This is a genomic window from Paraburkholderia podalyriae, assembly GCF_014397785.1.
Taxonomy (GTDB): domain Bacteria; phylum Pseudomonadota; class Gammaproteobacteria; order Burkholderiales; family Burkholderiaceae; genus Paraburkholderia; species Paraburkholderia podalyriae.
This window is the reverse complement of record NZ_VZQQ01000014.1, coordinates 1-57,322: the sequence shown is the minus strand read 5'-3', so window position 1 is coordinate 57,322 and position 57,322 is coordinate 1. Positions and strand designations below refer to the sequence as shown.

Genomic DNA, 57,322 nt, shown 5'->3' with positions numbered 1-57,322 from the left:
CCCATTCGACCTCGTCGGTGTTCTCCGCGACGTGGCTCTGGATGAACACGTCCGGATGCAGCCGCGCGAGCGCGCCGCACGCTTCGAGCTGCGCCTCGGTCGAGGTCGGCGCGAAGCGCGGCGTCAGCGCGTACATCTGGCGGCCGCGATCGTGCCAGCGGCCGATCAGCTCGGCGCTGTCGTCGTAGCCCGATTGCGCGGTGTCGCGCAGAAACTCGGGGCAGTGGCGGTCCATCAGCACCTTGCCCGCGACCATGCGCAGATTGCGCGCCTCGCTCTCGGCGAACAGCGCATCGGCGGATTCCTTGTGCACCGTGCAGTACACGAGCGCGGTCGTCGTGCCGCACGCGAGCAGTTCGTCGAGGAAAAAGCTCGCGGTGTCGCGCGCGTGCGCGATGTCGGCGAAGCGGCGCTCGGTCGGGAACGTGTAGGTGTCGAGCCACGGCAGCAGGCCCGGCGCCGGCGACGCGATCATGTCGGTCTGCGGATAGTGGATGTGCGTATCGATGAAGCCCGGCACGATCAGCTTGTCGCGCCGCTCCACGACCTGCGTGCCGGGTGCCAGCCGCGAGGCGAGCGCCGCATACGCGTCCGCCGCGATGACGCGGCCGTCTTCGACGATCAGCAGACCGTCCTCGTGGAACACCACCGCGTTCGGCGCGTGCGCCGGATCGCCGTTGAAGGTCAGCAGAGGCGCGCGGAATGCCGATTGCGCCGGTGGTGCCGCTTGCGCGGTATGAGCCGATTCAGTCATGGAAAAGCTGTCTCCAAAGCGAAGCCGCCGTCCGCCGACGTCAGTCGAGGCCCGGCTGTTGAAATCCGTCAGTGCGCGGCGGGCTGCCGCCAGTGCGCGTCGAGCTTACCGATCAGCATCGCGCGTTCCTCGGGCGTCACGAACGACGCCTCGAAGCCGTTGCGGATGATCGTGTAGACCTCGGCGTCGTCGAGCTTCAGCGCGTCGATCGTCGCCTGATAGTTGGCGTTCACGTAGCCGCCGAAATACGCTGGATCGTCGGAGTTGACGGTCACCGCGACGCCGCGATCGAGCAGCGCTTTCAGCGTGTGTTTGGTCAGATCGTCGAATACGCAAAGCTTCAGGTTCGACAGCGGGCACACGGTCAGCGCGACGCGCGTGTCGGCCAGACGCGCGACGAGCGCCGGGTCCTCGATGCTGCGCACGCCATGATCGACGCGGTCGACCTTCAGCACGTCGAGCGCTTCATAGATGTAGGACGGCGGGCCTTCCTCGCCCGCATGCGCGACGAGCTTCAGACCGAGCGCGCGCGCCCTCGCGAACACCCGCTCGAACTTCGACGGCGGATGGCCGCGCTCCGACGAATCGAGCCCCACGCCGATCAGCCGATGCTTGTATTGCTCGAACAGCGGCAGCGCTTCGTCGAAGGTAGCGAGCGCATCGTCTTCGGACAAATGTCGCAGGAAGCACAGGATCAGCTTGCTCGACATGCCGCGCTGTTGCGCGTCGGCGAGCGCCCGTTCGATGCCGGCCACCACCGTCGCGATCCGCACGCCGCGCTCGGTGTGCGTCTGCGGATCGAAGAAGATTTCGCTATGCACGACGTTGTCGGCGAGACAGCGCTCGACATAGGCCATCGTCATATCGTAGAAGTCCTGCTCGTGCAGCAGCACGCTCGCGCCCGCGTAATAGATGTCGAGGAACGATTGCAGATCGGTGAACGCATAGGCCGCGCGCAGTGCTTCCACCGAGTCGTAGGCGAGCTTCACACCGTTGCGCTGCGCGAGCGCGAAAATCAGCTCGGGTTCGAGCGAGCCTTCGATGTGGATATGCAGCTCGGCCTTCGGTGCGCGCGCGGTTTTGTCGGCGAGCGTAACGAGGGAAAGCGGGGAAAGGGCGGAAGCGTGGGTAGCGGTTGTCGGGTTCATTGTGTTTGGAATTTTGTGTGGGGTAACGAGCGGCGCGGGCCGCGGATCAAACCGCCTGCGTCGAGTGGCGCGCACCCGCGTTCGCCTCGACCGCCTGCAGCACCTGCGCGGCCGCCGAGATCGCGATGACCTCGGGCGACTTGTCGACGATGCCGTCGACGCCGAGCGGACACTTCATCCGCGCGATCCGCGCCGGATCGATGCCGCGCGCGGCGAGCCGGTGCTCGAACTGCTTGCGCTTGGTATGCGAGCCGATCATGCCGAAGAACGCGAAGTCGCCCCGCCGCAGGATGCGCTCGGCCAGTTCGAGATCGCGCGCGTGGTTGTGCGTCATCACGACGAAGTACGTGCTTGGCGCGGCCTGATCGATCGCTTCGTCGGGCGCGTCGTTCGCGTCGATCGTCACGTTCGACGCGTGCAGCGTATCGGGCGACGGGAACTGCGCGTCTCGCTCGTCGACCCAGCGCACCGTGCAGGGCAGCGTAGCGAGCACGCGCACGAGCGCCGCGCCGACGTGACCGGCGCCGAACAGCACGACGGCGAATTCTCCCGGCGCGATGGTCTCGGTCAGCAGCGCGCTGCTGTCGTCGAAACCGGCGCCGTCCCACAACAGGCAGTCGGCGCCGTCGATGCCGGGCTCGGGCTCGGACAGCATCACCGCATCCGGCGCGGCGCCGAATGATACGCTACGCACGGTCGATTGACCCGCCGCGAGCCGCTTGGCCAGCGACGCGATCCAGCCGAGATCGCCGACGTCGAGCCGCTCGAACGCGAGGACCACGGCGCCGCCGCAGCACTGCCCGAGACTCGGCCCCAGCGCGAAGCGTTCGAGCCGCCGCATCCGCGGCGCGCGCATGCCGTCGCGCAGCACCTGGCGCGCGGTCTCGATCGCCTTCCATTCGAGGTGGCCGCCGCCAATCGTATGTTTGGCCGCCTCTCGCGTGACGATCATCTTCGTGCCGGCTTCGCGCGGCGCCGAACCTTCGACGCGCGCGACCGTCACCAGCACGGCCGCGTCGCCGTGCGCGAGCAGATGTTGCAGGTCAGTGAGCCAGGCTTGCATCCGGCGATTCTCCGTGGGGGGCCGCGTCAGGTGTTGGCGCGGCGGGTTCGGTCGGGTCTGCGTTGCGCGACGCGTTCAAAGCGTCCAACGCGTCGAGTATCGCCTCGGGCGTCGCGGGCGCGCGCAACGGCGCAGCATGTTGCGCGCCCGGCACCGCGACCGCGATCGCGTCGCGAATCGCGAGAAACACCGAGAACGCCAGCAATAACGGTGGCTCGCCGACCGCCTTCGAGCGGAACACGGTCGGCTCCGCGTTGCTATTGTCGTAGAGCCGCACGTGGAACGCGGCGGGTGTGTCGCTGACCGCGGGAATCTTGTACGTCGACGGCGCGTGCGTCATCAGGCGGCCGTCGCGGTTCCACCACAGCTCTTCGCTGGTGAGCCAGCCCATGCCCTGAATGAAGCCGCCTTCGATCTGGCCGAGATCGATCGCCGGATTGATCGAGTCGCCCGCGTCGTGCAACAGGTCCGCGCGCACGAGCTTCCATTCGCCGGTCAGCGTATCGACAACGACCTCCGACACCGCCGCGCCATACGCGAAGTAGTAGAACGGATGACCGGTCAGCGTCTGCGCATCCCAATGCACTTTCGGCGTCGCATAGAAGCCATCCGACCACAACTGCACGCGCGCGAGATAGGCGGCGTTGACGAGCTGTTCGAACGGCAGTGCGCCGCCGTTCACCGACACGCTGCCGTGCGCGAACTGCACGTCGTTCGCGTCGCCGCCGAGCTGGCGCGCCGCGACTTCGGCGAGCCGCGCGCGGATCGTCTGCGCCGCGGCTTCGGCAGCCATGCCGTTCAGATCGCTGCCGGTCGAGGCCGCGGTCGCCGACGTATTGGCGATCTTCGACGTATCGGTCGCGCTCACCCGTACGCGCGATAACGGCAAGCCGAACTGATTCGCGACCACCTGCGCGACTTTCGTGTTGAGCCCCTGGCCCATCTCGGTGCCGCCGTGATTGACGAGCACGGAGCCGTCCTTGTACACGTGCACGAGCGCGCCGGCCTGATTCAGGAATGGCACGTTGAACGAGATGCCGAACTTGACCGGTGAAAACGCGAGGCCGCGTTTGAGCACCGGGCTGGTTGCGTTGAATTCGGCGAGCGCCGCGCGCCGCGTGCGGTAGTCGCTCGAATCGAGCAGCGCGTCGGACAAGGGCGCGATGATGTTGTCTTCGACGCGCTGTCCGTACGGCGTCGTATTGCGTTCGCCGATGCCGTAGTAATTCGCGAGCCGCACGTCGAGCGGATCGAGCCGCAACTCGCGCGCGACGCTGTCGAGCAGCACCTCCATCACGAGCGCGCCCTGCGGTCCGCCGAAGCCGCGAAACGCGGTGTTCGACTGCGTATTGGTCTTGCAGCACAGCGCGACGATATCGACGTCGGGTAGGTAGTACGCGTTGTCGAAGTGGCACACCGCACGCGTTGCGACCGCGCCGGACAGATCAGCCGAATAGCCGGCGCGCAACGCGATCTCGACGCGCACGCCAAGCAGGCGGCCGTGATCGTCGAAGCCCGCTGCGTATTCGTAGACCGCGTCGTGGCGCTTGCCGGTGATCAGGAAGTCGTCGTCGCGATCGGCGCGCAGCTTGACTGGCCGACGCAAAGACTGCGCGGCGAGCGCGGCCACGCACGCGAACAGCGCCGATTGCGATTCCTTGCCGCCGAAGCCGCCGCCCATGCGCCGGCATTCGCACACGACGTTATGCGCGGGCCAGTCGAGCATATGCGCGACGACCTGCTGCATCTCGCTCGGATGCTGCGTCGAGCTGTAGACGAGCATGCCGTCCATCTCCTTCGGCACCGCGTATGCGATCTGGCCTTCGAGATAAAACTGCTCCTGGCCACCGACCTCGAATGTGCGGGCGAGCCGATGCGGCGCGGCCGCGATCTTCGCGTCGGGATCGCCGCGCCGCAGATGCAGCGGCGGCAGAACGAATTGCCTGGCGGCTTTCGCATCGGTGGCGGTGAGGATCGCGTCGAGCGGCTCATAGCGGATCACGTCGTCGCTTTTCGCGAGCGCGGCTGCGCGGAGCGCGAGTTCGTGGCTCTCGGCGATCACCGCGAAGACCGGCTGGCCCAGATAGAGCACTTCGCCGTCGGCGAGGATCGGATCGTCGTGCAGTACCGGCCCGCAATTGTTTTCGCCGAGGATATCGTCGGCGCACAACACCGCGACCACGCCGGGCGCGTTTCTCACCGCGTCGAGATCCATCGACACGATGCGCGCATGCGCGTGGCGCGACAGACCGAGCGCCGCGTGCAGCGTGCCGTGCAACTCGGCGATGTCGTCGGTGTAGGTCGCTTCGCCGCTCACGTGCAGCGCGGCGGATTCGTGCGGCAGCGGCACACCGATCGACGCGCCGCTGATGGCGTCCTCCGGCGCCGCTTCGCGCTGTGTGGCGGGCTCGCCCGCGCGTTCGATAAAGGCATCGGTCCGGTTCATTACGACGACTCCTTCGCGACGATTGCGTTGGCTTCGAACGCGAACGCATTCACGTCGCACAGCGCGAGCGGCGCGTCGTCGCGCGTTTCGAGGTAGAAGCGCCACAGCAGATTGCGCGCGACCTTCAGCCGATACGCGCTCGACGCGCGCATGTCGGTGAGCGGCTGGTAGTCGGCGGCGAGCGAGTCCATCGCGCGACGCGCGGTGGGTTCGTTCCACGCCGCGTCAGTGAGCGCGGCTTCGGCGTGCGCGGCGCGCTTCGGTGTCGCTGCCATGCCGCCGAACGCGACGCGCGCCGCGCGGATCGTGCCATCTTCCGCGACGTGCAGCGCAAACGCCGCGCACACCGCGGAGATGTCCTGGTCGTAACGCTTCGCCACCTTGTACGTGCGAAACCGCAGCGCGCCGGCCGGGCGCGGCACGCGCAGCGCGCACACGAATTCGCCGGCCGCGAGCGCGGTCTTCTGATAGCCGACATAGAACGCGTCGAGCGGCAGTGTGCGGGTCGTGCTATCGCGGCGCAGCACGACCTCGGCGCCGAGCGCAAGCAGTGCCGGCATCGAGTCGCCGATCGGCGAGCCGTTCGCGACATTGCCGCCGAGCGTGCCCGCATTGCGGATCGGCAGCGATGCGAAGCGCGTCCACAGTTCGGCGAGTTCGGGGTAGTCGGCGGTGAGCGCCGCGTACGCGTCTTCGAGCGTGAGCGCCGCGCCGATGGTCAGCGTTTGCGCGTCGCGCGCGACCGTCTTCAACTCCGCGACGTTGCCGGTGTACAGCAGGTCGCCGAGATCGTGAAACTGTTTGGTGACCCACAGGCCGACGTCGGTGCTGCCCGCGACGATGCGCGCGTCCGGATGCTGTGCGCGCAGCGTCGCGAATGCGTCGAGCGTGAGCGGGGCGTGGAAGGTGGACGAGCCGAACGCGGCGCCGCGGGTGTCGGGCGCGCTGTATTCGAACGTGTCTTCGCGTCGCAGTGTGCGCAGTGTGGCCGCGATCGCGTCGCGATCGAGCGCGACACGCGGGTGCTGCGCGTAGTCGAACATCTTCTGCGCGGCGTCGATGATCGGCCGGTAGCCCGTACAGCGGCACAGATTGCCGGACAGCGCGGCGCCGATTTCGTCGCGGGTCGGCAGGCCGGCGCTGGCCGGCTGGTTCTCGTAGAGTGCCCACAGCGACATCACGAAGCCGGGCGTGCAGAAGCCGCATTGCGAACCATGACAGTCGACCAGCGCCTGCTGCACCGGATGCAGCGCGCCGCTCGCGGCGCGCAGGTCTTCGACGGTGAACAGGGCGCGGCCGTCGAGCGTCGGCAGGAACTGAATGCAGGCGTTGACCGCCTTCAGCGCAAGCTCGCCGCGCGCGTCGAGTTCGCCGATCACGACCGTGCACGCGCCGCAGTCGCCTTCCGCGCAGCCTTCCTTGGTGCCGGTGCAGCGCAAGTCCTCGCGCAGGTGTTGCAGCACGGTGCGCGTCGGCGGGACGCCCGCGACCTCGCGGACGGACCCCTGGTGATAGAAGCGGATGGGTTGCGTTGTCATGGCGAATCGGAAGACAGTGCGGACCGGGCGCGCGTTACGCATGGGGTCGCAAAAGCCGGCCTCGCGCACGTAGATCGCCATCCATACCCGAAGATAGCACTACCCCGGCCCGAAAATATTTTCCGCGTCGCATGAAGCTCATGCGGCGGCGGTCATGATCCCGGTACGAGTCGCGCGGCGGCGAACGACAGGAATGGCGCGCGATCCGGGAACGCCGCGTGAAAAAACGCCGGACTCCGGTCGCCCGGCATGGGCGACACGAAGTCCGGCGTCCTTGGCAACGTGGATCGGCGGGCAGCCTGGCGGCGAGTTCGGCCCCGTCAGGCCACCCGACGGCGATTGCGCACGAGGCTCAGCACCAGCGCGACGAAGGCGACGATGAACGCGACGCCCGACCACATCGGCAGCGTCAGCCCGAGAATCGGCGGATACGCGGTTTCGCACAGGCCCGCGACCTTGAACACGCTCGGCAGCCACTGTGCGGGCGGCAGGCTGTCCACCACCGGCTGCAGCGCGTCGAAGCCGCAGCTGAAGCCCGGATTCGCCTGGATATATACATGACGCGCGGCCGTCGCGATGCCGGCGAGTGCCGACAGCGCGGCCATCACTTCGAGCACGCGCACCCCACGCCAGTGGTTGAAACGCGCGCCGAGGAACGCGAAGATCGCGATCAATAGGAAGAAATAGCGCTGGATGATGCACAGCGGGCACGGGTCTTCGCGCAGGCCGAACTGCAGGTACAACGCACCGCCTACGAGGGCGACGCAGATCAGGCCGAGCAGAACCAGCAGGGTGCGCTCGCGGCGCAGCATCGCGGAATCGTTATTCATGGATCTTCGATTGGGTCTGGAGACGAAAGGACGGGTGCCCGCGATTCTAGCGCGAACCCCCGCCGCGCCGCGCTTTACCGGATCGCGTTCAGCACCGCCTCGGCCGCGCGGCCGATCGCGAGCAGCGCGTCGTCGGCATAGGGGGCGCCGGCCAGCATCAGGCCGACCGGCGCGTCGCCGCGCAGATGGCATGGCAGCGACAGCGCGCAGCTATCGAGGAAGTTGAACGCGCTCGGATTACGCAAGATCAGCGCGTTGGCGCGGCCGAACGTATCGTCATCGCGCAGCAGGTCGGCCAGACGCGGGGGCACGACCGGCACCGTCGGCGCGACGACCGCGTCGAAACGCTGCCACAGTGTGCGCGCGGCTTCGCCGAGCATCGCCTCGCGCTCGGCGAGCAGGTCCAGATAGTCGACCGCGCTGGCCGGCTGTCCCTTCATGATGCGCACCAGCACGCGCGGATCGTATTGCTCGCGATGCTTGTCGAGCAGCGGACGATGCCACGCATACGCCTCGATCGACGGAAAACCGAAGCGGTTGATCTCCGGCAGGCGCTCTAGCGGCGCGAAGCGCACCTCGCTGACGATCGCGCCGGCCGCTTCCAGATGCTTGAGCGCGGTATCGATCGCGCGGGCAACTTCGGGCTCGACGCCGTCGGTCACGAAGTTGGTCAACACGCCGAGGCGCACGCCCTCGAGCGGCCGCGCGGCCGGGATGCGCGGCTCGAGCCCCGCAAGCATCCGGTCGACCAGCGCGCAGCACGCGACCGACACGCCGATCGGCCCGAACGAATCGAGCGTCGACGACAGCGGCACGCCGCCCTGCTTCGGGATGCGCGCGGCGGTCGGCTTGAAGCCGGTCAGCCCGCACAAGGCGGCCGGAATGCGGATCGAGCCGCCAGTGTCGGTGCCGAGTGCGACCGCGGCCATGCCGTCGGCGACCGAGGCGGCCGCGCCCGACGACGATCCGCCCGAGACCCGTTCGTCGCCCTTCACACCGCGCCGGTACGGCGACAGCGGATGGCCGTAGTGCGGATTCAGGCCGAGCCCGGAAAACGCGAACTCGCTCATGTTGGTGCGCCCGACGATCACGGCGCCGGCCCGCTTCAGACGCGCGACCGCGACCGCATCGGCCTTCGCGGCGGGCGCGTCGGCGAGCACGACGGAGCCCGCGCGGGTCGGCTGGCCTTCGATGTCGAACAGGTCCTTGACCGACACCGGGATCCCGGCGAGCGGCGACAGCACGGTGCCGGCCGCGCGCAAGCGGTCGTGCGCGTCGGCGGCGGCGCGCGCGGCAGCGGCGTCGACGTGCATGTAGACGGCGGCGCCCTGGCCGGCCGGGTCGGCGATCCGGTCGAGCGCGGTTTCGACGAGCGCGCGGCTCGTGGTGCGGCCGGCGGCGAGATCGGCGGCAAGCTGGGCAAGCGGCGGGAAGGGAGCGAATTCAGTGGCCATGATGTCGGTAGAAATCCGGTGGAGCGCCGGTCGGGCGCATGAGCGGGGCAGGGTCGAGCCAACGGGAAAGGTTCGTCCGCATTGTAGAGCAAGGTTTTGCGGCCGAGCGGCCCGAGGCGGGCGGCGGCGCTCGGCGCGCGCATCCGCCAAAAACAAGGCTGGGGCGTTTGTTACACTGTGCTTTCTGAGATTACTTTTTGTAAGGAAGGCGCTCATGCACCAGGGCATCGGCTTCATCCAGGATCTGGCCGTCGTGATGGCGCTGGCCGGCGTCGTCACCGTGCTGTTCCATCGCCTGAAGCAGCCGGTGGTGCTCGGCTATATCGCGGCCGGCGTGATCATCGGGCCGTACACGCCGCCGTTCCAGCTGATCCACGACGAACAGACGATCCAGACGCTCGGCGAACTGGGCGTCGTGTTCCTGATGTTTTCGCTGGGTCTCGAATTCAGCCTGCGCAAGCTGTTCAAGGTCGGCGCGACGGCGATCGTCGCCGCGCTGTCCGAGATCGTGCTGATGCTGTGGATCGGCTACGAGATCGGCAGCGCGTTCGGCTGGGGCCCGATGGACTCGCTGTTCCTCGGCGCGATCCTTGCGATCTCGTCGACGACGATCATCGTGAAGGCGCTGTCCGATCTCGGGCTCAAACGCGAAAGTTTCGCGCAGCTCGTGTTCGGCATTCTGATCGTCGAGGATATTCTCGGCATCGCGATGCTGGTGCTGCTGACCGGCATCGCGCAGACCGGGCAGCTTTCGGCCGGCCTCGCCGCCGTCACGCTCGGCAAGCTGCTGCTGTTCATGACGGTGTCGCTGCTGATCGGTGTGCTGCTCGTGCCGCGCGCGCTGAACTACGTTGCGCGCACCGGTAGCGACGAGATGATGCTCGTATCCGTGCTCGGCTTCTGCTTCGGCTTTTGTCTGCTGGTCGTCAAGCTCGACTACAGCATCGCGCTCGGCGCGTTCCTGATCGGCGCGATCATGGCCGAATCGCGCCATCTGCATCGGATCGAGCATTTGATCGCGCCGCTGCGCGACGCGTTTTCCGCGATCTTCTTCGTGACGATCGGACTGATGCTGAACCCGGCCGTGATGCTCGACTACGGGTGGCCGATCGCGGTCATCACGCTCGCGGTGATCGTCGGCAAGATCGTGTCGTGCGGGCTCGGCACGTTTCTGTCGGGGCAGGACGCGCGCACGTCGATGCGCGTCGGCATGACCGTATCGCAGATCGGCGAGTTCTCGTTCATTATCGCGACGCTCGGTTTGACGTTGAAAGTGACGAGCGGATTTCTGTATCCGATCGTGGTCGCCGTATCGGCGTTGACCACGCTGACGACACCCTATCTGATCCGCGTCGCCGATCCGTTTACTCGCCGCATCGCGCGCGCGATGCCCGTCACGTTGTCCAACGCGTTCGGCATGTACGGGCAATGGCTGCGCAGCCTGATGACGGCGCGCGGCGAGCCGACGCTCATCGGCATGACGCGGCGCATCGTACTGCAGATAGCGGTCAATCTGGCGCTCGTCGCGGCAATCTTCCTCGCCGTGTCGTATAGCGCGCCGCATATCGGCCGGCTGCTCGCGCACTGGCTCGACGACGAACCGCTGCAACGCGTCGTGCAGTGGAGTGTCGCGCTCGTCGTCTCGCTGCCGTTTCTGGTGGCCGTCTATCGCAAGACCAAGTCGCTCGCGCTGCTGCTCGCCGAAGTCAGCGTGCAGCCGATCACCGCGGGGCGCTTCACGAGCGCGCTGCGTCACGCGATCGCCGACCTCGTGCCGATCGTGTCGATGATCGGCGTGTTTCTGCTGGTGGCTGCGCTGTCGGGCAGCATCCTGCCGCCAACCGGCCTGCTCGTCGCGGTGCTGGTATGTGCCGCGCTGCTGCTCGCTCTCGTGTGGCGCTGGTGCGTGAAGATTCATGCGTCGATGCAGATCGCGTTGCGGGAAACGTTCGAAGAGCAGCCAGATCCTTGACTCATCGCGTTCGGTGTAACGCTTCGCAACAATGTGAGTAATTGTTTGCGGGTTTGCGGGGCCTGCTGCACTGACGGATAATCAGGGCATATTCATCGTTCGCGTGCAAGGCGCCCGTCCGACAGTCATGAGCGAAAACAAACCCGAAAACGCCGGCACGACCCGCAGTCCGCAGCCGGCCTCACCCGCGCCGAGCGGCGCGCCGGCCGAACCGGCCGCCTCGCTCCCTCGGTCGCATGAAGATGCCGCCCAGTCGGTCTCCAAAGACACGAGCCCGGCTGCCGAGCAGGCGAAGGTGAGATCGTCGACCGACGATCCGATCAGCGCATCGGCGCTCACCCCCGAAGATCCGCGAACGGCGCGGCTGCGCGACGCGGCCGAGGCGCGTAGCGCCGCCGCCGAATCGACCGCGCGGCAGGAAGCCGCGGTGCACGAGCGCGAAGCGCGGCGCGGCGGTACGCGCAGCGTCGGCGCGACCACCGTGAAGCCCGATCCGGTCGCGAAACCGCCGGCGGCCGCCGGCGAGCCGCACGCGGGCGACGTCAGCGCCGCGGACATCGCCACCGACGATGAAATCGCCACCGAGGAAGCCGCCGCGCCCACGAAGCATGCGCCCGGCTCGCCGCCGCCCGGCTTCGGCGCCGCACCCGATTTCAGCGCCACCAACCCGCCGCCGCCCAACGCGCTTCCGCCGTCGCCGCCGCGTTACCTGAAGCAGAGCGATTCGGCGTGGAGCGTGTTCGGCCGCATCATCGCGGCGCGGGCGCGGCAGTTGTTCGATCGCGCGGGGCAGCGGATCACGCAGCGCACACTGCGCATCGGCGTGTCGGCGCGCATCTTCCACCCGGAACCGGGCGCGAAGGGCTTGCGCGGCAAGACGCTGCAGTACCTGGAGGAGTCGATCGCGCACTGGGTGATGTCACGCGACGTACTGGTGTTCATGATTCCGACCGTCGGTCATCAGGGTATGCTGCACCCGAGCAACATCCGTCTGCGCGACTATGCGAAGCATCTCGATGGCCTGCTGCTGCAAGGCGGCGCCGACGTGTCGCCGCAGACCTATGCGGAAGCGGCGAACAGCCACGAATGGCCCGGCGACCGCGTGCGCGACATGTACGAGCTCGAGCTGCTGCACGAGTTCGTCGAGTCGGGCAAGCCGGTGCTCGGCGTGTGCCGTGGCTGCCAGCTGATCAACGTCGCGTTCGGCGGCACGCTGTACCAGGACATCGCGACTGAAGTGCCGACCGCGAACGCTCACGTCAACGAGAACTATGATCAGCACCGGCACGGCGTGCACTTTCCGGATGGCTCGACGCTGGTGAACATGTTCCCCGGGCGACGCGACGCGATCGTCAACTCGATCCACCATCAGGCGGTGAAGACGCTGGGCCGTGATCTGAATATCGAGGCGGTGTCGGCGTCGGACGGCATCATCGAGGCCGTGCGCTACCGGCGCGCACCGTTCGTGATGGGCGTGCAATGGCACCCGGAGTTTCATCGCGCGGGCGGGCCGGAGCTGCTCGATTGCACGCCGTTGCTCGATACCTTCCTGCGGGTCGCGCGCGAGACGCGGTTCTAAGCGCGGCGGGTTTGCGTTGGCGCGGCATGCACGGTCGAGTGTGAACATGCTGCCGCGGCTGCGTTCCGGTCCCGCGATCTATCTCGATTTCGAGCGGGTCCACGCGGTGGCCAGGCGCTTCGCGTCACGGTAAATCCAAGCGATAATCCAACGCTATTGTGGATTTGCGTGGAGCGGCCAGTTATGAAGTACTCCTTGATTGTTCGGTGCGTGGTGTTGCTCGCCGGTGCCTACGCGTTGTGGCATGCGGGTTTCTCAATGGCGCAGCAGGACGGCGCCAGGGTGCCGCTGGCGGGCACGCGGCCGGCTCTGGGCGAGCTGACGCCACAAGAGGTTGGCGCTCGCTCCGACAATGCACCCGCGGTGCCCGCAGATACACCCGCCGGGGCGCGCGGCGACGTCGCCGAACTGATGCAACTGATCCACGATGCCAACCTCAGCGAACTGCGCACGACCTACAACGGCAGCTACGGTGCGAGCCTGTTCTTCTATCCGCGGCAGATCACGTACTACGTCGCGTTGTTTCAGAACAGGCATTTTTGGCGCGTGATCAGCAGCGATTCAGCGGAACGCGCGGAGGCGATCTACGCCGCATTCGCGCAGCAGACGCAGCAGCTCGCGGACATCGAAATTCGTCGCACGCGTTTGCAGGCGCAGAATGCGAATCTGCAAGGCATCATCGCGATATCGCGGCAGCAGGCGCAACGGCTGCAGGCCGATCTCGACGTCGCCCGCACGCAGCAGGCGACGGTCGACGACCGTCAGCGTCAGACGCACGACGAGGCGCTCGCGCTGCGCGCGGAGCGCGACAACGCGCAGGCGCAATTGGGTCAGCTTCGAAGCGAGGTCGCGCGTTTGCAGCAGCAGACGGAAGCCGGTTTGCCTGCGCCGAGGTAACAGCGAGGAATGGCGGCGCTCATGGCGCGAATTGTTGCGGGATTTCGGTGACGCGACGCTGCGCCATGTGGTTCATCCACTCGGTGCTGCTTGCCGGCAGATGGTTCGACACGGCGGAACGCGGCAGCGGCGCGATGTCGCGCAAGGACATCATGGCGAACGTCGTCACGTCAGCGTATTCGTGTTCGCCAGATCGGGCATTTTGCACGCGCGAATCATGCAACGACGCATTCGCGGCACGGCGATTCACCGGAAGCGGATGCGCTTGCGCGCGAAGCACACGACGCGCAGCAGATGAGCGAATCACCTCACGTGGCGCGGGCTCGTGTCGCGTGGTGTTGCGCTGAGGCGAAGCCGCTATCGGCGCGAGCGCGGCGGCGGCCACGTTGGCAGGTAATGGCGGGAGCACAGGAGCGGGTGCGACGGCCTCGGCGATCACTGGCGCTTCGGGTCTGGCAACCTGATGCTGCGCACGACGTTCTTCTACCGGCGCCGGCGCGTCACGACGCGCGATCAGGGCTTGCGCCGATTCCAGCATGTCAGAGGCCATGAGCCGAGGTGCCACAGGCTGATCGACCATCCACCACGCCAACACCGCGACGCAGCCGATTACGCCGGCGCTCACCGCGACCGTACGCCGATGCCACACAGTGCGCCGCTGCGCGATTCGCGGCGAGCGGGCCTTGAGCGCAATTCGCATTGGACCCTGAGGCACCTTCCGTTGCGTAACGGGACGCGCCGCGGTAGCGGTACGCGCAGGTTCACCGGCAGGCTGCGTGGCGTGCGCGACGCGCGCCTCTGCCGGACGCTTCGCACCGATCAGCACGCCGTCGATCGACACCCACTGCGCATACGACAGCAACCGCGGATCCCGGATGCAGACGGTGCGCAGCAACGCGGTGTACAGCGAATCGAGTCCGGCCCGCCAGCGCTGACGGACGGGCCGCAACGCCCAGTCACGGCCGAACGGTTCGGGCAGGCGGTCGAGCGGACGGAGACGGGGAAGCGCGAATGCGCCTTCGATCAAGGTGAGCGGCATGCTGGTCATCGGTTTCCTGAAGCCATCGGCAACAGAAAATGATCCCTCGAAACTACGTCGTCCAGCCTTCAGATGACTCCGAAAACGAAGACATCAGCGCACGCGCCGTCGCCGCGACGTTCAAGGCTTCAAGCGGTACACGTAGCGCAACGCGGTGATATCCACGCCACCCATATGGTCGGGCTCCGCGCCGACGAACTGCCAGCCGTGCCGTTCGTAGAAGCCGATCGCCGCGGTATTGCCCTCGAGCACGTACAGATAGAGCTGTGCCTCGCCCTGCGCGCGCGCCCAGTCAACGGCCGCGCGCATCAGCGTTTTGCCGACGCCGATGCCCTGATAACCAGGCAGCGCATGCAGGTTGTCGAGCAGCACGCCCCACGCGGACTCGGGCTGACGCTCGACACACACGAAGCCGGTCGGCTCGCCAGCCAGCTCGGCGATCAGCACGATGCGGTGCTCGCCGCCCGGCGCGCCGAGACGCGCTTCCCAATAGGCGGCGCGTTCGCGCGTGACTTCGCCATCGAGGAACGCGTCGGGCAACAGACCGCGATAGGTCGCCTGCCAACTGACGCTATGGATCGACGCAATCAGCGAGGCGTCCTCGAGCATGGCGGGGCGCACGGAAAGAGCAGGAGTGGTGGTTCGCATCGGAGTGGTCAACGGAATGGTCTCGCGCGGACAGCCTACCGGTCCGCCCGTTAGTGTCGCGCGTAAGCAAACTGTATGCGTTTCGTGGCGACCTCATCACCAGTAACATTACGTGGCATCGGCCCCGCATCAAGCTAAGCGTTTACCCTGGTATCGGATGGCATCCGCTTGCCAAACGCAGTGGATCCTCCCAACTGCCCGCTCGTCACCGTCCGCGTCGATCCGTCCGACAGGGCGGCGGGCCTATCCGAGAGTGTCATCTCCACTGCGACCGACGCCGCTTCCACCACGGAAGAATCCAGGGTCAAGACAGTGTTCCGCGTCGTCAGCGGCAACTTTCTTGAGATGTACGACTTCATGGTCTATGGCTACTACGCTTCGGCGATCGCCAAGACCTACTTCCCGAGCGGCAGCGAATTCGCGTCGCTGATGCTGTCGCTGTCCGTGTTCGGCGAGGGCTTCCTGATGCGTCGGCTTGGCGCGATCGTTCGCGCGTCTGCTCGCGACGCTGTTCCTGTACCGCACGCCGGAGGCGCGCAATCAGTATCGGGCGGCCTGACGGGTTCGCCTCGTCTTCTGAAAGCAAAAAACCCCGCGACAGCGGGGTTTTTTGTTGGCGGCGCATGGCTGTTCGTGGCTAACCGTGCCGCAATTCATTGGCGACCACATCGACGACTTCATCCCACGCGCCCGGCCTCGGCTGACGCACGAGCGTCGCACCGGGATACCAGGGGCTACGCGTGTCGCCGTCGAACCAGCGCCAGTCGGCGGCGAACGGCAGCATCAGCCATAGCGGCTTGCGCAGCGCGCCCGCGAGGTGCGCGATCGACGTGTCGATCGACACCACCGCGTCGAGCCGCTCGACGATCGCCGCGGTATCCGCGAAGTCGCCGATGCGATGGTCGAAGCGATGGATCGCGGCCGCCCGCGGATGCGCGTCGAGCGCCGCACGTTCGTGTTCCGACAGATCGGGCTGCAGCACGATCCAGTCGATCCCGTTCAGCGCGAACAGCGGCTCGAGCGCGGCGAGCGGCATCGTACGGGTTTCGTTGCGCTGGATGCGCCCCGACCACGCGAGCCCGATCTTGCGCTTCGCCTGACCGCCGAGCGAGCCGCGCCATTTGCGGCCATAGGCCGGCGGCACGTTCAGATACGGCGTGCGCGCGTCGATCGTGTCGTAGCGCGTGCCGAGCGCGAGCGGCAGACTCAGCAGCGGAATCTGCAGATCGGCGGCGGGGCGCGGCTGGCCCTGAGCGATCAGCGACACCCGCCACCTCTGCGCGGCGGGCGCGAGCAGCGGCACCAACTGCGGCTGCACTTCGAGCACGACGCGCGCGGCGCGTTGCGCGGCAAGCGGTACGAAGCGCACGAACTGCAACGTGTCGCCGAAACCCTGTTCGGCATGGATCAGCAGCGTGTGCTTGTCGATTGACTCGCCGTGCCAGCGCGGCAACGTCTGGATCGCCGGTTGCGCGGCGGTTTGCAACCGCCATTCGTATTCGGGCAGCCCGCGCTCGAAGTCGCGCATCGCGAGCCAGGCGAGCGCGCGGTTCATATGCGCGGACGCGAGATCGGGACGCAGCCGCAGCGCCTGGTCGAGCGCGCGCACCGCGGCCGCGTGCGCGCCGAGCGCCTGGTGCGCGGTGCCGAGCGCAAGCCACGCAAGCGCGAATTGCGGATCGAGCCCGACCGCGCGCTCGAGATGTGGCAGCGCCTGTTCGGCACGGCCGAGCGCCGCGAGCGCGTTGCCCATGCCATAGATCGCGGGCGGCAGGTTCGGCTGCAGACGCAGCGCCGCTTCAAACGACGCGACCGCCTGCGCATGGCGGCCGATCGCATCGAATGTATTCGCGAGATTGAAATGCGCGGCGACGAAGCGGGGCTCGGCGGCGAGCGCGGCCTCGAAGCAGGGCACCGCCTCGTTCGGCCGATCGAGCGCGTTCAGCGACATGCCCAGGTTGTTCAGCGCGCCCGCATGACCGGGGCGCAGCTCGAGCGCGCGCCGGAACGACGCGATCGCGTCCGCGTGACGGCCGAGCGCGTGCAGCGCGTTGCCGAGATTGTTGTGCGACGACGCGTCGTCCGGCTGCAGGCGCAGCGAGCGTTCGAACGCATCGGCGGCGTCTTCGTGACGGCCTAGCGACGCGTACGCGTTGCCGAGGTTGTAGTGCGCCATCGGAAAGGTCGGCGCGAGCGTCAGCGCGTTGCGGAACTGCTCGATCGCGGCGTCGATCTGGCCGAGCGCCTTCAGCGCGTTGCCGAGGTTCAGCTGCAGCGCCGCGTCTTCGGGGCGCAGGCCGACCGCGCGCCGCACGAGCGCCGCGGCTTCGGCGTGCTGGCCCTGCTGGTGGCGCAGCACGCCGAGCAGATGCAGCGCGTCGACATGGCTGGGATTGTGGTCGAGCGTGGCGCGGTAGCCGCGTTCGGCGTCGTCGAGGCGGCCGTCACGATGCGCCGCGAACGCGCGGTCAAATACAGGTTGCATGACGGGGAGGGCATTCGAATCAATCAGACGAGGCCGCATTTTCCCATACTTGCGCAAGGGGCCCGGATTCGCGCGGATCGTGCGCGCAGGAGCGGCGGCGTACACTAGAACGCATTGTTGCCTCCGGAGTTCCGCATGGACGCTGCCGCCTACGACGCGTCGCCGGTGCTGATCGTCGGGGCTGGTCCCACCGGACTTGCCGCAGCGATGAGTCTCGCGCGCGCCCACATCCCTGTGCGTCTGATCGACAAGGCGCCGCAGCCGAATCCGCACTCGCGCGCGATCGGCATTCAGGCACGCACGCTCGAACTGCTCGAGCAGCATCGGCTGATCGAGCCGTTTCTCGAGCTTGGCCATCGCGCGCGCGTCGCGAATCTGTTTTCGAACGGTACGCGGCTTGCGCAGCTCGATTTCGATCCGCTGCACACGCGCTATCCCTATCTGCTGTTTCTCGACCAGTCGGTAACCGAGCGGCTTCTGACCGAGCATCTGGCGACGCTCGGCGTGACGGTCGAGCGCGGCGTCGAGCTGATGGCGTTCATGCAAGGCTCCGCGAGCATTCAGACGACGCTGCGCCGCGCCAACGGCCACACGGAAACCATGCGCCCGTCGTATCTGATCGCGGCCGACGGCGCGCACAGCGCGATTCGCCATCGCCTCGGCCTGAACTTCGAGGGCAAGACCATCGACCAGACCTTCCTGCTCGCCGACCTGCACGCGGAAACCGACTGGCCCGACGACGAGTTCCAGATCTTCGCGTCCGCCGACGGTCTCGTCGCGCTGTTTCCGATGGGCCATGGCCGCCATCGCCTGATCGCCGATCACGCGGTCGAGCCGTCGGGCAGCGCCGCGGCGCCGACCCCCGCGGTGCTCGGCGAGCCGCCGCTGGACGCGACGCCGGCGCCGTCGCTCGAACAATGCAAGGCGCTGATCGCGCGACGCGTGCGCGAGCGCGTCGACGTGTCGGACCTCGCGTGGTCGGCGTATTTCCATGTGAATAGCCGGATGGTCGATCGGCTGCGCGTAGGCCGCATCTTCCTCGCCGGCGATGCCGCGCACGTGCACAGCCCCGCGGCCGCGCAGGGCATGAACACCGGCATCCAGGAAGCGCTCAACCTCGGCTGGAAGCTCGCGCGCGTGATCGGTGGCGCGGCGCCGGATCGCCTGCTCGACACGTACCACGCCGAACGGCATCCGATCGAACGCGAGGTGTTGCGGCAGACCGGTTTCATCACGCAGATGGCCGAGGCCGATCACGGTCCGCTGAAGCTGCTGCGCGAGCGCGTGATGCCGGTGCTGGCCGCGTTCGGTCCGCTGCGCGATGCCGCGCGCGCGACGATCAGCGAGCTGTCGATCCAGTACCGACGCAGTCCGCTGACGCTCGAACGCGTGCTCGACGGCGGCCCGCGCGCGGGAGAGCGCGCGCCCGATGCGCTTGTGCACGTCGTCGACGGTCCGCTCGGTCGTGCTCCGGGCGTCGGCTGCATTTTCGATCTGCACGATCCGGCGTTCTTCTCGCTGTTTTTGCTGGTGCCGCCGTTGCCCGTCGACGACACGCCGCTCGACCCGGCCGCGAAACATGCGGCGCCGCCGGACCCGGAGCTGGAAAAGCTCGCCGCCGCGGTGGAGCGGCTGCTGCCGAACGCGGTGCGCATCTGGCGCGTCACGGATACGACCGGTGATGGCGGCCCGGCGCTGTCCGAATCGTATGGGCGCACGCGGCCGTCGTTTTATCTGGTGCGGCCCGACGGCTATATCAGCGCGCGCGGACGCACCGGCTCGGACCTGCACGGTCTGGTACGGCACTGCGAGGCGTGGTTTGCGGTGGGGGGAGAAATACCGGAGCAGGCGTCGTTGTGATCACAGCCGCCTGTTTCCCGTTGCGTGGCCCGTGGGCACAAGCACGCGAGCGGCAGGGATTGCGCCGCCGCGCCCCGGTGATCGAGCGAACGGCCTAAAGCCTAAGCCGCTGGCGCCTGCGCAGGCGTCAACTTCTCGCGATACCTGACGATCGCCTCGCGCGTGAAGTCCGATAGCGCGATGCCATACGTGTCCGGCGCTTCATCGAGCGTCGCTAGCAGCGCGCGCCGCATGCGCGGCTCCCAGGAGCGGCGGATATGCTCGGCGACGCCGGTCAGCGCTTCCTCGTGATCGGGCATCGACTCGAAGAAGTCGCCGATCCGGTTCGCCATGTCGATCAGATTCCGTTTGTCCATCGCTCGTCTCACTTGCCCGCGGTGGCGGCCGCGGCCGCATTGGCCAACTCGCGCTGCTTCAGCAGCTCGAGCTGTTCGCTATTGAAGCGCGAATACTCCTGCTGCCATTGCGACGGCTGCTCGACCGGCATCACCTGCACCGCGGTCACTTTGTATTCGGGGCAGTTGGTCGCCCAGTCGGAGCTGTCGGTCGTGATCACGTTCGCACCCGATTCGGGGAAGTGGAACGTCGTATAGACGACGCCCGGCTGCATCCGCTCCGTCACCTTGGCGCGCAATACGGTCTGCCCCGCGCGCGATTCGATGCCGACCCAGTCGCCGGTTTTGATGCCGCGTTCGTCCGCATCGTGCGGATGCAGTTCGAGCCGGTCTTCCTCGTGCCAGCGCGAGTTCTCGGTGCGGCGCGTCTGCGCGCCGACGTTGTACTGCGACAGGATGCGGCCGGTCGTCATCAGCAGCGGATATTTGCGCGTGACCTTCTCCGGCGATGCGATGAACTTCGTGATCACGAACTTGCCCTTGCCGCGCACGAAGGTATCGACGTGCATCGTCGGCGTGCCGTCGGGCGCGTCCTCGTTGCACGGCCACTGGATGCTGCCCATTTCGTCGAGCTTCCGGTACGACACGCCGTGGAAGGTCGGCGTGAGCCGCGCGATCTCGTCCATGATCTGCGACGGATGCGTGTAGTCCATTTCATAGCCGAGCGCGCGCGAGAGCAGCACCGTGACTTCCCAGTCGGCGTAACCCGGCACCGGCGGCATCACGCGGCGCACGCGCGAGATGCGGCGCTCCGCGTTGGTGAAGGTGCCGTCCTTTTCGAGGAACGACGAACCGGGCAGCAGCACGTGCGCGTACTTGGCGGTCTCGTTGAGAAAGATGTCCTGCACGACGATGCATTCCATCGACGACAGCGCCGCCGACACGTGATGCGTGTTCGGATCCGACTGCACGATGTCTTCGCCCTGGCAGTACAGGCCCTTGAAGGTGCCGTGCACGGCGGCGTCGAACATGTTCGGAATACGCAGGCCGGGTTCCGGCTGCAACGTGACGTTCCACGCTTCCTCGAACAGCGTGCGCGTAACGGTATCGCTGATATGGCGGTAGCCCGGCAGTTCGTGCGGGAACGAGCCCATGTCGCACGAACCCTGCACGTTGTTCTGGCCGCGCAGCGGATTCACGCCGACACCTTCGCGGCCGATGTTGCCGGTCGCCATCGCGAGGTTCGCGATGCCGATCACCATCGTCGAGCCTTGCGCGTGTTCGGTGACGCCGAGGCCGTAGTAGATCGCGGCGTTGCCGGCGCTCGCGTAGATGCGGGCGGCTTCGCGCACCTGCTGCGCGGGTACGCCGCTCGCTGCTTCGGTCGCTTCGGGCGAGTTCTCCGGCAGCGCGACGAAATCGCGCCACTGCTCGAACGCGCGCGTTTCGCAGCGCTCGGCGACGAACGGCTGGTCGAGCAGGCCTTCGGTGACGATCACATGCGCGAGCGCGTTGACGATCGCGACGTTGGTGCCGGGCCGCAATTGCAGATGATGCGACGCTTTCACGTGCGGCGTATCGACGATGTCGATCCGGCGCGGATCGACGACGATCAGCTTCGCCCCCTCGCGCACGCGCCGCTTCAGACGCGAGGCGAACACCGGGTGGCCATCGGTCGGATTCGCGCCGATCACCATGATCACGTCGGCTTTGTCGACGGAGGCGAACGTCTGCGTGCCGGCCGATTCGCCGAGCGTCGTCTTCAGGCCATAGCCGGTCGGCGAGTGGCAGACGCGCGCGCAGGTGTCGACATTGTTGTTGCCGAACGCGGCGCGCACGAGCTTCTGCACGAGGTAGGTTTCCTCGTTCGTGCAGCGCGAGGACGTGATACCGCCGATCGAATCGCGGCCATGCTTCGCCTGGATGCGGCGGAATTCCGACGCCGCGTACGAGATCGCTTCGTCCCAGCTGACTTCGCGCCACGGGTCGGTGATCTTCGCGCGGATCATCGGCTTCGTGATGCGGTCCTTGTGCGTCGCGTAGCCCCACGCAAAGCGGCCCTTTACGCATGCATGACCTTCGTTGGCGTGGCCGTTCTTGTGCGGCACCATCCGCACGACCTGATTGCCCTTCATCTCGGCCTTGAACGAGCAGCCGACGCCGCAATACGCGCAGGTGGTGACGACCGAGTGCTCGGGCTGGCCGAGCATCACGACGGACTTTTCCTGCAAGGTCGCGGTCGGGCACGCGGCCACGCACGCGCCGCACGACACGCACTCCGATTCCATGAACGGCTGGTTCTCGCTGGCCGCGACGCGCGATTCGAAGCCGCGCCCGGTGATCGTCAGCGCGAACGTGCCCTGGGTTTCCTCGCACGCGCGCACGCAGCGATTACAGACGATGCACTTCGCCGGGTCGTATGTGAAGTACGGATTCGATTCGTCCTTTTCGTCCTTCAGATGATTCGCGCCGTCGAAGCCGTAGCGCACTTCGCGCAGGCCGGTCACGCCCGCCATGTCCTGCAGTTCGCAGTCGCCGTTGGCGGGGCAGGTCAGGCAATCGAGCGGATGGTCGGAGATGTACAGCTCCATCACATTGCGACGCAGCGACTGCAGACGGTCGGTCTGCGTGCGCACCTTCATGCCGGCTTCGACCGGCGTCGTGCATGAGGCCGGATAGCCGCGCCGCCCTTCGATTTCGACGAGACACAGGCGGCACGAGCCGAACGGTTCGAGCGAATCGGTCGCGCACAGCTTCGGCACGTTGACGCCGGCTTCGGCCGCCGCGCGCATCACCGACGTGCCGGCCGGTACGGTCACCGCCTGGCCGTCGATTTCGAGCGTCACGTCGACGTCCGAGTGGCGGGCCGGGGTGCCGTAGTCGGTTTCGTCGGAGAAGGGGTAGGCGGCGCGTGCCAGGGCTTGCGACTTGCATGCGCAGTTGCCTGAGCCGCAGCCGCCCCCCAAGGGGACTTCCTTCGGGGCGCCGGCGGGGGAGTTGAACTGGTCGGACATGGTGAACTCCTGGAGTCAGGCCGCGGCCGCTTTGGTGGCGTGGTCGGCAGTGGGATCGGCGGCGAGACCGAAGTCTTCAGGGAAATGATCGAGCGCGGACAACACCGGATACGGCGTCATGCCGCCCATCGCGCACAGCGAGCCGGACACCATCGTATCGCACAGATCGCGCAGCAATTGCACCTGACGCGTCGACGTGTCGCCATTCCGAATCCGCGCGATCACCTCGACGCCGCGCGTTGAGCCGATCCGGCACGGCGTGCATTTGCCGCACGATTCGAGTGCGCAGAAGTGCATCGCGTATTGCGCGAGTTCGGCAAGGTTCGACGTGTCGTCATGCACGACCAGACCGCCGTGGCCGATCACCGCGCCGACCGCCGCATAGGCTTCGTAGTCCATCGGAATGTCCCACTGGCTTGGCGGCAGATAGGTGCCGAGCGGACCGCCCACCTGCACCGCGCGCGCCGGCCGGCCGCTCGCGGTGCCGCCGCCGAAGTCGTCGAGCAGTTCGCGCAGCGTCACGCCGAACGCGAGTTCGACGAGGCCGCCTCGCTTGATGTTGCCGGCCAGCTGGAACGGCAGCGTGCCGCGCGAGCGGCCCATGCCGAAGTCCTTATAGAACGCCGCGCCGCGCGCGAAGATGATCGGCACCGTGGCGAGCGTGATCACGTTGTTGATCACGGTGGGCTGGCCGTAGAGACCCGCGAGCGCGGGCACCGGCGGCTTCGCGCGAACGATGCCGCGCTTGCCTTCGAGCGATTCGAGCAGCGCGGTTTCCTCGCCGCACACATACGAGCCCGCGCCTTTCGCGACGAACAGCTCGAAGCGCTGCCCGCTCGACAGCACGCTGTCGCCGAGCCAGCCAGCTTGACGCGCGCGGGCGATGGCCGCTTCGAGCGTCGCGATCGAGTGCGGGTATTCGCTGCGCACATAGATGTAGCCGACGCTCGCGCCGGTCACGATGCCCGCGATGATCATGCCTTCGATCAGCACGTACGGATCGCTTTCCATCACGAGACGATCGGAGAAGGTGCCCGAGTCGCCTTCGTCGGCATTGCAGACGATGTACTTCTGCGCAGCCTTGGCGGCGCGCACGGTGCGCCACTTGATCCCGGCCGGGAAGGCCGCGCCGCCGCGGCCGCGCAGACCCGATTCGATCAAGGCTTCGCACGCGGTGTCGCCGTTGGCTTGCAGCGCGTTGCGCAGGCCTTCGAGGCCACCATGCGCGACGTAGTCGTCGATGGACAGCGGGTCGGTGATGCCGATGCGCGCGAAGGTCAGGCGCTGCTGCTTCTTCAGATACGGAATCTCGTCGACCACGCCGACGCGCCGCGCATGCTCGCCGCCGTCGATGAAGCCCGCGTCGAACAACGCGGCGACGTCTTCGACGTCGACATTCGCATAGCCGATGCGGCCTTCAGGCGTCGCGACTTCGACGAGCGGTTCAAGCCACAGCAAGCCGCGCGAACCGTTGCGGATCAGTTCGATTTCCACGCCGCGGCGCGCGGCTTCGCTGCTGATGGCTTCAGCCAGTGCATCGGCGCCGAGCGCGAGCGCCGAAGAGTCTCGCGGAACATAGAGGCGCGTCATGCCGGCACCCCCACGCGTTTGCGGGCTGCGGCGAATAGCGCATCGAATTTCTGCGGCGACACGCGCGCGTGCAATGTGCCGTTGAGCATCAGCGCCGGCGACAGCGCGCATTGGCCGAGGCAGTACACCGATTCGAGTTCTACCGTTGCGCCGTCATGGTGACCGGCATCGAAGCGGCAACCGGTGTGCGCTTCGATGTGCTGTGCGAGCGCCTCGGTGCCCATGCTGCGGCACGCTTCGGCGCGGCAAAGCTGCACCGTGACGGGCGCGGCCGGCGTGGTGCGAAAGTGATGGTAGTAGGTGATGACGCCGTGCACTTCCGCGCGTGACAGGTTCAGCGCGCGCGCGAGCGGTTCGACCGCCGCGGGCGGCACATAGCCGAGTTCGTCCTGGATCGCGTGCAGGATCGTGATCAGAGTGCGGCCCGGCTGCGCGTGACGTTGCACGAGCTGATCCGGCGCCGTGGCGAGAGAATCGTCCAAAGTGGGGGCTCCTCCAAAGCGATATATGCACTTGTTATTCATAATACAGGCACGTATGCTTCGCTTATTCGATATGGTATAGCCGAAAGATAGGCGGGCGAACCGGCGCGTGCAATAGGAAAGAGTTCAACATATATGGTCAGAATCGAATGCCAGGTCGAGCTGGTGGTGAAGGGCGCGGACGGCCGCGAGGCCAGCCTGACGGACGTGATGCCGCTGCTCGCGCTCGTCAACGAATCTGGCAGCATTGCGCAGGCCGCGGCGCGTAAGGGTTTGTCCTATCGGCACGCATGGGGTTTGCTGCGCAGCATCGAGGAGCGGCTCGGCGGTCCGCTGATCGCGAAAGAGCGCGGGCGCGGCTCCGTGCTGTCCGAGCTCGGTCATGCGGTGCTGCGCGGACAGCGACTCTGCGGCGAGCGGCTCGGCGGCAATCTGCAGGCGCTCGCGAGCGAAGTGGCGAGCGATCTGAATCGCTGGCTCGCGCCCCCCGCCGATGACGTGCGGATTCACGCGTCGCATGGTTATGCGGTGGCCGCGCTCGTCACCGCGCTCGTCGCCAAAGATCTACCGGTCGAGATCAAATATCGCGACAGTGCCGACGCGGTCAGCGCGCTCGCGCGCGGCGAGTGCGATCTGGCGGGCTTTCATCTGCCGCTTGGCGAGTTTCGTTCGGTGTGCGCCGATACCTACCGGCGCTGGCTCGATCCGCAGCGCCATGTGCTCGTGCATCTGACCCGGCGCAAGCAGGGGCTCTTCGTCGGCAAGGGCAATCCGAAGCGGATCGGCGGGCTCGGCGACCTTGCCCGCGACGACATCCGTTTCGTCAACCGCCAGCCGGGCTCGGGTACGCGGATGCTGCTCGATCTTGCGCTGCGACAGCTGGGTGTGGACCCGGACCGCGTCAACGGTTATGCGTCGACCGAATTGACGCACTCGGCGATCGCGGCTTTCGTCGCGAGTGGCATGGCGGACATAGGCTTCGGCGTCGAGCCGGCCGCGCATCATTTCGGGCTCGACTTCATTCCGATCGTCGATGAGGACTATTACTTCGCGTGCGACCGCGCGCATCTCGCTCGCGCGCCGCTCGCGACAGTGATCGATCTGCTGCGCGGCAGCGCGTTTCACCATCGCGTCGAGCAGCTCGACGGCTATGATCCGCGCGACTGCGGCAGGCTTCTCGATGTGCACGAGGGGCTCGGCGGCGCGCTCGCGTAACGGCGGCGTAAGAGCCTGTAATCAGAAAAGCGATGGTGCTCCGAGCGCGCCGCTGCGCGGCTCGTCGGTTTCGGCTACTCTCTTGGCTTCGCATCCGCTCTAACCGCGCGCCAAGACGCGCCGAACCGACATGAAAGCTCTTCTCCACGCATGTGCCGCCGCTGCCGCGGCTGGTGTGCTTTGCGCCACCGTTTCCGTTGCCTTCGCGCAAAACTCGCCTGGCGTGCCAGGCGGCATCCTGAACGACGAATTCCGCCTCAACGAGCATCCGCAGATGCCGTTCGCCGCGTCCGCGCCGTCGAACAAGTATCAGCACGGCCAACGCTCGCAGGCGCGCAAGCGCGGTGACCTGGGCGATCCGAGCGGCTGCAATCTGCAGTGCCCGAAAGACGAATGAGCGTTCGCTCGGGCTTTGCCCGAGCTTCCTGGTTTGACGCAACGCCGGCCCGTGGGTCGGCGTTGTGCTTTGCGGCTGGTGAATTCCGGCCCATCTGCCAGCCGGTTCGGTGTCTCAAGGCTTGGCGATGTGCCAGATTTCCTTGAAGCCGTCTCCCTTTGCATCGCCCGCCTGCTTGTCGGCCGCGTAGTGATTTCGACGACGTGCTTGACGAGCGACGACCTGTTTCGAGTTTTCGAGTATAGGCAGCGGCTGCGGATTTACCGGCTCGTGTTGAGTGTCCCGCTGAGCAAACGAGGGCGCCTGACTTGCCCCGCGAAGCGTTGCGGGGTGCCGAAAATGAAAAGCCCCGGCAGCGTTACACTGCCGGGGCTTTTCGGGGGCGTTCATCGCGAACGCCCAGTGTTTGGTGGAGGCGGCGGGAATCGAACCCGCGTCCAGAAGTCCTCTACGACCAGTTCTACATGTTTAGTTCTGTCTTTTGATTTAACCGCAGCGACGCGGACGAACACGCTGCGCTACGGCGATTCACTAAATTTTCGACCCGGACGTCGTGACGCCGCCAAGGCTTAACTGACGTATATGACCTCTGTCGGTATTGCTACCGGTCTTGCGACACTAGCCCGTCAGTGAACTAGGCAGAGGACGGCGGCCCTTAGGCTGCCAGTGCGAACGTATCGTCGTTTGCAGTTACGTTTTTCCCATTGATTAACGAGGTGACGGGTCCTCGACATGCCCTAGCCGCTTCGCAACCCCTGTCGAAACCAGGTCGCCCCCGCGGTTCGTTGCTCACATATATGAGCCAAAGGACATTTTACAATAGATCGGGGGCGGCGTCCGGACTCTTGGATGGCCGCTGAATGATGCAACCTGGTGCGCAAGTGTCGGACGCGCCTTTCAGCCGATCTGTCAGCCGACGTCGCGCAGCAGCGTCTGCAACGCGGCCGTCGATTCCACCACGTGCTGCGCGTGCCATCGTGTCGGCGGAATGTCGTTGCCGCAATAGCCGTACGCCGCGGCTACGGTCTTCATGCCGGCCGCAAAACCGGCTTGCACGTCACGCAGATCGTCGCCGATATAAACGACGCGCTCCGGCGCGATGTCCAACTCGCGAGCCGCGTGCAGCAGCGGCGCGGGGTGCGGTTTCGAATGTGGGGTCGTGTCGCCGCTCACCACGCAGCCGGCGCGCTCCTCGAGTCCAAGTTGCGCAACGAGCGGCTCGGTGAGTCGCGCGACCTTGTTGGTGACGATGCCCCAGCGCACGCCACGCGCGTCGAGTTCGTCGAGCACTTCGGCGATGCCCGGAAAGAGTGTCGTCTCGATGCACAGATCCGCTTCGTAGTTCGCGAGAAACTCCTCGCGCATCGATGCGAATTCGTGATGGTCGGGCCCGATGCCGAACGCGCCGCAGATGAGTCCGCGCGCTCCGGCCGAAGCCAGCGGGCGCAGCTTTCCGAGCGGCACCATCTCAAGTCCCCGGTCGTGGCGCATCTTGTTGACGGCGGCCGCGAGGTCGGGCGCCGTGTCGGCAAGCGTGCCGTCGAGGTCGAAAAGCACGGCGAGGCAAAAGCCGAGCGTGTCGTCGTTGTCTTCGCGCTGCGGCAGGGGAGTCGGATCGCTCATGGGTTCGTTTCGGATGCGGCGGGTCGGGGCGGTACTGGCAGGTCAGGCGTCGCGGCGGCAGGCGAGCATATAGTTGACGCTCGTGTCGGACGACAGCGCGAAATGCTTGCTGAGCGGGTTGTAGACGATGCCCTTGATGTCGGCCGTGCGCAGCTCGGCGGCGCGCACGAAGCCGGCGAGTTCCGACGGGCGGATGAAGCGCGCGTAGTCGTGGGTGCCCTTCGGCAACATTCGCGCGATGTATTCGGCGCCGATCACCGCGAACAGATACGACTTCACGTTGCGGTTCAGCGTGGAGAAAAACACCCAGCCGCCCGGCTTCACAAGATTCCTGCAGGCCTCGACGATTGCGGCCGGCCGGGGCACGTGTTCGAGCATTTCCATGCAGGTGACCGCGTCGTACGTGCCCGGTTCGCGCGTGGCCAACGCCTCGGCGGCGATTTCTTCGTAATCGACGGTTACACCACTTTCAAGACTGTGAAGGTCGGCGACGCCGAGGGCCTGCGCCGACAGGTCGATGCCCTTCACATTAGCGCCCAGACCTGCCATCGATTCAGACAGGATGCCGCCGCCGCAGCCGATGTCGAGCACCTTTTTGCCGGCGAGGTGCGCGTGCGCATCGATCCAGCTCAGGCGGATCGGATTCAGTTCGTGCAGCGGTTTGAATTCGGCGTTCGGGTCCCACCAACGATGCGCGAGGTCGCTGAATTTCTGTAGTTCGTGGGGATCGGCGTTGGTCATGGCGAAGGCTGCCTCGATGAGAGCGGTGAGCGGACGCTCGAGGATAAACCCTGAGTATATAGGGCGAGAGAAAGGGCGGCAAAAGCGCGGCGGGTAGCGGTGCTGATGCGATGCGAGTTGCCAGCCGCTAGTCGCGGAGTGGGGACGTTTCTCCGTCGCGCGTCACGGAACATCGCAGCCCCCGCGCATAAAAAAAGCCCCGCTGAAGCGGGGCTTTCGACACTGCGGTAATTTTCCAGCTTACTGCTTCGGCGTACCGACAACTTCGACTTCCACGCGGCGGTCCGGTGCGAGGCAGGCGATGAGTTGCTTGCGGTTCTTCTGGTTGCAACCGGTGGTAACCGGGTTGCGACGGCCCTTGCCTTCCGTGTAGATACGGTTGGCTTCGACGCCCTTGCTGACCAGGAAGGCCTTCACAGCTTGAGCACGACGCAGCGACAGACGGTCGTTGTAGGCGTCCGAACCGATGCGGTCGGTGTGGCCCGTCGCGACGACGACTTCGAGGTTGATGCCCTGGATCTTCGATGCCAGTTCGCCCAGACGTTCCTTGCCGGCCGGCTTCAGGATTGCCTTGTCGAAGTCGAACAGCGCATCAGCTTGATACGTAATCTTTTGGCTGGAGATAGCCGGAGCCGGAGCGACCGGTGCCGGCGGGGTCGGAGCTTGAGCAACCAGAGCGCCGTCGCACTTGGCGTTAGCCGTTGCGGGCGTCCAGAATGCATCGCGCCAGCAAAGCTCGTTCGTGCCATTCATCCACACGTATTCGCCAGTACCATTCACCCAGTTGTCGTTGGTAGCTTGTCGCGACGCCGGCACCGACTGCGCCATGGCGGATGCAGCCATAACTGCGGTAGCTGCAATGAACGCGAGCTTTGAAAGTTTATTCATATTTCTCCTCTCGAAATTGAGATTACCGCAGGTTTACTGCGAGCCTGTTGACGAAGACCAGTCATACATTGCTCGAAGTATAACATTGGTGGGGAACAAAAACTGTCTGTGTAGACTTCGAGCAGTGTCTGACTCTTTGTGCGTTGGCATTTTGCCATATCGTTCCCTTCCGACGAAAAAAAAATCCGCCCCCGATCAAATCCCCGTCCAATTGTGGTGCACGCGCAACAAATTATTCGCCTGGACGGTCCGCTGGCTCTGGCTGAGCGGGGAATCGGCCCCATGCACGAATCGGGCCCGACGGGACGGAAAATGAGCTATCGGCGAGGTGTTGGCGGGCCGGCCCTCTAATATGTATACGTACCGTCGTCGGGCGAGAAGGCGTGGCATGTTAGAATCGCGTGATGCGTTGCGCCTGCAATGCTTACGCGAAGATGCGGCGAGCCCGCGCCTTCGCACGTAAAAGATACGGATAATGGATCAATTCGCCAAAGAGACTCTGCCAATCTCCCTTGAGGAGGAAATGCGCCGTTCGTATCTCGATTACGCGATGAGCGTGATCGTGGGGCGAGCGCTTCCCGATGTCCGCGATGGCCTGAAGCCGGTGCACCGGCGCGTGCTGTACGCGATGCACGAGCTGAACAACGACTGGAATCGCGCCTACAAGAAGTCGGCGCGTATCGTCGGCGACGTCATCGGTAAATACCACCCGCATGGCGACACCGCTGTCTACGACACGATCGTCCGGATGGCGCAGAATTTCTCGCTACGCTACATGCTCGTCGACGGCCAGGGGAACTTCGGTTCGGTCGACGGCGACAATGCCGCGGCGATGCGTTACACCGAAATCCGCATGGCGAAGATCGGCCATGAGCTGCTGGCCGACATCGACAAGGAAACGGTCGACTTCGTGCCGAACTACGATGGCAGCGAAAACGAACCGGCCATCCTGCCTGCGCGCATCCCTAATCTGCTGATCAATGGCTCGTCCGGCATCGCCGTCGGCATGGCGACCAACATCCCGCCGCACAACCTCAATGAAGTCGTCGACGCGTGTCAGCACCTGCTGAAAAACCCGGAAGCGACGATCGACGAGCTGATCGAGATCATCCCCGCGCCCGACTTCCCGACCGCCGGCATCATCTACGGCGTGGCCGGCGTGCGCGACGGCTATCGCACCGGTCGCGGCCGCGTCGTGATGCGCGCGCTCACGCACTTCGAGGAAATCGATCGCGGCCAGCGCATGGCGATCATCGTCGACGAATTGCCGTATCAGGTGAACAAGCGCTCGCTGCTCGAGCGCATCGCCGAGCTCGTCAATGAGAAGAAGCTCGAAGGCATTTCCGACATCCGCGACGAGTCCGACAAGAGCGGAATGCGTGTCGTGATCGAGCTCAAGCGCGGCGAAGTGCCCGAGGTCGTGCTGAACAATCTGTACAAGGCGACCCAGCTTCAGGACACCTTCGGCATGAACATGGTCGCGCTTGTCGACGGCCAGCCGAAGCTGCTGAATCTGAAGGAAATGCTGACGTGCTTCCTGTCGCATCGCCGGGAAGTGCTGACGCGGCGCACGGTCTACGAACTGCGCAAGGCGCGCGAACGTGGCCATGTGCTCGAAGGTCTGGCGGTTGCGCTCGCGAACATCGACGAATTCATCGCGCTCATCAAGGCCGCGCCGACGCCGCCTATCGCGAAGCAGGAATTGATGTCGCGCGAGTGGGATTCGTCGCTCGTGCGTGAAATGCTGTCGCGCGCCGAGACCGAAAACGCGACGGCCGGCGGCCGCGAAGCTTACCGTCCGGAAGGCCTTAACCCGTCGTTCGGCATGCAGGCTGACGGCCTCTACCGTCTGTCCGATACCCAGGCCCAGGAGATTCTGCAGATGCGTCTGCAGCGCCTGACCGGTCTCGAGCAAGACAAGATCATCGGCGAATACCGCGACGTGATGGCGCAGATCGCCGACCTGTTGGACATCCTGGCTCGCCCGGAACGCATTTCGGCGATCATCGTCGATGAACTCACGTCGATCAAGGCCGAATTCGGCGATGCACGCCGCTCGAAAATCGAGCTGAACGCGACCGAGTTGAACACCGAAGACCTGATCACGCCGCAGGAAATGGTCGTGACGATGTCGCACGCGGGCTACGTGAAATCGCAGCCGCTGTCCGAATATCGGGCGCAGAAGCGCGGTGGTCGCGGCAAGCAGGCCACTTCGATGAAGGAAGACGACTGGATCGACACGCTGTTCATCGCCAATACGCACGACCATATCCTGTGTTTCTCGAACCGCGGTCGCGTGTACTGGGTCAAGGTCTACGAAGTGCCGCAGGGTTCGCGCAATTCGCGCGGCCGGCCGATCGTCAATATGTTCCCGCTGCAGGAAGGCGAAAAGATTACGGTCGTGCTGCCGGTCAAGGAATTCTCCGCCGACAAGTTCGTGTTCATGGCGACCGCGTTAGGAACGGTAAAAAAGACGCCGCTGGAAGCATTCAGCCGTCCGCTGCGCAAGGGTATTATTGCGGTCGGTCTCGATGAGGGCGATTACCTGATCGGCGCCGCGATCACTGACGGCCAGCATGACGTGATGCTGTTCTCGGATTCGGGCAAGGCAGTGCGCTTTGACGAAAACGACGTGCGTCCGATGGGCCGCGAGGCGCGCGGCGTGCGCGGCATGCAACTCGAGGACGGTCAGAACGTGATCGCGTTGCTGGTGGCCGGCGACGAGCAACAGTCGGTGCTTACGGCGACCGAGAACGGTTTCGGCAAGCGCACGCCGATCACCGAGTACACGCGTCATGGTCGCGGCACGAAGGGCATGATCGCGATCCAGACGTCGGAGCGTAATGGCAAGGTGGTTGCCGCGACGCTCGTGGACCCGGAAGCGCAGATCATGCTGATTACGACGACGGGCGTGCTGATTCGCACGCGCGTGTCGGAAATTCGCGAAATGGGACGTGCAACGCAAGGTGTTACACTCATCAGCCTTGACGAAGGGACCAAGCTGTCGGGTCTGCAACAGGTAGCTGAGGCCGAGGGCGAGTCGGAAAGCGATTCCGACGGCTCCGCTGAAGGTGATAACGGCGGTGAGAGCGGCGGCGCGGCTTGATCCGTGCCAGCGGTTTTCAGTCTCAGTTAACACGTTGAAGCTACGCTGCGGGTCACCGCGTATCGGGCCGGTACGCTTTCTCGTGCGGCGTGCAGTCCAAGTTAATTTCTCTTCTAGGGAGTAATGATGCAAAAACGATTCAAACAACTGATGTTGCTGGCTGCCATCGTGCCGACCTTCGCCATGGCTCAAGCGCTGCAGAACCAGGCGCCGGCGGCTCCGGCTGCCGCAGCAGCACCGGTTGATCCGGCCAAGCAGGCTGCCATCAAGGACCTGCTCGACGCCATCGACGCACAGAAGCTGGTTGGCGCAATCGGCAACAGCGCGCAGATGCAGGCCAAGCAGCTCGTGCCGGCAATCCTGTCGGACGCGCTGACCGAGAACAAGTCGATGACGGACAAGCAGAAGCAGGCCGCTGTGCCGGCGCTGCAGAAGAACGCGGTGCCGAAGCTGGTGGACAGCGCGGGCCAGGTGTTCGCGACCGACTCTTTCCGTCAGGACGCAATGCAAGCTCAGTACGATGCGTACGCGAAGTACTACAGCACGTCGGAAATCAAGGATCTGACCGCGTTCTACAAGAGCCCGACCGGTCGCAAGTTCATCCAGGTGCAAGATCAGGTTGGTCGCGACGTCGTGAACGGCCTGATGCAGAAGTACATGCCGGAATCGATCAAGGCAACGCGAGACCAGGCCGACAAGGAAGTCGCATCGGTCAAGTCGGCTGCCAAGTAAATTTGCTCGCAGGCCGCGCTGATCAGCCGGCCTGTCGCCTGCGGCACACCGGCGTGGCGGGTTGGCGGCGACAATGCGATAATGGTCGTTTGCGCACTGGCGCAGACGGCCATTTTCTTTTTCGGCGAGCCATTTCGTAGATATCTTCGCCGATTCCTGCGCGACTCCGTTTTTCGCGCCCGCTTCCAGGACCTCACATGCGCGTCTTTAATTTCTCCGCCGGCCCGGCAGCCATGCCCGAAGAAGTGCTGCGCCAGGCAGCCGACGAGATGCTAAATTGGCAAGGCAGCGGTATGAGCGTGATGGAAATGAGCCATCGCGGCAAGGAATTCATGTCGATCCACGAGGAAGCGCTGACGGACCTGCGCGAGCTGCTGCAGGTGCCGGCAAGCCATCGGATCCTGTTTCTGCAGGGTGGCGGGCTCGGCGAAAACGCGATCGTGCCGATGAACCTGTTCGGCTCGAAACCGCGCGCGGATTTCGTCGTGACCGGCTCATGGTCGCAGAAGTCGTTCAAGGAAGCACAGAAATACGGCAGCGTGCACGTGGCCGCGAGCGGCCAAACGGCTGATGGCTTCACCCGCGCGCCGGCGTGCTCGGAATGGCAGTTGTCGGACGATCCGGCCTACGTGCACTTGTGCACGAACGAGACCATTCACGGCGTCGAAACCTTCGAGATTCCCGACCTTGGCGATATTCCGCTCGTCGCGGACGCGTCGTCGCATATCCTGTCGCGCCCAATGGATGTCGCCAAGTATGGCGTGCTGTTCGGGGGCGCACAGAAGAACATCGGCATGGCCGGCGTCACGGTCGTCATCGTACGCGAGGACATGCTCGATCGCGCGATGCCGATCTGCCCGTCGGCGTTCGACTGGAAAACCGTCGCCGAAAACAACTCCATGTACAACACCCCGCCCACCTATGCGATCTATATCGCCGGGCTCGTGTTCAAATGGTTGAAGAAGCTGGGCGGCCTCACGGCGATGGAGGCGCGCAACCTCGAAAAAGCGAAGCTGCTGTACGACACGATCGACTCGAGCAGCTTCTATCTGAACAAGGTCGAGCGTGGCTCGCGCTCGCGGATGAACGTACCGTTCTTTCTCGCCGACGAGTCGCGCAACGAAGATTTCCTGTCCGGCGCGAAAGCGCGGGGATTGGTGCAGCTAAAGGGCCACAAGTCCGTCGGCGGCATGCGGGCGTCGATTTATAACGCCGTCCCGCTCGAAGGCGTCAAAACGCTTGTCGAATACATGAAGGAATTCGAACAGCGCGGCGCCTGAGTCACACTGACCGGCAGGCGTGCGCATCTTTTCCAGCAGTTACCCGGCAGAGCCGTTTTACGCATGGACGACGAACTCAATACACGACTCAAACCTCTGCGCGATCGCATCGACGCGCTCGACGCGCAACTGATCGCGCTCCTGAACCAGCGCGCGTCGGTCGCGCTCGAAGTCGGGGAGGTCAAGAAGCATTTCAACGCGCCGGTGTTCCGGCCCGAGCGCGAGATGCAGGTGATCGCGCGCCTGCAGGAAATGAGCGCGGGGCCGCTCTCGGACGAGCACATCAGCGCGATCTGGCGCGAGATCATGGCCGCAAGCCGCGCGCTCGAAAAGAGCATCAAGGCCGCGTACCTCGGGCCGGTCGGCACCTATAGCGAACAGGCGATGCATGAGTACTTCGGTCAGTCGATCGAAGGGCTGCCGTGCCCGTCGATCGATGAAGTGTTCCGCTCCGTCGAGGCGGGCGCCGCCGACTACGGCGTCGTACCGGTCGAGAATTCGACCGAAGGCGCGGTGTCGCGCACGCTGGATCTGCTGCTGCAAACGCAGCTGACCATCGGCGGCGAACTCGCGTTGCCGATCCATCACAACCTGCTTACGCAAAACGGCCTCGTCGGCGTCACGCGCGTATGCGCGCATGCGCAGGCGCTTGCGCAGTGCCAGCGCTGGCTGTCGACCAACGCGCCGCATCTCGAGCGCCAGGCGGTGTCGAGCAATGCGGAAGCCGCACGGATGGCGGCCGAAGATTCGACCGTTGCGGCCATCGCCGGCGACCGCGCCGCGATCCACTACGGGCTGCAGGTCACCAACGCGCTGATCCAGGACGATCCGCACAACCGCACGCGCTTCGTAATGATCGGCAAGCAGCCGACCGGTCCGAGCGGCTACGACCAGACGTCGCTGATCGTGTCGGTCGTGAACGAACCGGGCGCGATGGTCAAGCTGCTCGAGCCGCTTGCACGCCACGGCGTGTCGATGTCGCGTTTCGAATCCCGCCCGGCCCGCGTCGGCACGTGGGAATACTACTTCTATATCGACGTCGAAGGACATCGCGACGATCCGGCCGTGGCCGCCGCGCTCACCGGGCTCGGCGAGAAGGCGGCGTTCCTGAAGATACTCGGCTCGTATCCGCGCGCCCGCTAAGAGCTGGCAGCGGAGTTGGGGCGGCGCCGTGTGCGCTGCCCGAAAGCATATTTCACCATCCATCGTCGTTCGGAGATTTTCATGACAGCGTCTTTCGGCCCTTCCTATGTGCGTGCGATCGCGCCGTACATCGCCGGCAAGCCGATCGCGGAAGTGGCCCGCGAGTTCGGTCTCGAAGAGGCGAGCATCGTGAAGCTGGCATCGAACGAGAATCCGCTCGGCATGCCGGAATCCGCGCAGCGCGCGATGGCGCAGGCGATCGCCGACCTCGGCCGCTATCCGGACTCGAACGGTTTCGAGCTGAAGGCGGCGCTTGCCGCGCGCTTTGGGGTGCCGGCCGAATGGATCACGCTCGGCAACGGCAGCAACGACATCCTCGAACTCGCCGCGCACGCGTTCGTCGAGAAGGGCCAGGCGGTCGTGTTCTCGCAGTATTCGTTCACGGTCTATGCGCTCGCGACGCAAGGTGTCGGCGCGCGCGCGATCGTCGTGCCGGCCGTGCGCTATGGTCACGACCTCGACGCGATGCTCGCCGCGATCGACGACGACACGCGTCTCGTATTCGTCGCGAATCCGAACAATCCGACCGGCACGTTCGTCGACGGTCCGACACTCGAGGCGTTCCTCGACAGGGTGCCGCGCCATGTGGTCGTCGTGCTCGACGAGGCGTACACCGAGTATCTGTCGGCGGACAAGCGCTACGACTCGATTCACTGGGTGCGTCGCTATCCGAACCTGCTGGTGTCGCGCACCTTCTCGAAGGCGTTCGGTCTCGCTGGCCTGCGCATCGGTTTCGCGATCGCGCAGCCCGAGCTGACCGATCTGCTGAACCGCTTGCGTCAGCCGTTCAACGCCAATACGCTCGCGCAAGCCGCGGCGATCGCGGCGTTGAACGACAACGCGTTTCTGCAGAAGAGCGCGGCGCTGAACGCGCAGGGCTACAGGCTTCTGACCGAGGCGTTCGACAAACTCGGCCTCGAATACGTGCCATCCGAAGGCAACTTCGTGCTCGTGCGCGTCGGCAGCGACGACCAGGCCGGCGCTCGTGTGAACCTCGCGCTGCTGAAGCAGGCCGTGATCGTGCGACCGGTCGACAACTACGGCTTGCCGCAGTGGCTGCGTATCACGATCGGCCTGCCGCAGGAAAACGAAGCGTTCCTCGCGGCGCTCGAAAAGACGCTTGCCGAGCCTGCCGCGGCGTAAGCGTTGATCCTTGACCCCGCGCGTCGGCCGGCAGGAGCGGCGCGCTTATTGTCCGTATTGTGTGAACGACGTGGCCGCGTTTTCTTTTAACAAGCTGGTGATTTTCGGTGTTGGCCTGATCGGCGGATCGCTCGCGCGCGCGTTGCGTGAACGCGGCGAGGCCGGCGGAGCGCGCACGGTAATTGGCGTGGGACGGACGTCCGCGTCGAGCGAACGCGCGTTGGCGCTCGGTGTGATCGACGGCGCCGCGGCGCTCAACGACGACGCCGCGTTGCGCGACGCGCTCGCGGGCGCGGACTTCGTGCTGCTCGCGGCGCCGGTCGCGCAGACGCTGCCGCTGCTCGAACGCATCGCGCCGCATCTCGACGCCGACACGATCGTCACCGATGCGGGCAGCACCAAATCCGACGTGGTCGTCGCCGCGCGCGCGGCGCTCGGCGCGCGGATCGGCCGGTTCGTGCCGGGCCATCCGATCGCCGGCCGCGAGTCGAGCGGCGTCGATGCCGCGTTGCCCGATCTATACGTGAACCGCAACGTCGTGCTGTGCCCGCTGCCGGAGAACGCGCCGGAAGCGGTCGAGCGCGTCGCGGCGATGTGGCGCGCCACCGGCGCATTGGTGCGGAACATGACGGCGCAGCAGCACGACCGCGTGTTCGCGTCCGTCAGTCATCTGCCGCACGTGCTGTCGTTCGCGCTCGTCGAGCAGATCCTCAATTCGCCCGACGCCGGGTTGAAGTTCTCGTTCGCGGCGGGCGGATTTCGCGACTTCACGCGCATCGCCGCGTCGAGTCCGGAGATGTGGCGCGACGTATGTGTCGCCAATCGCGCGGCGCTGCTCGACGAACTTGACGGGTACACCGCGGTGCTCGCGCGCCTGCGCGCTGCGATCGAAGCCGGCGACGGCGCCGCGCTCGAAACGGTGTTCGCGCGCTCGCGCGTCGCGCGCAGTCAGTGGCAGGAGCAGCGCGCGGCTGGCGTGGCCGACGGCGACGCGTCCAAATAACCGGAAACTGGACACATCATGGAATTCCTCGATCTCGGACCCTTTTCCCGTGCGTCCGGCACGGTTCGTCTGCCCGGCTCGAAGAGCATCTCGAACCGAGTGCTGCTGCTCGCCGCGCTCGCCGAAGGCGAGACGACGATCACGAACCTGCTCGATTCCGACGACACCCGGGTGATGCTCGACGCGCTCGAAAAGCTTGGCGTACGCCTGAAGCGCGAAGGCGACACCTGCGCCGTGACCGGTACGCGCGGCGCGTTCACCGCGCGTACGGCCGACCTGTTCCTCGGGAATGCGGGCACGGCGGTGCGTCCGCTGACCGCGGCGCTCGCCGTGAACGGCGGCGACTACCGGATCCACGGCGTGTCGCGCATGCACGAGCGGCCGATCGGCGATCTCGTCGACGGCCTACGCCAGATCGGCGCGAAGATCGACTATGAGCAGAACGAGGGCTATCCGCCGCTGCGCATCCGCCCCGCGCAGATTACGGCCGACGCGCCGATCCGCGTGCGCGGCGATGTGTCGAGCCAGTTCCTGACTTCGCTGTTGATGACGCTGCCCCTCTTGCGCACATCGAGCGGCGTCACCACCGTGCAGGTCGACGGCGAGTTGATCTCGAAGCCGTACATCGAGATCACGATCAAGCTGATGGAGCGCTTCGGCATCAAGGTCGAGCGTCACGGCTGGCACCAGTTCGTGGTGCCAGCGGCGCAGCGGTATCAGTCGCCGGGCACGATCATGGTGGAAGGGGATGCGTCGTCGGCGTCGTATTTCCTCGCCGCGGGCGCGCTCGGCGGCGGGCCGCTGAAAGTGGAGGGCGTAGGCCGCGCGAGCATCCAGGGCGACGTCGGATTTGCCGATGCGCTCATCAAGATGGGCGCGAACCTGCAGATGGGCGACGACTGGATCGAAGTGCGCGGCGTCGGCACCGACCACGGCAAGCTCGATCCGATCGACATGGACTTCAACCTGATCCCCGATGCCGCGATGACGATCGCCGTCGCCGCGCTGTTCGCGGACGGCACGACCACGCTGCGCAACATCGCGAGCTGGCGCGTGAAGGAAACCGACCGCATCGCCGCGATGGCGACCGAGTTGCGCAAGGTCGGCGCGAAGGTGCAGGAGGGCGAGGATTTCCTCGTCGTCACGCCACCCGAGAAGCTGATCCCGAATGCCGCGATTGACACCTACGACGATCACCGCATGGCGATGTGCTTCTCGCTCGTGAGCCTGGGCGGCGTGCCGATCCGCATCAACGATCCGAAGTGCGTCGGCAAGACGTTCCCCGATTATTTCGAGCGCTTCGCCGCGCTCGCGCATCCCTGATTCAACCCAGATTCGCGTGCGAATCGCCCGACGTGCGACTTTTTCGATGAAACCGACCCGTCCCTTTCACCAGACGCCCGTCATTACGATCGACGGCCCCAGCGCCTCCGGCAAAGGCACTGTGGCCGCGATGGTGGCCGCCAATCTCGGCTTTCACCTGCTCGACAGTGGCGCGCTGTACCGGCTCGCGGCGCTTGCGAGCCTGCGCTACGGCATCGCGGAGGACCATGTCGTCGCACTTGTCAAACTGATCGGCGATCTCCATATCACGTTTCGCGAGGGGCTCGCGCAGATCGACGGCGTCGACGTATCGACCGAAATTCGGGCTGAGGAAGTGGGCAGCCGCGCCTCGGCGATCGCCGTGCACGCGCCGGTACGAGTCGCGCTGGTGGCGCGTCAGCGCGCGTTTCGCAAAGAGCCGGGGCTCGTCGCCGACGGCCGCGACATGGGCACCGTAATCTTCCAGGACGCCGTGTTGAAGGTATTCATGACCGCGAGCGTCGAGGCCCGCGCGACGCGGCGGCATAAGCAATTGATCCAAAAAGGATTTTCTGCTAATATAGATGACTTGCTCCGGGATTTGCGTGAACGCGACGAGCGTGACAGTCAGCGCGCGGCCGCGCCGCTCAAGCCCGCGGCGGATGCAAAGCTGCTTGATACCTCGGCATTGTCGATCGACCAGGCGGTCGAGCAGGTGGTGCAATGGTATGAAGCGCTGGTCCCGCATGCGTAACTGAAATCGGTCGCGCAGCAGCGGCCAGACAGCGGCAGTCCCGTTGTTGGTAGGTGCTTCGCGATGGTCGCGAAGCGTTGTTTTTAACCCTTTAACCCCGCGTGGCGTTCGCGTATTTGCCGTAGTTGCTGACCGGTCCGGTGAGCCAGGCGCTGCGAAAACCATGCAAACTCTGATTTTTATGTCCGACCTGCAAACCTCTACCCCGAATACCGAATCTTTTGCGGCTCTGTTCGAAGAGTCGCTGACCAAGCAGGACATGCGCGCTGGCGAAGTGATCTCCGCCGAAGTCGTGCGTGTCGACCACAACTTCGTGGTCGTTAACGCTGGTCTGAAGTCCGAAGCCTACATCCCGCTCGAAGAGTTCCTGAACGACGCGGGCGAGGTAGAAGTGCAGGCGGGCGACTTCGTTTCCGTCGCGATCGACGCGCTGGAAAACGGCTATGGAGACACGATCCTGTCGCGCGACAAGGCGAAGCGTCTGGCTTCGTGGCTGTCGCTGGAAAAAGCGCTGGACAACAACGAACTCGTGACCGGCACGATCACGGGCAAGGTCAAGGGCGGCATGACCGTGATGGTCAACGGCATCCGCGCGTTCCTGCCGGGTTCGCTGGTTGATACGCGTCCGGTCAAGGACACGACCCCGTACGAAGGCAAGACCCTCGAATTCCGCGTCATCAAGCTGGACCGCAAGCGTAACAACGTCGTGCTGTCGCGCCGCGCCGTCATCGAGGCAACGCAAGGCGAAGAGCGCGCGAAACTGCTCGAAACGCTGAAGGAAGGCGCGATCGTCGAAGGCGTGGTCAAGAACATCACCGACTACGGCGCGTTCGTGGATCTCGGCGGTATCGACGGCCTGCTGCACATCACCGACATCGCATGGCGTCGTGTGCGTCACCCGAGCGAAGTTCTGTCGGTTGGCCAGGAAGTCACCGCGAAGATCCTCAAGTTCGACCAGGAAAAGAACCGCGTTTCACTCGGTATCAAGCAACTGGGCGACGATCCGTGGGAAGGCATCTCGCGCCGTTACCCGTCGGGCACGCGTCTGTTCGGTAAGGTCACCAACATCACCGACTACGGCGCGTTCGTCGAAGTGGAATCGGGCATTGAAGGACTTGTCCACGTATCGGAAATGGACTGGACCAACAAGAACGTTGCTCCGTCGAAGGTTGTCCAGTTGGGCGACGAAGTCGAAGTCATGGTTCTCGAAATCGACGAAGACCGCCGTCGTATCAGCCTCGGCATGAAGCAGTGCAAGCCGAACCCGTGGGACGACTTCAGCCGCAACTTCAAGAAGGGCGACAAGATCAGCGGCGCGATCAAGTCGATCACCGACTTCGGCGTGTTCATTGGTCTGCCGGGCGGAATCGACGGTCTGGTTCACCTGTCGGATCTGTCGTGGAGCGAAACCGGCGAGGAAGCCGTTCGCAAGTACAAGAAGGGCGACGAAGTGGAAGCGATCGTTCTCGGCATCGACGTCGAAAAGGAACGAATTTCGCTTGGTATCAAGCAGCTCGAAGGCGACCCGTTCAGCAACTACGTTGCAATGAACGACAAGGGTTCGATCGTCGACGGTACCGTCAAGTCGGTGGACGCGAAGGGCGCTGTGGTTCAGCTGTCGGGTGAAATCGAAGGCTATCTGCGTGCTTCGGAAATCGCGCAGGACCGCGTGGAAGACGCCCGTAACGTGCTGAAGGAAGGCGACAAGGTCAACGCAATGATCATTAACATCGATCGCAAGTCGCGTGGCATCAACCTGTCGATCAAGGCGAAGGATTCGGCTGAGCAGCAGGAAGCCATTCGCGGCCTCGCTGCTTCGGATTCGAGCGCAGCCGCTACCGGCACGACGAACCTCGGTGCGTTGCTGAAGGCCAAGCTCGACGGCCAGAACCAGTAAGCCTGAGAGGTCTGCTGCAGTATGACCAAATCGGAATTGGTCGCCCAGCTGGCTACGCGATTTCCGCAACTTGTTCTCAAAGATGCGGATTTCGCGGTGAAGACGATGCTCGATGCGATGTCGGAGGCGCTTGCCAAAGGTCATCGTATCGAAATTCGTGGCTTCGGCAGCTTCGGCCTCAACCGCCGTCCCTCCCGCGTCGGGCGCAATCCGAAGTCGGGCGAGAAGGTGCTGGTACCCGAGAAATACGTACCGCACTTCAAGCCGGGCAAGGAATTGCGTGAGCGGGTGGATCGTCGCGCGGGCGAGCCGCTGAAGGCCGAGGAGCCGGATGACGACCTTTAATGACTCCGCTGTGCGTCTTGCAGCGTGGCATAGCTAGCGTCAGCGGCCAAAGCCAGTCGGCAAAAGACCAGGAAAAGCGCCTTCGGGCGCTTTTTTTTCGTCCATGATTTGAGGGGCCGCCTTCCGGTGGCCGTTGCATTTCGCGAATCGCCTGTAAGTGCCCCGTCCCGCCACGTGCTGCCCAGTCGCGAGGGCATCCATTACAATACGGGTCACTTCGGCGCGGGCAACACTGTGGCGCGACGCGTCATCGAGCCGGCGTCACCCCGCAACTGCCGTCAAGAGATCCATTCATGAAATTTATCGTCTGGCTGATCCGTGTGCTGGTGTTCGTGCTGCTGCTGGTGCTGGCGCTCTCCAACACGCAACCCGCTACGCTGAATTTCCTCGCCGGCTACGTCTGGTCGGCGCCTCTGATTCTGATTGGCCTCGCATTTTTCGTGATCGGCTTGCTCGCGGGGCTTATATCGGCGATGCCGGCCGTCGTGCGTCTGCGCATGGAGAATGGCCGGCTCAGGCGCGAACTGCGCGTGGCGCGCGAAACCCCACCCGTCGTCGAGCAGCCGCCGCTGCCGCCGCTGATCTGAGCTATTTTGCGCCGCGCGCGCTGAGCGCGGCTTTTCGTTTCCGCTTCCCGCACATTTGCATTAATCGCATGGATCTAGACTTCTGGTGGCTGCTGGTCATACCCGTCGCGTTCGCGTTCGGCTGGATGGCTGCGCGCTACGACCTCAAGACGCTGCTGTCCGAAAGCGCCAACCTGCCGCGTTCGTATTTTCGCGGTCTGAACTTCCTGCTCAACGAACAGCCTGACCAGGCGATCGACGCATTCATCGAAGTCGTCAAGCTCGACCCTGAAACGGTCGAATTGCATTTCGCGCTCGGCAATCTGTTCCGCCGGCGCGGCGAAACGGATCGAGCGATCCGAGTGCACCAAAATCTGCTGAGCCGCGCGGACCTGCCTGTCAGTGAGCGCGATCACGCGCTGTACGAGCTCGGCCAGGACTTCCTGAAAGCAGGTCTGCTCGACCGTGCCGAAGAAACCTTCCGCTCGCTGCAGGCGGGCGATTACGCACTGGGCGCTCAACGCGCGCTGTTGACGATCTACGAGATCGAGAAGGACTGGGTCAAGTCGATCGATACCGCGCGACACCTCGAAACGATGGGCGCACCGTCGCTCGACAAGGAAATTGCGCAGTTCCATTGCGAACTTGCGCAGGAAGCGCTGCAGCAGAAGAAACCGGACGAAGCGCGTCACCAGCTCGGTCTCGCGCTGAAGGCTAACCCGACCAACGTGCGCGCGACGATCCTGTTCGGCGATGTCGACGTGACCGGCGGCGCGCCGGAAGCGGCGATCGGGCAATGGCGCCGCGTCGAGGAACAGAACCCCGCGTATCTGCCGCTCGTCGCCGAGAAGATCATGAAGGCGTATGAAGCGCTCGGCCGGGCGCAGGAGGGCGCCGATCTGCTGACCACGTGGGTCGACCGTCATCCGAGCAACGATCTGCTCGATGTCGCGTATCAGCACGTCGCGTCGCTGCGCGGCGCCGATGCCGCGCATGCACTCGCGCGCACGCAAATGCAGAAGTCGCCGAATCTGGCCGGCATGACGCGCCTGCTCGAAGCGCAGCAGGCCGTCGCCGAAGAGCCGCGGCGCAGCGAGCTCGAGTTGATGCGCACACTGATCCGGCAGCGCACCAAGAATCTGCCGCGCTATACGTGCCAGAATTGTGGTTTCAGGGCGCGGCTTTTCTACTGGCAGTGCCCCGGTTGCAGCGGTTGGGAAACCTATGCGCCACGCCGCGTCGAGCCCATTACCGCGTCGAGCTGACGGCGCACGGGCGGCGTTGGCCGCGTCGGCGTCGATTGCCGCGCGACCGCCCCGCGAATTTCGCAACGAGATTATCGCCGGCTTCATGACCGGCATTCACCACCGGAACCCTCTACCGGAAAGCGTATGAAAATCACCATTATCGGCACCGGCTATGTGGGCCTTGTCACCGGCGCGTGTCTCGCCGAAATCGGCAACGACGTCTTCTGTCTGGACGTCGATCAGCGCAAGATCGACATTCTCAACAAGGGCGGCGTGCCGATTCACGAACCGGGCTTGCAGGAGATGATTGCGCGCACGCGCGCGGCCGGCCGCATCACGTTCTCGACCGACGTCGCGGCGAGCGTCGCGCACGGCGACGTGCAGTTCATCGCGGTCGGCACGCCGCCCGACGAAGACGGCTCCGCCGACCTGCAATACGTGCTCGAGGCCGCGCGCAACATCGGCCGCACGATGAACGGTTTCAAGGTGATCGTCGACAAATCGACGGTGCCGGTCGGCACCGCGCAGCGCGTGCGCGCGGTGATCGACGAAGAACTCGCGAAGCGCGGGCTTGCCGGCAGCGCGCAGCATCGCTTCTCGGTCGTGTCGAACCCCGAGTTCCTGAAGGAAGGCGCCGCCGTCGACGACTTCATGCGCCCCGATCGCATCGTGATCGGTATCGACGAAGACGAACCGGGCGTGCGCGCGCGCGAAATGATGAAGCGTCTTTACGCGCCGTTCAACCGCAATCACGAGCGCACGCTATACATGGACGTGCGCTCGGCCGAATTCACGAAGTACGCGGCCAACGCAATGCTCGCGACGCGCATCTCGTTCATGAACGAGATGTCGAATCTCGCGGACAAGGTCGGCGCCGACATCGAAGCGGTGCGTCGCGGCATCGGTTCCGATCCGCGTATCGGCTATCACTTCCTGTATGCGGGCTGCGGATATGGCGGCTCGTGCTTCCCCAAGGACGTGCAGGCGTTGATTCGCACCGCGAGCGAGAGCGGTCACAACCTGCGCATTCTCGAGGCGGTCGAGGAAGTGAACTACCAGCAGAAGGACGTGCTCGTGAACAAGATCACCGCGAAGCTCGGCGAGGATTTGAGCGGCCGCGCGCTCGCGGTGTGGGGTCTCGCGTTCAAGCCGAATACCGACGACATGCGCGAGGCGCCGAGCCGCCGCGTGATCGGCGAATTGCTCGCGCGCGGCGCGAGCGTACGCGCGTACGATCCGGTCGCGGTGGCCGAGGCGCGTCGCGTATTCGCGATGGATCTGCACGCTGCGCCGGAGCAGCTGGCGCGCCTCACGTTCACGAGCACTCAGGACGAAACGCTGATCGGCGCCGACGCGCTCGTCATCGTGACCGAATGGAAGGAGTTCAAGAGTCCTGATTTCGTGCATCTGAAATCGGTGCTGAAGACACCGCTGATTTTCGACGGCCGCAATCTATACGAACCGGACGCGATGACCGAGCTCGGTATCGACTACCACGCTATTGGACGCCCCTATGCCCAACCCTCTGAACTTCCGGTCGATGCCTGAGTCCATGCCCGCGGCGCCCGCGTCCACGACGCCGCAGAAGCTCCCGACCGTGCCGCGCGCGCAGCTCAACGCAGCGCGCGTGCTGGTGGTCGGCGACGTGATGCTCGACCGTTACTGGTTCGGTGACGTGAACCGCATTTCTCCGGAGGCGCCCGTGCCGGTCGTGCACGTGCAGCGCCAGGAAGATCGGCTGGGCGGCGCGGCGAACGTCGCGCGCAACGCGATCGCGCTCAGCGCGCAGGCGGGTCTTTTGTGCGTGGTGGGTCATGACGAGCCCGGCGAGCGCATCGTGCAACTGCTCGGCGAAAGCGGCGTGACGCCGCATCTAGAACGCGATCCGGCCTTGCTGACGACGATCAAGCTGCGCGTGCTGTCGCGTCAGCAACAGTTGCTGCGCGTCGATTTCGAAAACTCGCCGGCACACGAAGTGCTGCTCGCGGGCCTCGCGCGTTTCGACGAGCTGCTGCCGTCATACGACGTGATCCTGATGTCCGACTACGCGAAGGGCGGCCTCACGCACGTGACGCAAATGATCGCGAAGGCGCACGCGGCTGGCAAACCGGTGCTCGTCGATCCGAAAGGCGACGACTGGGAGCGCTATCGTGGCGCAACGCTGATCACGCCGAATCGCGCGGAGTTGCGCGAGGTCGTCGGACAATGGAAGTCCGAGGAAGATCTGATCACCCGCGTCACGAAGCTGCGCGCCGAGCTCCAGTTCAAGGCGCTGCTGCTGACGCGCTCGGAGGAGGGCATGACGCTGTTCTCCGACGATGGCATCCTGCACGCGTCGGCCGTTGCGCGCGAAGTGTATGATGTGTCGGGCGCCGGCGACACCGTGATTGCGACGCTCGCCGCGATGCTCGGCGCGGGTCTTTCGCTGGTCGACGCGGTCGGGCTCGCGAATCGCGCGGCCGGCATCGTGGTCGGCAAACTCGGCACCGCCACCGTCGACTACGACGAACTCTTTTCCTGATGCAGCTCGCGGGGCCCTGTCGTCCTGACGGGCCAGCGCACCCCGCGCGGCGTTGACTGAACGAAGCTCACTACCGCAGGATCATCATGACTGTAATCGTCACCGGCGCGGCCGGTTTTATCGGCAGCAATCTCGTCAAGGCGCTCAACGAGCGCGGCGAACAACGCATCATCGCCGTCGATAACCTTACGCGCGCGGACAAGTTCAGGAATCTGGTCGACTGCGAAATCGACGACTATCTCGACAAAACCGAATTCGTCGAGCGCTTCAGGCGCGGCGACTTCGGCAAGGTGCGCGCAATTTTCCATGAAGGCGCCTGCTCGGACACGATGGAAACCGACGGCCGCTACATGATGGACAACAATTATCGCTATAGCCGCGACGTGCTCGACGTCTGCCTCGCGCAGAACATCCAGTTTCTATACGCGTCGTCGGCGGCGACGTATGGCGGCTCGAGCCGCTTCGTCGAAGAGCGCGAGGTCGAACAGCCGCTGAATGTATACGGCTATTCGAAGTTTTTGTTCGACCAGGTGATCCGCCGCGTGCTGCCCACGGCAAAAAGCCAGATTACGGGCTTCCGTTATTTCAACGTGTACGGTCCGCGCGAAACGCACAAGGCGCGCATGGCGTCGGTCGCGTTTCACAACTTCAACCAGTTCCGCGCCGAGGGCAAGGTCAAGCTGTTCGGCGAATACAACGGCTATGCGGCCGGTGAGCAGACGCGCGATTTCATCTCGGTCGAAGACGTCGTCAAGGTCAACCTGTTCTTCTTCGATCATCCGGAGAAGTCGGGCATTTTCAATCTCGGCACCGGCCGCGCGCAGCCGTTCAACGACATCGCGGGCACCGTGGTGAACACGCTGCGCGCGCTGAACAACGAGCCGGCGCTGTCGCTCGCGGATCAGGTGCAACGCGGGCTGATCGAATACATTCCGTTTCCCGACGCGCTGCGCGGCAAGTATCAGTGCTTCACACAGGCCGATCAGTCGAAGCTGCGCGCGGCCGGCTACGACGCGCCATTTCTGAGCGTGCAGGAAGGTGTCGATCGTTACGTGCGTTGGCTGTTCGGCCAGGTGTGATTCGTACGGCATCCTCTTTAAACTGGAATCTCCTGACCGGTGATGGTCTCCGGCCAGTGGCAACAGGGAGATTCCAATATGTTTCGAAAAGTACTGGTTACCGCGGCGATGCTCGCCGCCTTCGGCCACGCGTATGCGGCGGTCGACGTCAACACGGCTAACGAAGACGCGCTGCGCGGCATCAAGGGCCTCGGTCCGTCAAAAGTCAAAGCGATTCTCGACGAACGCAATGCGCACGGCCCATTCAAGGACGCGGCCGATCTCGGCAAGCGCGTCAAGGGCATGGGCGGGCACACCATCGAGCGCCTGCAGGCGGAGGGTCTCGCTGTCGGACCGGCTGGCGCGGCTGCTAGCACGCAGGTTGCGGCAGCTGCAACGGGTAAGGAGCCGGCCGCTGCGGCCGCTCCCGGCGCCGCGCAGAAGGGCGCCGCCGCCGTGGCGGTGAAGAAGTAAGCGGTCGCGAGCCTTGCGCGTGCCATGCTGACGGGCGGCTTGCAACGCAGGGCTTCGCGAACGTCCCGTTCCGTCGATTGGTATACACGATCTCCCGCGGCTCGCAGCCGCGGGCGTTCGGCTTAGCAACCGGCATGCATCCATGCGGACACCAGGGCTGCAGGGCGGCGTCGAAGATCGTGGTTTAGAATCGATGCATTGAAGACACTCTTTCGCGCGCATCGATCGCTAGACCCCATATGGCATACAAAACAATCGAAGACACGATCGGCAATACGCCGCTCGTCCAACTCGTCCGGCTTCCCGACGACGAGATCCGCAGCCGCAACAACGTGGTCCTTGCGAAGCTGGAGGGCAACAATCCGGCGGGGTCGGTGAAGGACCGACCGGCGCTGTCGATGATCAGGAAGGCGGAGGCACGCGGACGCATCAAGCCGGGCGACACACTGATCGAATCGACGAGCGGCAACACCGGCATCGCGCTCGCGATGGCCGCCGCGGTCCGCGGCTACAGGATGGTGCTGGTCATGCCGGAAGATCTGTCGGTCGAGCGCCGTCAGAGCATGGCCGCCTACGGCGCGGAAATCATTCTGACGCCGGTCAAAGGCGGCATGGAGTACGCGCGCGATCTCGCCGAGCAGATGCAGCGCGAAGGCAAGGGCATCATCCTCGATCAGTTCGCGAACCCGGACAATCCAGCCTCGCATATTGAAGGCACGGGCCCGGAAATCTGGCGCGACACGGAAGGGCGCATCACGCACTTCGTATCGTCGATGGGCACGACGGGCACGATCATGGGCGTCTCCACGTATCTGAAAACGCAGAACCAGCAGATAGAAATCATCGGCGCGCAGCCGGAAGAAGGCTCCCGTATTCCAGGCATTCGCAAATGGCAGGAAGCTTATCTGCCGAAGATTTTCGACCGCAGCCGCGTCGACCGCGTGGAGAACGTCAGTCAAGCCGCAGCCGAGGCGATGGCGCGCCGGATGGCGTCGGTCGAAGGCATTTTCGCGGGCATTTCGTCGGGCGGCGCGTGCGAAGTGGCGCTGCGCATCGCACGTCAGGTCGAAAACGCGACGATCGTGTTCATCGTCTGCGATCGCGGCGACCGCTATCTGTCCACGGGGGTGTTTCCCGCGTAGGCGGGTCGCCGGGCGCCTTCGCGGGCGCGCGAGCCAATAAAAAGCGCCGGTCGAGCCGGCGCTTTTTTTACGTCCTTCAACGCGAGACGCGCACGGCGACTCGCGGCGAGACTCACTGCGAAGCAGCGTTCGACTGATCCGCCTGACCTTGCGACGCGTTGCCGTTGTTGGCCGCTTTCGCGGCATTCGCCGCGTCGATCGCATCAATCTGCGCCTTGACCTTCTGACCCAGCTGATACACCGCGAGCGCATAGAAGAAGCTGCGGTTGTAGCGCGTGAGCACGTAAAAGTTCTTCAGGCCGAGCACGAACTCGGTGCCACGCCCCGGGCTCGGCAGATCGACCACCGTGACCGGCGTGCCCGCTTCGGAAGCAGTGTCGATGTTCGGCTCGTTCAGCACCAGCCCGGCGCGCAGCAACTGATCGAGCGGCCAGTGCGGCTCCGGCTGACCATTGGCGGCCGCCTGCGCAACACCCAGGCTGCCCGCGTCCGAGCCGATTCGCCACACCACCGGCCGGCCGTTTTCCCAGCCGTTCTGACGCAGATAATTCGCGACGCTGCCGATCGCATCGGCATCGCTCGTGCGCAGATCGATGCGCTTGTTGCCCTCGTAGTCGACCGCGTACTGGACGATGCTGCTCGGCAGGAACTGCGGAATGCCGATCGCGCCCGTGTACGAGCCGAGCACCGTGTTCGGGTCGATCTGCGAGTCGCGCGTCCACACCAGGTAGTCTTCGAGATTCTTGCGGAAGGTCGCCTGGCGGTCCGCGCGATTCGCGGTGTTCGGATAATCGAAGCTCAGCGTGGTGAGCGCATCGAGCACGCGAAAGTTACCCATGTAGCGACCGTAGATCGTCTCGACGCCGATGATGCCGACGATCATCTCGGGCGGCACGCCGAACTCCTGATAAGCGCGCTGCAGCGTGGCCCGGTTCTCGCTCCAGAACTGCACGCCGGCATTGACGCGCACCGGGTCGAGGAAGCGCGCCTGATACGCGCGCCAGTTCTTGATCGAAGGCGTCGGTGACGGGGTGACGAGCTTCACCGCGGTCGCCGAGTAGCTGACGCCGGTGAACAGCGCGTGCAGCGATGCTTCGTCGAAATCGTAGCGCGCGACCATCTCGTTGATGAACGCATCGACGTTCGCGTTGTGCGCATAGCGCTGCGGAATGATCTCTTCCTCGAACGTTTGCCCTTGTGGTACCGGCTGCTGCGGCTGGCTCTGCGCGACCTGCACCGGCGCTTTCTTCGTGGCGCGTTGCGCGCTTGCGGGACTTGCTGCGATGAACATGCACGATGCGACGCTCAGTGAGGCGGCGAGGGTGCCGAGGCGAAGCCGGTTGCGTGGGGATCGTGCGGACAGAGCAAGCTTGACGGTCATGGTGAGCAGTGGGCGCGATGCGTGAAAGGCTGGAAGCAGTCGGAAAGCGGCAGGAACGAAACGGCGAATAACGGGTCGGGGAAGTATACCCGACGGCTTTCGCAAAACCGTGCCGATTCAGCGACAGCGGCGTCGTGTGGTAACTTGACGAATCCAGGCGCGCGGGAGCGCGCGCCGCTCGACGGAGACACGCCGCGCGCACAGTCCATGCGCCGCGCCGTAGAAGAGACGCACAACACAAACTATGGCAACAGGCTTCTATTCCCACGCCGACTGTCTGCTGCACGACATGGGGCAGTGGCATCCAGAGTGTCCCGCGCGCCTGCAGGCGATCGAGGATCAACTGATCGCGAGCCGCATTGACGCGCTGATCGAGCGCGTGTCGCCGCCGCTCGTCGACGAGGCCGCGCTGCTGCGCGTGCACACGCGGGCGCACGTCGACTACATCCGTGGCCGCGCGCCCGTCGAAGGCATCGCCGAAATCGATCCCGACACGGCGATGAACCCGCACACCTGGCAGGCCGCGCTGCGCGCGGCGGGCGCGGCCGTTGCCGCCACCGACGCGGTGATCGAAGGCCGTTACGACAACGCGTTCTGCAGCGTACGGCCGCCGGGCCATCACGCCGAGCCGGCGCGCGCGATGGGCTTCTGCTTCTTCAACAACGTCGCGATCGCCGCGCGCCACGCGCTCGACGTGCATGGCCTCGCGCGCGTCGCCATCATCGACTTCGACGTGCATCACGGCAACGGTACCGAGGCCGCGTTCTCGGGCGACCCGCGGGTGCTGATGTGCAGCATCTTCCAGCACCCGTTCTATCCGTTCACCGGCGCCGACAACCAGGCGTCCAACATGTGCAACGTGCCGATGCCGGCGCGCTCGAACGGCATGGCCGTGCGCGAAGCGGTCGACATGCTGTGGTTGCCGCGCCTGCACGAGTTCAGGCCGGAGATGCTGTTCATCTCGGCCGGCTTCGACGCGCATCGCGAGGACGACCTCGGCAACATGGGCCTCGTCGAAGACGATTACGCGTGGATCACCGACCAGGTGCGCGAAATCGCGAGGCGCTACGCACGCGGGCGCATCGTCAGTTGTCTGGAGGGCGGCTATAACCTGTCGGCGCTCGGACGCAGTGTGGTCGCGCACGTGCGGTCGCTGGCGGAGATTTGAGCGGCCCGAAAGCCGGCGAGCGAAGATCGACATTCACGCACCGAGGAGCGAGCCATGAACGCCAGCCCTGCCAACACCGGCGACGCGTCGCTGGTCACGATCGAACCCGACGCTTATCGCGTGGCGGGCGTCGTGTGCGTGACGATGAACCGGCCCGAAGCGTTCAACGCGCTGTCCGAAGCGCTGCTCGACGAACTGCAGCAGACGCTGACGGGGATCGCGAAGACCGATGCCCGCGTGGTCGTGATCGCCGGCGCGGGCCGCGCGTTCTGCGCGGGGCACGACCTCAAGGAGATGCGCGCGGCGCCGTCGCTCGCGTACTACCAGCAGCTGTTCGCGCGCTGCACGAAGCTGATGATGACGATCCAGCGCATGCCGCAGCCGGTGATCGCGCGCGTGCACGGCATCGCGACCGCGGCCGGCTGCCAGCTCGTCGCAATGTGCGATCTCGCGGTCGCTGCGGATACCGCGCGCTTCGCCGTGTCGGGCGTGAACCTCGGATTGTTCTGTGCGACGCCATCGGTGCCGCTGTCGCGCAACCTGTCGCGCAAGGCCGCGCTCGAAATGCTGCTGACCGGCGATTTCATCGACGCCGCCGAAGCGCGCAAACAGGGGCTCGTGAACCGCCTCGCCCCAGCCGATGCGCTCGACGACGAAGTCGCGCGGCTCGCCGCGAGCATCTGCGCGAAGCCGGTCGAAGCGGTCAGCGCGGGCAAGGACCTGTTCTACCGGCAGCTTGAAATGGGCATCGAAGCCGCGTACCAGCTCGCCGGGCAGACGATGGCGTGCAACATGATGGACGAATCGGCGTTCGAAGGCGTGCAGGCGTTCATCGACAAACGCGCGCCGCAGTGGAAGCGCTAGTCGACGACTGCCAGCGCTGCATCTGCTCAACGCCGTCCCGCCGCCCGCATTTCGATCCACTCGACCAACGCCTCGATCACCCGATCGCGATCGAGATCGTTCATCGTCTCGTGATAGCTGCCCTCGTAGAGCGCGAGCGTCTTGTCGGGCGAGCCAGCGTGTTCGCCGAACGCGCGGCTGCCGTCAGGCTCGGTCAGTTTGTCGTCGGTGCCGTGAAACACGAGCAGCGGCATGCGCAGCCCCGCGCGACCGCGTTCGATGCGCGCCATCGCGAGCAGCAGCTCGGCGCCCGTGCGCGCCGGAATCGCGTCGTGATGCACAAGCGGATCATTGCGGTTGGCATTGACCACCGGCTGAAGGCGCGACAGCAGCGCGGGGTCGATCTTCATCGCCGGGAATCCCGGGTAGGCCCGGCTGATCAGCTGGCTTAGCGCGAGCATCCACTTGGGGACGTCGCGTCCCGGCGCGAGGGCGGGGCTCGACAGGATCAGGCCACTCAGCCGCCGGCCGCTCGCGTCGAGGCGCTCGATCGCATACAGCGCCGCCACCGCGCCACCCATGCTGTGACCCATCAGGAATAACGGCGCGCAGCTTTGCGCGGCGGCGTCGAGCAGCGCCTGCGCATCGAGCAGGTAGTCGTCGAAGCGTTTCACATAGGCGCGCTTACCGGGCGCGTGGCCGTGACCGCGCAGATCGATCGCGACGAGCTCGATGCCCGACGCGTTCAGCCGGCCCGCGACGGCGGCGTAACGGCCGGCATGTTCGGCGAGACCGTGCAGCAGCGCGACCGTCGCGCGTGTCGGTCTGCTCGGCTGCCAGCGGTATAGCGGCAACGCGATGCCGTCGCCGGTCATGACCGACGCGCGCTGCGGCGCGTCTTTATTGAGACTGCCGGCGCTCGCGCGCACGGTGTGGCTCGGGGAAGTCTGCATAGCGGCGGCCTGCGCTGAAGGAGATGGACCGATCATAGTCGGAGTGGCTCGGGGCGCGCGTGCCGTGTAGTAAAGCGCGGCTCTAATGCCCTGAAGTTATGAAAAGATCGGAATTGATTATTAAAGGGTATGACGTCCCTGCGGTAGAATGGCGACCTCAAATCCCAATAATAGAAACGGCGGCCGCTTGCCGGGAGCACCGTGCTCGCCGGCAGCCTCCGCCGTTTTCGTTTGTCCATGATCGAAATACGCAATGTTTCTCAGCGGTTTGCCGGGCCCCGGGGCTGGGTCGAGGCGCTGCACAACGTCAATCTGACGATTCCAGCGGGCGAGGTGTTCGGCATCATCGGCCGCAGCGGCGCGGGCAAGAGCACGCTCGTGCGCACCCTCAATCTGCTGACGCGCCCATCCGAGGGCAACATCCTCGTCAACGGCCGCGATTTGACGACGTTGCCGGCCGCGCAATTGCGCGACGCGCGTCGCGAAATCGGCATGATCTTCCAGCACTTCAATCTGTTGTCGTCGCGCACCGTGTATCAGAACGTCGCATTGCCGCTCGAGCTGGCCGGCATGAAGCGCGACGAAATCGAGGCGAACGTGCTGCCGCTGCTCGACCTCGTCGGTCTGTCGGCTCAGAAGGACCGCTATCCGGCGCAGATCAGCGGCGGCCAGAAGCAGCGCGTGGGCATCGCGCGTGCGCTCGCGAGCAAGCCGAAGGTGTTGCTGTCGGACGAGGCGACCTCCGCGCTCGACCCCGAGACCACCCGCGCGATCCTCGATCTGCTCAAGCGCATCAATCGCGAACTGAACCTGACGATCGTGCTGATCACGCACCAGATGGACGTCATCAAGCAGGTCTGCGATCGCGTCGCGGTGCTCGACGCGGGCCGTGTCGTCGAAGAGGGTAAGGTGATCGACGTGTTCCTGCAGCCGCGCCATGAAGTCACGCGCGCGCTGATCGGCGACGTGATCGCGCAGGAGCTGCCGCCCGCAATGAAGGCGCGCGTCGCGCAGCGGCTGAAGACCGGCAGCGGCCATCTGCTGCGCCTCGCGTTCACCGGTTCGGGCGTCGATCAGCCGATTCTGTCGGAGACGATTCGCCGCTACGAGCTCGACTTCAACATCTTGCACGGCCAGATCGACGAGATCCAGGGGCAGGCGTTCGGCTCGCTGGCGGTGCTCGCGGGCGGCGATCCGGCCAAGGTCGCGCAGGCGATCACGTTTCTGCGCGAGCAGGGTGTCGTAGTGGAGGAGCTCTCGCATGTTGAGTGAAATGTTCGATATGTTCGTCCAGTCGTTCTGGGAGACGCTCATCATGGTGGGCATCTCCGGACTGATCGGCGCTGTGGTCGGCGTGCCGCTCGGCGTGCTGCTGTATCTGACCGACCGCCAGGGCGTGCTCGAAAACGTCGCGTTGAATCGCGTGATGGGCGTGGTCGTCAATGCGGTGCGCTCGACGCCGTTCATCATTCTGCTGGTCGCCGTCATTCCGTTTACGCGGCTGGTCGTCGGTTCGTCGATCGGCACCGCGGCCGCGATCGTGCCGCTGACGATCGCCGCGGCGCCGTTCATCGCGCGCCTGGTCGAAACGGCGCTGCGCGAGGTTGATCGCGGGCTCATCGAGGCGGCCCAGGCGATGGGCGCGACCACCCGCCAGATCGTCTTCAAGGTGCTGCTGCCGGAATCGCTGCCGGGCGTGGTCGCCGGTTTGACGATCACCTTCGTGTCGCTGGTCGGCTATTCGGCGATGGCCGGCGCGGTCGGCGGCGGCGGTCTTGGCGACCTCGGCATCCGCTACGGCTATCAGCGCTTCCTGCCACAAGTGATGCTCGCGGTCGTGCTGATTCTGATCGTGTTCGTGCAACTCGTGCAGTCGTTTGGGGATTGGCTCGTGCGTCGTTTGAGCCACAAATAAACAAGGGCGTTCGGAAGCCCGCCAATAGAGATTCGCAAAAAGGTCCATCATGCAACGTCGCTTCATTCTCAAGCTGGCCGCCGTGATCGGCGCGGCAACGCTGTTCGCCACCGCCGCGGCGCATGCCGAAGACACGATCAAGGTCGGCGTCACCGGCGGCCCGCACGCGCAGATCATGGACGTCGTGAAGACGGTCGCCGCGAAGAATGGCCTGAACATCAAGATCGTCGAATTTTCCGATTACGTGCAGCCGAACGCGGCGCTCGCGAGCGGCGATCTGGACGCGAACAGCTACCAGCACGACCCATACTTGCAGGCGCAGGTGAAGGATCGTGGCTACAAGCTGATCCGTATCGCCGATACGGTCACCTACCCGATGGGGATCTACTCGAAGAAGTTCAAGTCGCTCACCGAACTGCAGCCGGGCGCGAAGATCGCGGTGCCGAACGACCCGACCAACGGCGCCCGCGCGCTTCTGTTGCTGCAGAAGCAGGGTGTGCTGAAGCTTCGCGCCGATGCGGGGCTGAGGGCGACGCCGCTGGATGTCGTCGACAATCCGAAGAAACTGAAGATCGTCGAACTCGACGCGGCACAGATTCCGCGTTCGCTGGGCGATGTCGACGCCGCCGCGATCAATACCAACTTCGCGATGGAAGCGGGCCTCAAGCCGAAGCAGGACGCCATCGCAATCGAAGACCCGAAGGGTCCGTACGTGAACGTGATCGCGATTCGTGACGCGGACAAGAACAAGCCGTGGGTCGCGAAGCTCGTCGCGGCGTACCACTCGCCGCAAGTGAAGCAGTTCGTTGACAGCAAATTCGGCGGCTCGGTGATCACCTCCTGGTGATGTAACCGTCAACGAACCTCGCAGGACACGACGGCAATGCGAAATTAGAGGTCCGAGTCGGAACCCGGGGTTGTCTCCCGGGTTTTTTGGAGATTAAAATAGAACGATCGTTCGATATTGCCGTCACGCCGCTGAGGAGCGATATCCTCGCGCAAAGCGCCCGCGACACGGTTGTCATAAGGGCAGTCGCTATAATGTTCGTCGGGTTGACGTATTCGTAACTTTGGAGCGTGTGCATGAAAATTCTGGTGCCAGTGAAAAGAGTGGTCGACTACAACGTGAAAGTCCGCGTGAAATCGGACGGGACGGGCGTCGACATCGCGAACGTGAAAATGTCGATGAACCCGTTCGACGAAATCGCGGTGGAAGAAGCCGTGCGTCTGAAGGAAGCGGGCGTCGCGACCGAGGTGATCGCCGTGTCGGCCGGTGTGACGCAGGCGCAGG

The 57,322-nt window shown here is 65.1% G+C and carries 49 protein-coding genes, 1 other RNA gene and 1 pseudogene (1 of these 51 cut by a window edge); 30 read left to right on the top strand and 21 right to left on the bottom strand.

Features of this window, described 5'->3' with window-relative positions:
* From guaD to F6X42_RS18130, 7 genes are all read right to left on the bottom strand, one after another.
* On the bottom strand, positions 1–754 hold the 5' portion of the coding sequence (gene guaD / locus F6X42_RS18160; protein ID WP_187635552.1) for a guanine deaminase. It extends 620 nt beyond the left edge of the window; only the first 754 of its 1,374 coding nucleotides appear in the window; its start codon is at positions 752–754; the stop codon falls past the left edge of the window.
* Between the two features lie 68 nt (positions 755–822).
* On the bottom strand, positions 823–1,902 hold the full coding sequence (locus F6X42_RS18155; protein ID WP_187635551.1) for an adenosine deaminase: 1,080 nt from the start codon (positions 1,900–1,902) through the stop codon (positions 823–825).
* A gap of 46 nt (positions 1,903–1,948) precedes the next feature.
* Complete coding sequence (xdhC, locus tag F6X42_RS18150; RefSeq protein WP_187635550.1) at positions 1,949–2,965, bottom strand: xanthine dehydrogenase accessory protein XdhC; 1,017 nt, start codon at positions 2,963–2,965, stop codon at positions 1,949–1,951.
* Positions 2,946–5,411, bottom strand: a complete 2,466-nt coding sequence (gene xdhB / locus F6X42_RS18145) for a xanthine dehydrogenase molybdopterin binding subunit (RefSeq protein ID WP_187635549.1) — start codon at positions 5,409–5,411, stop codon at positions 2,946–2,948. Before xdhB ends, xdhC begins: the two co-directional genes overlap by 20 nt.
* Positions 5,411–6,949 carry a xanthine dehydrogenase small subunit gene (gene xdhA / locus F6X42_RS18140; protein WP_187635548.1) on the bottom strand — a complete coding sequence of 513 codons (1,539 nt, stop codon included), beginning with the start codon at positions 6,947–6,949 and terminating at the stop codon, positions 5,411–5,413. The genes xdhB and xdhA overlap by 1 nt, the downstream gene beginning before the upstream one ends.
* A 320-nt stretch (positions 6,950–7,269) precedes the next feature.
* On the bottom strand, positions 7,270–7,779 hold the full coding sequence (locus tag F6X42_RS18135) for a disulfide bond formation protein B (RefSeq protein ID WP_187635547.1): 510 nt from the start codon (positions 7,777–7,779) through the stop codon (positions 7,270–7,272).
* Positions 7,780–7,853: 74 nt separating this feature from the next.
* Entirely contained in the window at positions 7,854–9,233 is a 1,380-nt protein-coding gene (locus F6X42_RS18130; protein ID WP_187635546.1) for an amidase, read from the bottom strand.
* Positions 9,234–9,447: 214 nt separating this feature from the next.
* Between F6X42_RS18130 and F6X42_RS18125 the strand changes: the two genes are divergently transcribed.
* The 3 genes from F6X42_RS18125 to F6X42_RS18115 all read left to right on the top strand — a co-directional run bounded on the left by F6X42_RS18125 (position 9,448) and on the right by F6X42_RS18115 (position 13,681).
* Positions 9,448–11,205, top strand: coding sequence for a cation:proton antiporter (locus tag F6X42_RS18125; protein ID WP_187635545.1), 1,758 nt, complete (start codon positions 9,448–9,450; stop codon positions 11,203–11,205).
* A 127-nt stretch (positions 11,206–11,332) separates the two neighbouring features.
* Complete coding sequence (locus F6X42_RS18120; protein ID WP_187635544.1) at positions 11,333–12,784, top strand: gamma-glutamyl-gamma-aminobutyrate hydrolase family protein; 1,452 nt, start codon at positions 11,333–11,335, stop codon at positions 12,782–12,784.
* A 183-nt stretch (positions 12,785–12,967) separates the two neighbouring features.
* Positions 12,968–13,681 carry a DUF2968 domain-containing protein gene (locus F6X42_RS18115; protein WP_187635543.1) on the top strand — a complete coding sequence of 238 codons (714 nt, stop codon included), beginning with the start codon at positions 12,968–12,970 and terminating at the stop codon, positions 13,679–13,681.
* 19 nt (positions 13,682–13,700) lie between these two features.
* On the opposite strand, the gene F6X42_RS18110 is transcribed toward F6X42_RS18115, so the two are convergent.
* A complete protein-coding gene (locus F6X42_RS18110) occupies positions 13,701–14,729 on the bottom strand; it encodes a hypothetical protein (RefSeq protein WP_187635542.1) in 1,029 nt (342 codons plus the stop codon).
* Between the two features lie 111 nt (positions 14,730–14,840).
* Positions 14,841–15,368: a GNAT family N-acetyltransferase gene (locus F6X42_RS18105; protein ID WP_187635541.1), complete on the bottom strand. Its 528-nt coding sequence runs from the start codon at positions 15,366–15,368 to the stop codon at positions 14,841–14,843.
* 258 nt (positions 15,369–15,626) lie between these two features.
* Between F6X42_RS18105 and F6X42_RS18100 the strand changes: the two are divergent.
* Positions 15,627–15,857: pseudogene (locus tag F6X42_RS18100) on the top strand (MFS transporter); the annotation flags it as partial.
* A 148-nt stretch (positions 15,858–16,005) separates the two neighbouring features.
* Here the strand turns inward: F6X42_RS18100 and F6X42_RS18095 are convergent.
* On the bottom strand, positions 16,006–17,853 hold the full coding sequence (locus tag F6X42_RS18095) for a tetratricopeptide repeat protein (RefSeq protein ID WP_187635540.1): 1,848 nt from the start codon (positions 17,851–17,853) through the stop codon (positions 16,006–16,008).
* 135 nt (positions 17,854–17,988) lie between these two features.
* On the opposite strand from F6X42_RS18095, the gene F6X42_RS18090 reads away from it, so the two are divergent.
* Positions 17,989–19,713: an FAD-dependent monooxygenase gene (locus tag F6X42_RS18090; protein WP_187635539.1), complete on the top strand. Its 1,725-nt coding sequence runs from the start codon at positions 17,989–17,991 to the stop codon at positions 19,711–19,713.
* A gap of 101 nt (positions 19,714–19,814) precedes the next feature.
* Here the strand turns inward: F6X42_RS18090 and F6X42_RS18085 are convergent, their stop codons facing one another.
* Genes F6X42_RS18085 through F6X42_RS18070 form a run of 4 tightly spaced genes read right to left on the bottom strand, consistent with a single transcriptional unit; the run spans position 19,815 to position 25,134 of the window.
* Positions 19,815–20,069: a formate dehydrogenase subunit delta gene (locus F6X42_RS18085; RefSeq protein ID WP_187635538.1), complete on the bottom strand. Its 255-nt coding sequence runs from the start codon at positions 20,067–20,069 to the stop codon at positions 19,815–19,817.
* A gap of 8 nt (positions 20,070–20,077) precedes the next feature.
* Positions 20,078–23,062 (bottom strand): formate dehydrogenase subunit alpha, encoded by a 2,985-nt coding sequence (gene fdhF, locus F6X42_RS18080; RefSeq protein WP_187635537.1) that lies wholly within the window; start codon positions 23,060–23,062, stop codon positions 20,078–20,080.
* A 15-nt stretch (positions 23,063–23,077) separates the two neighbouring features.
* Entirely contained in the window at positions 23,078–24,652 is a 1,575-nt protein-coding gene (locus F6X42_RS18075; RefSeq protein ID WP_187635536.1) for a formate dehydrogenase beta subunit, read from the bottom strand.
* A complete protein-coding gene (locus F6X42_RS18070) occupies positions 24,649–25,134 on the bottom strand; it encodes an NAD(P)H-dependent oxidoreductase subunit E (RefSeq protein ID WP_187635535.1) in 486 nt (161 codons plus the stop codon). Before F6X42_RS18070 ends, F6X42_RS18075 begins: the two co-directional genes overlap by 4 nt.
* A gap of 135 nt (positions 25,135–25,269) precedes the next feature.
* Between F6X42_RS18070 and F6X42_RS18065 the strand changes: the two genes are divergently transcribed.
* Positions 25,270–26,349, top strand: a complete 1,080-nt coding sequence (locus tag F6X42_RS18065) for a substrate-binding domain-containing protein (protein WP_187635534.1) — start codon at positions 25,270–25,272, stop codon at positions 26,347–26,349.
* 130 nt (positions 26,350–26,479) lie between these two features.
* Entirely contained in the window at positions 26,480–26,746 is a 267-nt protein-coding gene (locus F6X42_RS18060) for a hypothetical protein (RefSeq protein ID WP_187635533.1), read from the top strand.
* A gap of 114 nt (positions 26,747–26,860) precedes the next feature.
* Here the strand turns inward: F6X42_RS18060 and F6X42_RS18055 are convergent, their stop codons facing one another.
* The 5 genes from F6X42_RS18055 to ompA all read right to left on the bottom strand — a co-directional run bounded on the left by F6X42_RS18055 (position 26,861) and on the right by ompA (position 29,998).
* Complete coding sequence (locus F6X42_RS18055) at positions 26,861–27,136, bottom strand: COG4315 family predicted lipoprotein (RefSeq protein ID WP_187635686.1); 276 nt, start codon at positions 27,134–27,136, stop codon at positions 26,861–26,863.
* Positions 27,137–27,153: 17 nt separating this feature from the next.
* Positions 27,154–27,523: a transfer-messenger RNA gene (gene ssrA / locus F6X42_RS18050) on the bottom strand.
* A 132-nt stretch (positions 27,524–27,655) separates the two neighbouring features.
* Complete coding sequence (gene gph, locus F6X42_RS18045; RefSeq protein ID WP_187635532.1) at positions 27,656–28,369, bottom strand: phosphoglycolate phosphatase; 714 nt, start codon at positions 28,367–28,369, stop codon at positions 27,656–27,658.
* A gap of 42 nt (positions 28,370–28,411) precedes the next feature.
* Complete coding sequence (ubiG, locus tag F6X42_RS18040) at positions 28,412–29,110, bottom strand: bifunctional 2-polyprenyl-6-hydroxyphenol methylase/3-demethylubiquinol 3-O-methyltransferase UbiG (protein ID WP_187635531.1); 699 nt, start codon at positions 29,108–29,110, stop codon at positions 28,412–28,414.
* A gap of 240 nt (positions 29,111–29,350) precedes the next feature.
* Positions 29,351–29,998: an outer membrane protein OmpA gene (ompA, locus tag F6X42_RS18035; RefSeq protein ID WP_187635530.1), complete on the bottom strand. Its 648-nt coding sequence runs from the start codon at positions 29,996–29,998 to the stop codon at positions 29,351–29,353.
* Positions 29,999–30,473: 475 nt separating this feature from the next.
* Between ompA and gyrA the strand changes: the two genes are divergently transcribed.
* The 17 genes from gyrA to cysM all read left to right on the top strand — a co-directional run bounded on the left by gyrA (position 30,474) and on the right by cysM (position 49,771).
* Positions 30,474–33,104 (top strand): DNA gyrase subunit A, encoded by a 2,631-nt coding sequence (gene gyrA / locus F6X42_RS18030; RefSeq protein WP_187635529.1) that lies wholly within the window; start codon positions 30,474–30,476, stop codon positions 33,102–33,104.
* Between the two features lie 126 nt (positions 33,105–33,230).
* Positions 33,231–33,836 carry a DUF2059 domain-containing protein gene (locus F6X42_RS18025; protein ID WP_187635528.1) on the top strand — a complete coding sequence of 202 codons (606 nt, stop codon included), beginning with the start codon at positions 33,231–33,233 and terminating at the stop codon, positions 33,834–33,836.
* A 197-nt stretch (positions 33,837–34,033) separates the two neighbouring features.
* The gene (gene serC / locus F6X42_RS18020) at positions 34,034–35,116 is read left to right on the top strand and encodes a 3-phosphoserine/phosphohydroxythreonine transaminase (RefSeq protein WP_187635527.1); all 1,083 of its coding nucleotides are present in this window, start codon (positions 34,034–34,036) and stop codon (positions 35,114–35,116) included.
* A gap of 63 nt (positions 35,117–35,179) precedes the next feature.
* A complete protein-coding gene (gene pheA / locus F6X42_RS18015; protein ID WP_187635526.1) occupies positions 35,180–36,259 on the top strand; it encodes a prephenate dehydratase in 1,080 nt (359 codons plus the stop codon).
* 81 nt (positions 36,260–36,340) lie between these two features.
* Complete coding sequence (gene hisC, locus F6X42_RS18010; RefSeq protein ID WP_187635525.1) at positions 36,341–37,462, top strand: histidinol-phosphate transaminase; 1,122 nt, start codon at positions 36,341–36,343, stop codon at positions 37,460–37,462.
* A gap of 61 nt (positions 37,463–37,523) precedes the next feature.
* Complete coding sequence (locus tag F6X42_RS44030) at positions 37,524–38,465, top strand: prephenate dehydrogenase (RefSeq protein ID WP_312892797.1); 942 nt, start codon at positions 37,524–37,526, stop codon at positions 38,463–38,465.
* An 18-nt stretch (positions 38,466–38,483) separates the two neighbouring features.
* Positions 38,484–39,788 (top strand): 3-phosphoshikimate 1-carboxyvinyltransferase, encoded by a 1,305-nt coding sequence (gene aroA, locus F6X42_RS44025; protein ID WP_246530122.1) that lies wholly within the window; start codon positions 38,484–38,486, stop codon positions 39,786–39,788.
* Between the two features lie 46 nt (positions 39,789–39,834).
* Positions 39,835–40,521, top strand: coding sequence for a (d)CMP kinase (gene cmk / locus F6X42_RS18000; protein ID WP_187635524.1), 687 nt, complete (start codon positions 39,835–39,837; stop codon positions 40,519–40,521).
* Positions 40,522–40,684: 163 nt separating this feature from the next.
* Positions 40,685–42,418 carry a 30S ribosomal protein S1 gene (gene rpsA, locus F6X42_RS17995; protein WP_187635523.1) on the top strand — a complete coding sequence of 578 codons (1,734 nt, stop codon included), beginning with the start codon at positions 40,685–40,687 and terminating at the stop codon, positions 42,416–42,418.
* A 21-nt stretch (positions 42,419–42,439) separates the two neighbouring features.
* A complete protein-coding gene (locus F6X42_RS17990) occupies positions 42,440–42,763 on the top strand; it encodes an integration host factor subunit beta (RefSeq protein ID WP_006050255.1) in 324 nt (107 codons plus the stop codon).
* A gap of 293 nt (positions 42,764–43,056) precedes the next feature.
* Positions 43,057–43,350 carry a LapA family protein gene (locus tag F6X42_RS17985; RefSeq protein ID WP_187635522.1) on the top strand — a complete coding sequence of 98 codons (294 nt, stop codon included), beginning with the start codon at positions 43,057–43,059 and terminating at the stop codon, positions 43,348–43,350.
* A 68-nt stretch (positions 43,351–43,418) separates the two neighbouring features.
* Complete coding sequence (gene lapB, locus F6X42_RS17980) at positions 43,419–44,594, top strand: lipopolysaccharide assembly protein LapB (RefSeq protein ID WP_187635521.1); 1,176 nt, start codon at positions 43,419–43,421, stop codon at positions 44,592–44,594.
* A gap of 126 nt (positions 44,595–44,720) precedes the next feature.
* On the top strand, positions 44,721–46,124 hold the full coding sequence (locus tag F6X42_RS17975; RefSeq protein WP_187635520.1) for a UDP-glucose dehydrogenase family protein: 1,404 nt from the start codon (positions 44,721–44,723) through the stop codon (positions 46,122–46,124).
* Positions 46,090–47,097, top strand: a complete 1,008-nt coding sequence (gene rfaE1, locus F6X42_RS17970) for a D-glycero-beta-D-manno-heptose-7-phosphate kinase (protein ID WP_281393989.1) — start codon at positions 46,090–46,092, stop codon at positions 47,095–47,097. The genes F6X42_RS17975 and rfaE1 overlap by 35 nt, the downstream gene beginning before the upstream one ends.
* A gap of 86 nt (positions 47,098–47,183) precedes the next feature.
* Positions 47,184–48,176, top strand: coding sequence for an ADP-glyceromanno-heptose 6-epimerase (rfaD, locus tag F6X42_RS17965; RefSeq protein WP_187635519.1), 993 nt, complete (start codon positions 47,184–47,186; stop codon positions 48,174–48,176).
* A gap of 78 nt (positions 48,177–48,254) precedes the next feature.
* On the top strand, positions 48,255–48,629 hold the full coding sequence (locus F6X42_RS17960; protein WP_187635518.1) for a ComEA family DNA-binding protein: 375 nt from the start codon (positions 48,255–48,257) through the stop codon (positions 48,627–48,629).
* A 239-nt stretch (positions 48,630–48,868) separates the two neighbouring features.
* Complete coding sequence (gene cysM / locus F6X42_RS17955) at positions 48,869–49,771, top strand: cysteine synthase CysM (RefSeq protein ID WP_187635517.1); 903 nt, start codon at positions 48,869–48,871, stop codon at positions 49,769–49,771.
* Positions 49,772–49,883: 112 nt separating this feature from the next.
* Here the strand turns inward: cysM and mltB are convergent, their stop codons facing one another.
* Positions 49,884–51,062 carry a lytic murein transglycosylase B gene (gene mltB, locus F6X42_RS17950; protein WP_187635516.1) on the bottom strand — a complete coding sequence of 393 codons (1,179 nt, stop codon included), beginning with the start codon at positions 51,060–51,062 and terminating at the stop codon, positions 49,884–49,886.
* A 334-nt stretch (positions 51,063–51,396) separates the two neighbouring features.
* Between mltB and F6X42_RS17945 the strand changes: the two genes are divergently transcribed.
* Complete coding sequence (locus F6X42_RS17945; RefSeq protein WP_187635515.1) at positions 51,397–52,320, top strand: histone deacetylase family protein; 924 nt, start codon at positions 51,397–51,399, stop codon at positions 52,318–52,320.
* A gap of 54 nt (positions 52,321–52,374) precedes the next feature.
* Positions 52,375–53,184 (top strand): enoyl-CoA hydratase, encoded by an 810-nt coding sequence (locus F6X42_RS17940; RefSeq protein WP_187635514.1) that lies wholly within the window; start codon positions 52,375–52,377, stop codon positions 53,182–53,184.
* A 26-nt stretch (positions 53,185–53,210) separates the two neighbouring features.
* On the opposite strand, the gene F6X42_RS17935 is transcribed toward F6X42_RS17940, so the two are convergent.
* Positions 53,211–54,116, bottom strand: coding sequence for an alpha/beta hydrolase (locus F6X42_RS17935; protein WP_187635513.1), 906 nt, complete (start codon positions 54,114–54,116; stop codon positions 53,211–53,213).
* A 237-nt stretch (positions 54,117–54,353) separates the two neighbouring features.
* Here F6X42_RS17935 and F6X42_RS17930 point away from each other — a divergent pair, with 237 nt between their 5' ends.
* From F6X42_RS17930 to F6X42_RS17915, 4 genes are all read left to right on the top strand, one after another.
* Entirely contained in the window at positions 54,354–55,388 is a 1,035-nt protein-coding gene (locus tag F6X42_RS17930; RefSeq protein ID WP_187635512.1) for a methionine ABC transporter ATP-binding protein, read from the top strand.
* On the top strand, positions 55,378–56,031 hold the full coding sequence (locus tag F6X42_RS17925; protein ID WP_187635511.1) for a methionine ABC transporter permease: 654 nt from the start codon (positions 55,378–55,380) through the stop codon (positions 56,029–56,031). The genes F6X42_RS17930 and F6X42_RS17925 overlap by 11 nt, the downstream gene beginning before the upstream one ends.
* A gap of 49 nt (positions 56,032–56,080) precedes the next feature.
* Positions 56,081–56,878, top strand: a complete 798-nt coding sequence (locus F6X42_RS17920; protein ID WP_187635510.1) for a MetQ/NlpA family ABC transporter substrate-binding protein — start codon at positions 56,081–56,083, stop codon at positions 56,876–56,878.
* A gap of 236 nt (positions 56,879–57,114) precedes the next feature.
* A partial coding sequence (locus F6X42_RS17915; protein WP_376776377.1) for an electron transfer flavoprotein subunit beta/FixA family protein occupies positions 57,115–57,322 on the top strand: 208 nt, incomplete at its 3' end.

Excerpts from the sequence above, each read along its gene's own strand:
- F6X42_RS18155 (WP_187635551.1), bottom strand. The coding sequence starts at position 1,902 with ATGAACCCGACAACCGCTACCCACGCTTCCGCCCTTTCCCCGCTTTCC.
- xdhC (WP_187635550.1), bottom strand. The coding sequence starts at position 2,965 with ATGCAAGCCTGGCTCACTGACCTGCAACATCTGCTCGCGCACGGCGAC.
- xdhB (WP_187635549.1), bottom strand. The coding sequence starts at position 5,411 with ATGAACCGGACCGATGCCTTTATCGAACGCGCGGGCGAGCCCGCCACA.
- xdhA (WP_187635548.1), bottom strand. The coding sequence starts at position 6,949 with ATGACAACGCAACCCATCCGCTTCTATCACCAGGGGTCCGTCCGCGAG.
- F6X42_RS18135 (WP_187635547.1), bottom strand. The coding sequence starts at position 7,779 with ATGAATAACGATTCCGCGATGCTGCGCCGCGAGCGCACCCTGCTGGTT.
- F6X42_RS18130 (WP_187635546.1), bottom strand. The coding sequence starts at position 9,233 with ATGGCCACTGAATTCGCTCCCTTCCCGCCGCTTGCCCAGCTTGCCGCC.
- F6X42_RS18125 (WP_187635545.1), top strand. The coding sequence starts at position 9,448 with ATGCACCAGGGCATCGGCTTCATCCAGGATCTGGCCGTCGTGATGGCG.
- F6X42_RS18120 (WP_187635544.1), top strand. The coding sequence starts at position 11,333 with ATGAGCGAAAACAAACCCGAAAACGCCGGCACGACCCGCAGTCCGCAG.
- F6X42_RS18115 (WP_187635543.1), top strand. The coding sequence starts at position 12,968 with ATGAAGTACTCCTTGATTGTTCGGTGCGTGGTGTTGCTCGCCGGTGCC.
- F6X42_RS18110 (WP_187635542.1), bottom strand. The coding sequence starts at position 14,729 with ATGACCAGCATGCCGCTCACCTTGATCGAAGGCGCATTCGCGCTTCCC.
- F6X42_RS18105 (WP_187635541.1), bottom strand. The coding sequence starts at position 15,368 with ATGCGAACCACCACTCCTGCTCTTTCCGTGCGCCCCGCCATGCTCGAG.
- F6X42_RS18095 (WP_187635540.1), bottom strand. The coding sequence starts at position 17,853 with ATGCAACCTGTATTTGACCGCGCGTTCGCGGCGCATCGTGACGGCCGC.
- F6X42_RS18090 (WP_187635539.1), top strand. The coding sequence starts at position 17,989 with ATGGACGCTGCCGCCTACGACGCGTCGCCGGTGCTGATCGTCGGGGCT.
- F6X42_RS18085 (WP_187635538.1), bottom strand. The coding sequence starts at position 20,069 with ATGGACAAACGGAATCTGATCGACATGGCGAACCGGATCGGCGACTTC.
- fdhF (WP_187635537.1), bottom strand. The coding sequence starts at position 23,062 with ATGTCCGACCAGTTCAACTCCCCCGCCGGCGCCCCGAAGGAAGTCCCC.
- F6X42_RS18075 (WP_187635536.1), bottom strand. The coding sequence starts at position 24,652 with ATGACGCGCCTCTATGTTCCGCGAGACTCTTCGGCGCTCGCGCTCGGC.
- F6X42_RS18065 (WP_187635534.1), top strand. The coding sequence starts at position 25,270 with ATGGTCAGAATCGAATGCCAGGTCGAGCTGGTGGTGAAGGGCGCGGAC.
- F6X42_RS18060 (WP_187635533.1), top strand. The coding sequence starts at position 26,480 with ATGAAAGCTCTTCTCCACGCATGTGCCGCCGCTGCCGCGGCTGGTGTG.
- F6X42_RS18055 (WP_187635686.1), bottom strand. The coding sequence starts at position 27,136 with ATGAACGCCCCCGAAAAGCCCCGGCAGTGTAACGCTGCCGGGGCTTTT.
- gph (WP_187635532.1), bottom strand. The coding sequence starts at position 28,369 with ATGAGCGATCCGACTCCCCTGCCGCAGCGCGAAGACAACGACGACACG.
- ubiG (WP_187635531.1), bottom strand. The coding sequence starts at position 29,110 with ATGACCAACGCCGATCCCCACGAACTACAGAAATTCAGCGACCTCGCG.
- ompA (WP_187635530.1), bottom strand. The coding sequence starts at position 29,998 with ATGAATAAACTTTCAAAGCTCGCGTTCATTGCAGCTACCGCAGTTATG.
- gyrA (WP_187635529.1), top strand. The coding sequence starts at position 30,474 with ATGGATCAATTCGCCAAAGAGACTCTGCCAATCTCCCTTGAGGAGGAA.
- F6X42_RS18025 (WP_187635528.1), top strand. The coding sequence starts at position 33,231 with ATGCAAAAACGATTCAAACAACTGATGTTGCTGGCTGCCATCGTGCCG.
- serC (WP_187635527.1), top strand. The coding sequence starts at position 34,034 with ATGCGCGTCTTTAATTTCTCCGCCGGCCCGGCAGCCATGCCCGAAGAA.
- pheA (WP_187635526.1), top strand. The coding sequence starts at position 35,180 with ATGGACGACGAACTCAATACACGACTCAAACCTCTGCGCGATCGCATC.
- hisC (WP_187635525.1), top strand. The coding sequence starts at position 36,341 with ATGACAGCGTCTTTCGGCCCTTCCTATGTGCGTGCGATCGCGCCGTAC.
- aroA (WP_246530122.1), top strand. The coding sequence starts at position 38,484 with ATGGAATTCCTCGATCTCGGACCCTTTTCCCGTGCGTCCGGCACGGTT.
- cmk (WP_187635524.1), top strand. The coding sequence starts at position 39,835 with ATGAAACCGACCCGTCCCTTTCACCAGACGCCCGTCATTACGATCGAC.
- rpsA (WP_187635523.1), top strand. The coding sequence starts at position 40,685 with ATGCAAACTCTGATTTTTATGTCCGACCTGCAAACCTCTACCCCGAAT.
- F6X42_RS17990 (WP_006050255.1), top strand. The coding sequence starts at position 42,440 with ATGACCAAATCGGAATTGGTCGCCCAGCTGGCTACGCGATTTCCGCAA.
- F6X42_RS17985 (WP_187635522.1), top strand. The coding sequence starts at position 43,057 with ATGAAATTTATCGTCTGGCTGATCCGTGTGCTGGTGTTCGTGCTGCTG.
- lapB (WP_187635521.1), top strand. The coding sequence starts at position 43,419 with ATGGATCTAGACTTCTGGTGGCTGCTGGTCATACCCGTCGCGTTCGCG.
- F6X42_RS17975 (WP_187635520.1), top strand. The coding sequence starts at position 44,721 with ATGAAAATCACCATTATCGGCACCGGCTATGTGGGCCTTGTCACCGGC.
- rfaE1 (WP_281393989.1), top strand. The coding sequence starts at position 46,090 with ATGCCCAACCCTCTGAACTTCCGGTCGATGCCTGAGTCCATGCCCGCG.
- rfaD (WP_187635519.1), top strand. The coding sequence starts at position 47,184 with ATGACTGTAATCGTCACCGGCGCGGCCGGTTTTATCGGCAGCAATCTC.
- F6X42_RS17960 (WP_187635518.1), top strand. The coding sequence starts at position 48,255 with ATGTTTCGAAAAGTACTGGTTACCGCGGCGATGCTCGCCGCCTTCGGC.
- cysM (WP_187635517.1), top strand. The coding sequence starts at position 48,869 with ATGGCATACAAAACAATCGAAGACACGATCGGCAATACGCCGCTCGTC.
- mltB (WP_187635516.1), bottom strand. The coding sequence starts at position 51,062 with ATGTTCATCGCAGCAAGTCCCGCAAGCGCGCAACGCGCCACGAAGAAA.
- F6X42_RS17945 (WP_187635515.1), top strand. The coding sequence starts at position 51,397 with ATGGCAACAGGCTTCTATTCCCACGCCGACTGTCTGCTGCACGACATG.
- F6X42_RS17940 (WP_187635514.1), top strand. The coding sequence starts at position 52,375 with ATGAACGCCAGCCCTGCCAACACCGGCGACGCGTCGCTGGTCACGATC.
- F6X42_RS17935 (WP_187635513.1), bottom strand. The coding sequence starts at position 54,116 with ATGCAGACTTCCCCGAGCCACACCGTGCGCGCGAGCGCCGGCAGTCTC.
- F6X42_RS17930 (WP_187635512.1), top strand. The coding sequence starts at position 54,354 with ATGATCGAAATACGCAATGTTTCTCAGCGGTTTGCCGGGCCCCGGGGC.
- F6X42_RS17925 (WP_187635511.1), top strand. The coding sequence starts at position 55,378 with ATGTTGAGTGAAATGTTCGATATGTTCGTCCAGTCGTTCTGGGAGACG.
- F6X42_RS17920 (WP_187635510.1), top strand. The coding sequence starts at position 56,081 with ATGCAACGTCGCTTCATTCTCAAGCTGGCCGCCGTGATCGGCGCGGCA.